The sequence below is a fragment of the Clostridium sp. TJA020 genome, from assembly GCF_058310295.1.
In genome coordinates this window covers 1-57,671 of sequence record NZ_JBZEFC010000007.1, presented here as the reverse complement: position 1 = coordinate 57,671, position 57,671 = coordinate 1, and the positions used below count along the sequence as shown (strand labels likewise).

At 25.9% G+C, this 57,671-nt stretch carries 57 protein-coding genes and 1 tRNA gene (1 of these 58 running past the window's edge); 12 read left to right on the top strand and 46 right to left on the bottom strand.

The genetic code is table 11. The annotated features are described in order from the left end of the window. The 7 genes from AC4FQ1_RS10760 to AC4FQ1_RS10730 all read right to left on the bottom strand — a co-directional run. Window positions 1-653: the 5' portion of a dihydroorotate dehydrogenase gene (locus AC4FQ1_RS10760; protein ID WP_491169649.1), read on the bottom strand. It extends 244 nt beyond the left edge of the window; the window shows 653 of its 897 coding nt (coding positions 1-653); the start codon lies at window positions 651-653; its stop codon lies off the left edge, out of view. A 14-nt stretch (window positions 654-667) separates the two neighbouring features. After that, the gene (locus AC4FQ1_RS10755) at window positions 668-1,408 is read right to left on the bottom strand and encodes a dihydroorotate dehydrogenase electron transfer subunit (RefSeq protein WP_491169648.1); all 741 of its coding nucleotides are present in this window, start codon (window positions 1,406-1,408) and stop codon (window positions 668-670) included. An 11-nt stretch (window positions 1,409-1,419) separates the two neighbouring features. Next, window positions 1,420-2,292: an orotidine-5'-phosphate decarboxylase gene (gene pyrF, locus AC4FQ1_RS10750; protein WP_303128888.1), complete on the bottom strand. Its 873-nt coding sequence runs from the start codon at window positions 2,290-2,292 to the stop codon at window positions 1,420-1,422. Between the two features lie 13 nt (window positions 2,293-2,305). Further along, entirely contained in the window at window positions 2,306-3,502 is a 1,197-nt protein-coding gene (locus AC4FQ1_RS10745) for a dihydroorotase (protein WP_491169647.1), read from the bottom strand. A gap of 15 nt (window positions 3,503-3,517) precedes the next feature. Then, complete coding sequence (locus AC4FQ1_RS10740; RefSeq protein ID WP_303128893.1) at window positions 3,518-3,943, bottom strand: aspartate carbamoyltransferase regulatory subunit; 426 nt, start codon at window positions 3,941-3,943, stop codon at window positions 3,518-3,520. A 1-nt stretch (window position 3,944) separates the two neighbouring features. Further along, a complete protein-coding gene (gene pyrB, locus AC4FQ1_RS10735; RefSeq protein WP_491147629.1) occupies window positions 3,945-4,868 on the bottom strand; it encodes an aspartate carbamoyltransferase in 924 nt (307 codons plus the stop codon). A 249-nt stretch (window positions 4,869-5,117) separates the two neighbouring features. Then, a complete protein-coding gene (locus tag AC4FQ1_RS10730; RefSeq protein ID WP_303128896.1) occupies window positions 5,118-6,155 on the bottom strand; it encodes a TDT family transporter in 1,038 nt (345 codons plus the stop codon). 370 nt (window positions 6,156-6,525) lie between these two features. Between AC4FQ1_RS10730 and AC4FQ1_RS10725 the strand changes: the two genes are divergently transcribed. Continuing rightward, window positions 6,526-7,452 (top strand): polysaccharide deacetylase family protein, encoded by a 927-nt coding sequence (locus AC4FQ1_RS10725; protein WP_491147630.1) that lies wholly within the window; start codon window positions 6,526-6,528, stop codon window positions 7,450-7,452. Window positions 7,453-7,509: 57 nt separating this feature from the next. Here the strand turns inward: AC4FQ1_RS10725 and AC4FQ1_RS10720 are convergent, their stop codons facing one another. From AC4FQ1_RS10720 to manA, 7 genes are all read right to left on the bottom strand, one after another. After that, a complete protein-coding gene (locus AC4FQ1_RS10720) occupies window positions 7,510-8,079 on the bottom strand; it encodes a manganese catalase family protein (RefSeq protein ID WP_303128898.1) in 570 nt (189 codons plus the stop codon). 12 nt (window positions 8,080-8,091) lie between these two features. Beyond that, window positions 8,092-8,343, bottom strand: a complete 252-nt coding sequence (locus tag AC4FQ1_RS10715; RefSeq protein ID WP_303128900.1) for a spore coat protein CotJB — start codon at window positions 8,341-8,343, stop codon at window positions 8,092-8,094. Between the two features lie 22 nt (window positions 8,344-8,365). Continuing rightward, complete coding sequence (locus tag AC4FQ1_RS10710) at window positions 8,366-8,509, bottom strand: spore coat associated protein CotJA (protein ID WP_303128901.1); 144 nt, start codon at window positions 8,507-8,509, stop codon at window positions 8,366-8,368. A 132-nt stretch (window positions 8,510-8,641) separates the two neighbouring features. Next, the gene (locus AC4FQ1_RS10705) at window positions 8,642-9,421 is read right to left on the bottom strand and encodes a serine hydrolase (protein WP_303128902.1); all 780 of its coding nucleotides are present in this window, start codon (window positions 9,419-9,421) and stop codon (window positions 8,642-8,644) included. A 138-nt stretch (window positions 9,422-9,559) separates the two neighbouring features. Then, a complete protein-coding gene (locus tag AC4FQ1_RS10700; RefSeq protein WP_303128904.1) occupies window positions 9,560-10,660 on the bottom strand; it encodes a 6-phosphofructokinase in 1,101 nt (366 codons plus the stop codon). A gap of 308 nt (window positions 10,661-10,968) precedes the next feature. Continuing rightward, window positions 10,969-11,829 carry an undecaprenyl-diphosphate phosphatase gene (locus AC4FQ1_RS10695; protein WP_491169646.1) on the bottom strand — a complete coding sequence of 287 codons (861 nt, stop codon included), beginning with the start codon at window positions 11,827-11,829 and terminating at the stop codon, window positions 10,969-10,971. Window positions 11,830-11,996: 167 nt separating this feature from the next. Further along, window positions 11,997-12,974: a mannose-6-phosphate isomerase, class I gene (gene manA / locus AC4FQ1_RS10690; RefSeq protein WP_303130345.1), complete on the bottom strand. Its 978-nt coding sequence runs from the start codon at window positions 12,972-12,974 to the stop codon at window positions 11,997-11,999. A gap of 253 nt (window positions 12,975-13,227) precedes the next feature. Here manA and AC4FQ1_RS10685 point away from each other — a divergent pair, with 253 nt between their 5' ends. Next, window positions 13,228-14,583 (top strand): MurT ligase domain-containing protein, encoded by a 1,356-nt coding sequence (locus tag AC4FQ1_RS10685; protein WP_491148161.1) that lies wholly within the window; start codon window positions 13,228-13,230, stop codon window positions 14,581-14,583. A 16-nt stretch (window positions 14,584-14,599) separates the two neighbouring features. Further along, entirely contained in the window at window positions 14,600-15,328 is a 729-nt protein-coding gene (locus AC4FQ1_RS10680) for a type 1 glutamine amidotransferase (RefSeq protein WP_491169645.1), read from the top strand. A 25-nt stretch (window positions 15,329-15,353) separates the two neighbouring features. Here the strand turns inward: AC4FQ1_RS10680 and AC4FQ1_RS10675 are convergent, their stop codons facing one another. Beyond that, complete coding sequence (locus AC4FQ1_RS10675) at window positions 15,354-16,106, bottom strand: polysaccharide deacetylase family protein (protein ID WP_491169644.1); 753 nt, start codon at window positions 16,104-16,106, stop codon at window positions 15,354-15,356. Window positions 16,107-16,280: 174 nt separating this feature from the next. Between AC4FQ1_RS10675 and AC4FQ1_RS10670 the strand changes: the two genes are divergently transcribed. Further along, window positions 16,281-17,603: a D-alanyl-D-alanine carboxypeptidase family protein gene (locus tag AC4FQ1_RS10670; protein ID WP_491169643.1), complete on the top strand. Its 1,323-nt coding sequence runs from the start codon at window positions 16,281-16,283 to the stop codon at window positions 17,601-17,603. A 26-nt stretch (window positions 17,604-17,629) separates the two neighbouring features. Here AC4FQ1_RS10670 and AC4FQ1_RS10665 read toward each other — a convergent pair whose 3' ends face one another. The 3 genes from AC4FQ1_RS10665 to ppaX are packed head-to-tail and all read right to left on the bottom strand — an operon-like array spanning window position 17,630 to window position 19,284. Continuing rightward, window positions 17,630-18,295: a flavin reductase family protein gene (locus AC4FQ1_RS10665; protein ID WP_491147638.1), complete on the bottom strand. Its 666-nt coding sequence runs from the start codon at window positions 18,293-18,295 to the stop codon at window positions 17,630-17,632. Between the two features lie 2 nt (window positions 18,296-18,297). Continuing rightward, the gene (locus tag AC4FQ1_RS10660) at window positions 18,298-18,636 is read right to left on the bottom strand and encodes an arsenate reductase family protein (protein ID WP_491147640.1); all 339 of its coding nucleotides are present in this window, start codon (window positions 18,634-18,636) and stop codon (window positions 18,298-18,300) included. A 12-nt stretch (window positions 18,637-18,648) separates the two neighbouring features. Then, window positions 18,649-19,284: a pyrophosphatase PpaX gene (ppaX, locus tag AC4FQ1_RS10655; RefSeq protein WP_491147641.1), complete on the bottom strand. Its 636-nt coding sequence runs from the start codon at window positions 19,282-19,284 to the stop codon at window positions 18,649-18,651. Window positions 19,285-19,428: 144 nt separating this feature from the next. Here ppaX and AC4FQ1_RS10650 point away from each other — a divergent pair, with 144 nt between their 5' ends. The 6 genes from AC4FQ1_RS10650 (at window position 19,429) to AC4FQ1_RS10625 (ending at window position 24,414) form a co-directional block, all read left to right on the top strand. Further along, window positions 19,429-20,400: an acyltransferase family protein gene (locus AC4FQ1_RS10650; protein WP_491169642.1), complete on the top strand. Its 972-nt coding sequence runs from the start codon at window positions 19,429-19,431 to the stop codon at window positions 20,398-20,400. Between the two features lie 81 nt (window positions 20,401-20,481). Further along, window positions 20,482-21,498: an ABC transporter substrate-binding protein gene (locus AC4FQ1_RS10645; RefSeq protein ID WP_303130363.1), complete on the top strand. Its 1,017-nt coding sequence runs from the start codon at window positions 20,482-20,484 to the stop codon at window positions 21,496-21,498. 78 nt (window positions 21,499-21,576) lie between these two features. Beyond that, window positions 21,577-22,344 carry an ABC transporter ATP-binding protein gene (locus tag AC4FQ1_RS10640; protein ID WP_303130364.1) on the top strand — a complete coding sequence of 256 codons (768 nt, stop codon included), beginning with the start codon at window positions 21,577-21,579 and terminating at the stop codon, window positions 22,342-22,344. Continuing rightward, complete coding sequence (locus tag AC4FQ1_RS10635) at window positions 22,340-23,128, top strand: ABC transporter permease (protein WP_491169685.1); 789 nt, start codon at window positions 22,340-22,342, stop codon at window positions 23,126-23,128. The genes AC4FQ1_RS10640 and AC4FQ1_RS10635 overlap by 5 nt, the downstream gene beginning before the upstream one ends. A 199-nt stretch (window positions 23,129-23,327) precedes the next feature. Continuing rightward, the gene (locus AC4FQ1_RS10630; RefSeq protein ID WP_303130366.1) at window positions 23,328-23,714 is read left to right on the top strand and encodes a CidA/LrgA family protein; all 387 of its coding nucleotides are present in this window, start codon (window positions 23,328-23,330) and stop codon (window positions 23,712-23,714) included. After that, the gene (locus AC4FQ1_RS10625; protein WP_303130367.1) at window positions 23,698-24,414 is read left to right on the top strand and encodes an LrgB family protein; all 717 of its coding nucleotides are present in this window, start codon (window positions 23,698-23,700) and stop codon (window positions 24,412-24,414) included. The genes AC4FQ1_RS10630 and AC4FQ1_RS10625 overlap by 17 nt, the downstream gene beginning before the upstream one ends. A gap of 35 nt (window positions 24,415-24,449) precedes the next feature. On the opposite strand, the gene AC4FQ1_RS10620 is transcribed toward AC4FQ1_RS10625, so the two are convergent. From AC4FQ1_RS10620 to glsA, 11 genes are all read right to left on the bottom strand, one after another. Beyond that, window positions 24,450-26,420, bottom strand: coding sequence for a DNA topoisomerase (locus tag AC4FQ1_RS10620; protein WP_491147646.1), 1,971 nt, complete (start codon window positions 26,418-26,420; stop codon window positions 24,450-24,452). An 89-nt stretch (window positions 26,421-26,509) separates the two neighbouring features. Further along, a complete protein-coding gene (locus AC4FQ1_RS10615; RefSeq protein ID WP_491169641.1) occupies window positions 26,510-27,010 on the bottom strand; it encodes a TspO/MBR family protein in 501 nt (166 codons plus the stop codon). Between the two features lie 57 nt (window positions 27,011-27,067). Then, complete coding sequence (locus AC4FQ1_RS10610; protein WP_491169640.1) at window positions 27,068-29,065, bottom strand: sensor histidine kinase; 1,998 nt, start codon at window positions 29,063-29,065, stop codon at window positions 27,068-27,070. After that, the gene (locus tag AC4FQ1_RS10605; RefSeq protein WP_491169639.1) at window positions 29,058-30,995 is read right to left on the bottom strand and encodes a sensor histidine kinase; all 1,938 of its coding nucleotides are present in this window, start codon (window positions 30,993-30,995) and stop codon (window positions 29,058-29,060) included. The genes AC4FQ1_RS10610 and AC4FQ1_RS10605 overlap by 8 nt, the downstream gene beginning before the upstream one ends. 107 nt (window positions 30,996-31,102) lie before the next feature. Continuing rightward, entirely contained in the window at window positions 31,103-33,139 is a 2,037-nt protein-coding gene (ptsG, locus tag AC4FQ1_RS10600) for a glucose-specific PTS transporter subunit IIBC (RefSeq protein ID WP_491169638.1), read from the bottom strand. A 125-nt stretch (window positions 33,140-33,264) separates the two neighbouring features. Continuing rightward, on the bottom strand, window positions 33,265-35,421 hold the full coding sequence (locus AC4FQ1_RS10595) for a YhgE/Pip domain-containing protein (protein WP_491169637.1): 2,157 nt from the start codon (window positions 35,419-35,421) through the stop codon (window positions 33,265-33,267). Between the two features lie 157 nt (window positions 35,422-35,578). After that, window positions 35,579-36,706, bottom strand: a complete 1,128-nt coding sequence (locus AC4FQ1_RS10590) for a glycosyl hydrolase family 8 (RefSeq protein ID WP_491169636.1) — start codon at window positions 36,704-36,706, stop codon at window positions 35,579-35,581. 49 nt (window positions 36,707-36,755) lie between these two features. Beyond that, window positions 36,756-37,298, bottom strand: a complete 543-nt coding sequence (locus AC4FQ1_RS10585; RefSeq protein WP_303130918.1) for a lytic transglycosylase domain-containing protein — start codon at window positions 37,296-37,298, stop codon at window positions 36,756-36,758. Window positions 37,299-37,311: 13 nt separating this feature from the next. Further along, window positions 37,312-37,911, bottom strand: coding sequence for a dephospho-CoA kinase (gene coaE / locus AC4FQ1_RS10580; protein WP_303130917.1), 600 nt, complete (start codon window positions 37,909-37,911; stop codon window positions 37,312-37,314). 19 nt (window positions 37,912-37,930) lie between these two features. Continuing rightward, window positions 37,931-40,525 carry a DNA polymerase I gene (polA, locus tag AC4FQ1_RS10575; RefSeq protein WP_491169635.1) on the bottom strand — a complete coding sequence of 865 codons (2,595 nt, stop codon included), beginning with the start codon at window positions 40,523-40,525 and terminating at the stop codon, window positions 37,931-37,933. A gap of 103 nt (window positions 40,526-40,628) precedes the next feature. Further along, window positions 40,629-41,546: a glutaminase A gene (gene glsA / locus AC4FQ1_RS10570; protein ID WP_303130972.1), complete on the bottom strand. Its 918-nt coding sequence runs from the start codon at window positions 41,544-41,546 to the stop codon at window positions 40,629-40,631. 172 nt (window positions 41,547-41,718) lie between these two features. Here glsA and AC4FQ1_RS10565 point away from each other — a divergent pair, with 172 nt between their 5' ends. Further along, a complete protein-coding gene (locus AC4FQ1_RS10565; RefSeq protein ID WP_491169634.1) occupies window positions 41,719-42,954 on the top strand; it encodes an aminopeptidase in 1,236 nt (411 codons plus the stop codon). A 35-nt stretch (window positions 42,955-42,989) separates the two neighbouring features. On the opposite strand, the gene AC4FQ1_RS10560 is transcribed toward AC4FQ1_RS10565, so the two are convergent. The 11 genes from AC4FQ1_RS10560 to AC4FQ1_RS10510 all read right to left on the bottom strand — a co-directional run bounded on the left by AC4FQ1_RS10560 (window position 42,990) and on the right by AC4FQ1_RS10510 (window position 53,105). Beyond that, window positions 42,990-43,460, bottom strand: coding sequence for a DUF3284 domain-containing protein (locus AC4FQ1_RS10560; RefSeq protein ID WP_303130968.1), 471 nt, complete (start codon window positions 43,458-43,460; stop codon window positions 42,990-42,992). 29 nt (window positions 43,461-43,489) lie between these two features. Then, complete coding sequence (locus tag AC4FQ1_RS10555; protein WP_303130967.1) at window positions 43,490-43,798, bottom strand: hypothetical protein; 309 nt, start codon at window positions 43,796-43,798, stop codon at window positions 43,490-43,492. Between the two features lie 70 nt (window positions 43,799-43,868). Beyond that, a complete protein-coding gene (locus tag AC4FQ1_RS10550; protein WP_303130965.1) occupies window positions 43,869-44,753 on the bottom strand; it encodes a LysR family transcriptional regulator in 885 nt (294 codons plus the stop codon). Window positions 44,754-44,780: 27 nt separating this feature from the next. Continuing rightward, on the bottom strand, window positions 44,781-45,077 hold the full coding sequence (locus AC4FQ1_RS10545; protein ID WP_491147668.1) for a hypothetical protein: 297 nt from the start codon (window positions 45,075-45,077) through the stop codon (window positions 44,781-44,783). 331 nt (window positions 45,078-45,408) lie between these two features. Beyond that, on the bottom strand, window positions 45,409-46,731 hold the full coding sequence (locus AC4FQ1_RS10540; protein WP_303131048.1) for an NCS2 family permease: 1,323 nt from the start codon (window positions 46,729-46,731) through the stop codon (window positions 45,409-45,411). Window positions 46,732-46,950: 219 nt separating this feature from the next. After that, window positions 46,951-48,270, bottom strand: a complete 1,320-nt coding sequence (locus AC4FQ1_RS10535; protein WP_303131052.1) for a hemolysin family protein — start codon at window positions 48,268-48,270, stop codon at window positions 46,951-46,953. A 195-nt stretch (window positions 48,271-48,465) separates the two neighbouring features. After that, window positions 48,466-49,689, bottom strand: coding sequence for an ABC transporter permease (locus AC4FQ1_RS10530; protein ID WP_303131050.1), 1,224 nt, complete (start codon window positions 49,687-49,689; stop codon window positions 48,466-48,468). 1 nt (window position 49,690) lies between these two features. Next, window positions 49,691-50,581 carry an ABC transporter ATP-binding protein gene (locus AC4FQ1_RS10525; protein ID WP_491169633.1) on the bottom strand — a complete coding sequence of 297 codons (891 nt, stop codon included), beginning with the start codon at window positions 50,579-50,581 and terminating at the stop codon, window positions 49,691-49,693. Between the two features lie 164 nt (window positions 50,582-50,745). Then, on the bottom strand, window positions 50,746-51,108 hold the full coding sequence (locus AC4FQ1_RS10520; RefSeq protein WP_491169632.1) for a hypothetical protein: 363 nt from the start codon (window positions 51,106-51,108) through the stop codon (window positions 50,746-50,748). A 261-nt stretch (window positions 51,109-51,369) separates the two neighbouring features. Then, window positions 51,370-52,371, bottom strand: a complete 1,002-nt coding sequence (locus AC4FQ1_RS10515; RefSeq protein WP_491147676.1) for a GGGtGRT protein — start codon at window positions 52,369-52,371, stop codon at window positions 51,370-51,372. A 41-nt stretch (window positions 52,372-52,412) separates the two neighbouring features. Continuing rightward, window positions 52,413-53,105, bottom strand: a complete 693-nt coding sequence (locus tag AC4FQ1_RS10510; RefSeq protein ID WP_491169631.1) for an iron-sulfur cluster assembly scaffold protein — start codon at window positions 53,103-53,105, stop codon at window positions 52,413-52,415. A 251-nt stretch (window positions 53,106-53,356) separates the two neighbouring features. On the opposite strand from AC4FQ1_RS10510, the gene AC4FQ1_RS10505 reads away from it, so the two are divergent. Beyond that, window positions 53,357-53,440, top strand: a tRNA-Leu gene (locus AC4FQ1_RS10505). A gap of 577 nt (window positions 53,441-54,017) precedes the next feature. Here AC4FQ1_RS10505 and AC4FQ1_RS10500 read toward each other — a convergent pair. The 6 genes from AC4FQ1_RS10500 to AC4FQ1_RS10475 all read right to left on the bottom strand — a co-directional run. Continuing rightward, window positions 54,018-54,626 (bottom strand): RloB family protein, encoded by a 609-nt coding sequence (locus AC4FQ1_RS10500; protein ID WP_491169630.1) that lies wholly within the window; start codon window positions 54,624-54,626, stop codon window positions 54,018-54,020. Window positions 54,627-54,630: 4 nt separating this feature from the next. Continuing rightward, window positions 54,631-55,902 carry an AAA family ATPase gene (locus AC4FQ1_RS10495; protein ID WP_491169629.1) on the bottom strand — a complete coding sequence of 424 codons (1,272 nt, stop codon included), beginning with the start codon at window positions 55,900-55,902 and terminating at the stop codon, window positions 54,631-54,633. 231 nt (window positions 55,903-56,133) lie between these two features. Further along, on the bottom strand, window positions 56,134-56,421 hold the full coding sequence (locus AC4FQ1_RS10490; RefSeq protein WP_491169628.1) for a hypothetical protein: 288 nt from the start codon (window positions 56,419-56,421) through the stop codon (window positions 56,134-56,136). A 228-nt stretch (window positions 56,422-56,649) separates the two neighbouring features. After that, window positions 56,650-56,808 carry a hypothetical protein gene (locus AC4FQ1_RS10485; protein WP_491169627.1) on the bottom strand — a complete coding sequence of 53 codons (159 nt, stop codon included), beginning with the start codon at window positions 56,806-56,808 and terminating at the stop codon, window positions 56,650-56,652. A 75-nt stretch (window positions 56,809-56,883) separates the two neighbouring features. Next, a complete protein-coding gene (locus AC4FQ1_RS10480) occupies window positions 56,884-57,282 on the bottom strand; it encodes a DUF722 domain-containing protein (RefSeq protein ID WP_491169626.1) in 399 nt (132 codons plus the stop codon). Beyond that, the coding region (locus AC4FQ1_RS10475; RefSeq protein ID WP_491169625.1) for a sigma factor-like helix-turn-helix DNA-binding protein at window positions 57,279-57,671 on the bottom strand (393 nt) is incomplete at its 5' end. The genes AC4FQ1_RS10475 and AC4FQ1_RS10480, both read right to left, overlap by 4 nt.

The following is a 57,671-nucleotide window of genomic DNA, read 5'->3' as shown; positions in this document are numbered from 1 at the left end:
TTTACTGCTGGTCCTGAAAGTCCTGCATATATATTATCAAATACAGGCTTTCTCTTATTTATATCAATAGCCATACCTTTTATAGTATTTATTAATGAAATAGAATCTGCACCTGCTTCTTCACATTTTAAAGCCATATCCACTATATTTTCAGCATTTGGAGATAGTTTAACCATTAAAGGCTTATTTGTTATTTTTTTTATTTTATCCACAACTTCAAATGCTACATCACTTTTTATTCCAAAAGCCATTCCACCAGATTTTACATTAGGACATGATATATTAAGCTCTATCATGTCTATATCGGTTTCATTTAACTTACTTACTGCTATTTCATAATCTTCTATACAACCGCCACCAACATTAGCAATTATATTTGTATTTAATTTTTTCATATCTTTTAATTCATAATCTATAAAATGATCTATCCCTGGATTTTGAAGACCAACAGAATTCATCATTCCACCTTTTGTTTCATATACTCTTGTCCCAGTATTTCCGTCCTTTTTATTTAAAGTTAAACCCTTAGTAGATATTCCCCCCAAAATACTAACATCATAAAAGTCATTGTACTCTTGTCCAAATCCAAATGTACCTGAGGCTGCTATAACAGGATTTTTAAAATCTACTCCATTTATATTTACATTCAACATAATGATTTTCCTCCTTAAAGCTCCACATAATATCCATCAAAGACAGGACCATCTTTACAAGTTCTTTTATGACCATCTTTCGTTTTACAAGTGCAAACAAGACATGCCCCAACTCCACAGGCCATATGTTTTTCCATTGATACATATACTTTAATACCTGCATCTTTACATAATTCTATAACCTTTTTCATCATTATTTCAGGACCACAGCATAATACTACATCATATTTTTTAGCATCTAAAATATCCGTTACAAACCCTTTTATCCCATGCTTTCCTGTATTAGTTACTAAATTTATATTATCAACATACTTTTCAAAATCATTTATTAAGTATACTTCATCTCTAAATCCTGCATATAAATCTATAACTTCACTATTTCCATTTTGTTTTAATTCCTTAGCAACTTGAAGCATAGGTGCTATTCCTATTCCTCCCGTAACTAATGCAACTTTTCCAAGCTTTTCATTTACATTGAATCCATTTCCAAGGGGACCTGTAATATTTATTTCTTCATTCTTTTTTAATTTACTTATTTCTTTTGTTCCCTTTCCAACTACTGAATAAAGAAAAGTTAAATTATTTTCACTCTTTTCACATATACTTATAGGTCTTGGAAGTAATGCACAGTCAACCTTAAGCATATAGAATTGACCACATTTTATATCTTGGTTTTCTTCTATTACTAATTTAAATATCCCTTTTGATATTTCATCATTGCTTATTACTTTAGCCTTTTTGTAGTTTATGCCCATTAAATTTCCTCCTATCTGTTGCAAGCTAATCTTATCTCATCTCTCATTTTCATCGCTTCTTCTCTTGCACATTTAGCAAAATTTCTTTCATCTTCACCTTTATTTTTGTATGCTAAAAGAATTCCTCTTGATGAATTTACAACTCCTCCATTACCATTATTTAAATACATGGCAACATCTTTAGCTTTTCCACCTTGTGCTCCATATCCCGGTATTAAAAAGAACATATCTTTTAGATTTTCTCTAATTTTTGCACCTTCTTCTATATGAGTACAACCTATAACTCCTCCTATAGGTGTATATCCACATTCTCCTTTAAAAGGCTCTCCTAATTGTAAGACTTTTTCTCCAACTATATCATAAACATTTCTTCCTGATTTAGCTTTTATATACTCTATATCAAATGCTCCCTCATTAGAAGTTCTTACTAAACTAAATATACCTTTGTTTCCACTTTCTATATATGGAATATATGGTGCTATACTATCCATTCCCATATAAGGATTTAATGTTATAAAGTCTGCTTCAAAATCTCCTTCAAAATGAGCTTTTGCATACATTTTTGCTGTTGCTGCTATATCCCCTCTTTTTATATCTGCAATTATTATCTCATCTAAACTTCTAAGATATTCTAATGTTTCTTTGTATGCTTTTAAACCTTCTATACCTAAAGCTTCATAATATGCTATTTGAACTTTAAAGCATGCAACAACATCTCTTGTTGAATCTATGATAGCTTTATTAAATTCAACAATCGCCTCTTTATCACTTTTCCCTTCTCTTATAAATGATGGTATATAATCAAGTGCTGTATCAAGCCCAACACAAACTACTCCTCTTTCTAAAACTCTATCATATAATTTATCTATAATCTTACTTTTCATAATTTGACCCTCACTACTTTTTATATAAAACTTTTCCACCTTTTATAGTCATTACAACTTCTCCATAAAAATTCATTCCTTCAAATGGAGTATTTTTCCCCTTTGATTGAAAGTCATCTGAATTTACTACTATCTCTTTATTTAAATCTAATAAAACAACATCTCCATCTAATCCTATACTAATATTTCCTTTATTCATCCCTAAAATATTAGCTGGATTTCTTGACATCATTTCTGATAACTTGTTTATCGAAATAATTCCATCCTTAACTAATTTTGTATAACATATAGGAAATGCAGTTTCAAGCCCTACCATTCCTGGAGATCCATTTTCCTTATCTTTCTTTGTATGCGGTGCATGATCTGTACCTATACAATCAACATCTCCATGCTTTATAGCCTTTAATAAAAATTCTACATCTTCATGTTCTCTTATAGGTGGATTAACTCTATAATTATTTACATCATTAGTAAGCGCTATATGATGTGGTGTTACCTCGCAAGTTACATTCACACCTTCACATTTTCCATCAATTATATACTTCATAGCTTCTTTTGTACTTACATGAGCCATATGAAGTTTTGCACCTGTAACTTTTGCTAATGTTATATCTCTCCAAGTCATCATATTCTCAGCAAGTCTCATATCTATATCTGAAAATTCACCTGATTCTGCGTGAGACATAACTACCCAATTATTTTCTTTTGCAATTTTCATAGCTTCCATCATAACTCTCGAATCTGACACTCCAACACCATCATCTGAGATAGCCTTCACTCTATCATCATTTTTAAAACACTCTAGATGTGATATTGTTTTGCCATCAAAATTTTTTGTTATAGTTACACATTGATGTAAGTCTATAAGATTTAAAGTTTTTTCTTTATCTTTTACATAATCTAATACTTCCCTAGTAGAACATACAGGATTTGTATTTCCCATAAGGCAAACCCCTGTATATCCTCCTCTCAATGCAGCCTTTGATCCAGTTTCTAAATCTTCTTTATAAGTAAGTCCTGGATCTCTAAAATGTGCATGTGTATCTATAAACGCTGGCATTAATGTTAATTCTTTAGCATCAATAACTTCTACTCCATCTATATTTATTTCTGTTCCTATTTCCTTTATTTTCCCTTTTTCTATATAAATATCTCCATAAAAGTTTTGACATGAATCTATTATATTTGCATTTTTTATTAATATATTCAAATTAAACACCTCATCTTATTTAAGTGTCATTATATGATCACAATATTCACATTTATAAGTAGCTTCGCTTCTATCTACTAAATTGAATATTTGAGGAACATACTTTTCATCACTTGTTATACATCTTACATTATCACAAGTTATTATTCCTTCAACTGTTTGAGGTAATTCTGGTATTATCTTATTAACTATTTTTTCATTTCTAATTTCATTTACTGTAACATTAGGAGAAAGCATAGCTAAAACTTCGTAATTTATTTTTTCTATATCTTCAATCTTTATAATATCTTTTTTTCCTGATCTATTACTTGGGACATTCATTATTAAGGCTACACTTAAATCTGATTTTTCTAGGTTTAAATGATTAAATATTTTAATTCCAACTCCAGCTTTTATGTGATCTATAACTAATCCATTTTTTATACTTGTAATTTCTAACATATTAACATACCCCCAAAAGTTTACATATTAATGCCATTCTTGCATACATTCCATACTCAGCTTGCTTAAAATAAGCTGCTCTTTTATCACCGTCAACTTCTACAGCAATTTCATTCACTCTTGGAAGTGGATGCATAACTATCATATCCTCTTTTGCAAGGTCCATTTTTTCCATATCTAAAATATAACTATCTTTAAGTCTTAAATATTCTTCTTCATTGAAAAATCTTTCTTTTTGAATTCTTGTCATATAAAGAATATCAACTTCTTCTATTACATCTTCTAATCTTTCAACTTCTTTAAATTCTATATTATTTTTCTTTAATACTTCATCTCTTATATAATCTGGAATTCTAAGTTCTTTTGGAGATATCAGTACGAATTTATTGTTTTCATATCTTGACATTGCTTTTATTAAAGAATGTACTGTTCTTCCATATTTTAAGTCTCCACATATACCTATAGTTTTATTTTCAAGATTACCTTTTAATGTTTTTATTGTTAATAAATCTGTTAGTGTTTGAGTTGGATGTTGGTGTCCACCATCACCAGCATTTATAACTGATACATCTGAATACATACTTGCTACTCTAGCAGAGCCTTCTTTTGGATGTCTCATTGTTATAATGTCTGAATAAATTGATACCATTTTTATTGTATCTGCAAGTGTTTCACCTTTTGATGCTGAACTTGAATTTGGCTCTGAAAAGCCTAAGATATTTCCGCCTAATCTCATCATAGCTGCTTCAAAGCTAAATCTTGTTCTTGTACTAGGCTCATAAAATAGAGTTGCTAAAATTTTTCCATCACATATCTTTGAATATTTTTTTGGATTTTCTATAATTTGATGTGCTAAATTGAAAATTTCTTCTAATTCACCTACAGTAAAATCCATAGGATCTATTAAATGTCTGTCTTTTAACATAATATCACTCCTTCTTAACCTCTCAGTGTTAAATTTAAAGGGAAATACGTTCTTGTAATTATATACTTGTCTAAAAAAACTTTTAAAAAAAGCCTTCCTTAAATACTAAGGAAGGCGTAATTATCCCATATATAACTACATTACTATTACTTCCTTAATGACCTCTCTGGATCAAATTAAAGGTTATCTTGTTTGTAAGAATACCACTAAAAAGATAATCTGTCAATAATTTAAAGAAGTAATTATTTATTATTTTGTTAAATCTTCAACTTCAGAATCTGGTAAAATTTCTTCTTTAACAGTTGTTTCAAGTAAACTTTCTTCTTTTTCTAAATCTTTTTCTAATCTTGGATTTATTGCTTTAATAAATAATAATAAGAAATTAAATACAACATATAAAATAACACCTGTACCTATAAATATTTCAATATCACCTATTGTTTTAAATACAGATTGCCATATGCCACTTCCTAAATATTTACTTACTTTATATGCTGCCATTACACTTATAGCTAATGGGAAAGTTAACGCTGCATATGTTGGCGCAAATCCTTTCTTTATAAATCCTATTATATAACTATAAACTATAATTAAATTTATAAATGATATAATTACTAAAACCCAAAGTATTACTGGATTTATAACTGTAAATGCTGAAGTATATCCTACTATACAAAGACTTGCAGGTGCTGCCATTACTCCTATTGTTGGTAGTTTATGTTCTTCAATAGCTTTATGATTATATACTCTATATAACATTATTGGCCATGTAATTATATATAATACAAATCCAAAATAAAATAATAATCTAGCTAAGCTATCATGCCCCATTCCAGGACTTGTAACGCATGCTACAACTACACCAATCCATATTACAAACCAACTTGGAACCATATCTTCTAATTTAAAATTTTTAAATCTAAATATTGAAAATACTATAAATAGTATAAAATGTACTGCTACACATAAAAGCCATACAGTTTCTGCTATTTTAGGAGCTACATCTAAAAAATATGCTGCTATTAACATAAGAGCCATATCTATAGTTGGATAAAAACTACCTAAAACAGGATGTTTTAATTCCTCTAAAATTTTCTTTGGAAATTTCACTATTCTTAAAAACATTAATGCTAAAGCTATAATTGAAAATATAATTGCTACTGGCTTAAAAAATTTTATATTATTTAATTGCCAAGCAGATCCAATAGTTATTAATCCTAGTGAAGTACCGCATATTCCTATTGGATAATTCTCTAATTTATTTAATAAATTATTTTCAACCTTCATATATACACCTCCATTGATCTTTACAAGATTGATTATATATACAAATTTCAAATAAGAGAAATATTTATATTTTATATTTAACATAGGTATTTACTTATTTTAAAATTTTATATAAAATTCATCTATATTTTCCCATTTAAATATGTAAAGTATTAAATTTATTATTTATTAAATTTTAATATTAATTAATCTCAATTTTAATAAAAACATACAAGGTATTTTAACATAGAAATTATCTTATATCTATAATTTATTAATTTACATTTTTTAAATTTTTATTATATATTTGTTATTATTTTATATCCGAATAAAAATTTAATTAAGAACAATACTAAAAGTAATTAATTAAATTAACTAAGGAGGATTAAATATGAGTGAAAATAATAAAAATAAAAAAATAGTATTCTTTATTTTAGTAATATTACTTATTTTTATAATACCTGTATTATATTTTTCAAATTTTAAATCTACTAAACCTAAAGTTGCCAAAGCAGAAAATACAGGCACAAAACAAGAAATTAAAAATGAAGTAAAAAACGAAGTGAAAAAAGGATCAGTTAATAATAACTACTTACAATTAAAAGATGATCCTAACGCAGATGATGCCTTAGTTATTTCTAAAAATACAAATGAATTAATAAAAGGTTCTATTCATTATCCCGTTAGAACAGATAGAAAAAAAGTTGTTTATTTAACTTTTGATGATGGACCATCAACAACAAATACTCCAAAAGTACTTAATATTTTAAAAAAACATGATATTAAAGCAACTTTTTTTGTAACTGGAAAATCTATCATAGCAAGTGATGAATCAAAAGCTTTATTGAAACAAATTGCTAATGAAGGACATGCCATAGGTAACCATACTTACAGTCATAATTATAATTATCTTTATCCTTCTAGAACAATAAATGTTGATAATGTAATATCCGATTTAAAAAAGAATGATAAATTAATGAAAGATATTTTAGGAAAAGACTTTTATACTAGAATCATAAGATTACCAGGAGGATATCGTTCTTGGAATGGTAAAGAAAATTTTAAAAATAAAATGAAGGAACTAGGTATTAGAAATATTGATTGGAATGCTTTAAATGGTGATGCAGAAGGTAAAAAGAAAAACTCTAAAGAACTAGTTTCTTATTTAAAAAATAGTGTTAATGAACTAGGAAAAGATGCAGATAGTATTGTAGTACTAATGCATGATACATATGGTAAAGCTGAAACTACAAAAGCTCTACCAGAAATAATTAAATACTTTAAAGATAAAGGTTTTGAGTTTAGAACAATAAAATAAAATTTTACAATATAAAAAAGAGCCTTTAACAAAGGCTCTTAATTTTTCTATTCTAAATTAATTATATTTACATTTATAGTTATCTTGAACATCCATTAATGCTTCACCAAATCTTTGGTAATGAACAACTTCTCTTTGTCTTAAAAAACGTAATATTTCTTTTATATCTTGATCATCTGTCAAATCTATAAGCCATTCATAGGTTGCTCTAGCTTTTTGTTCAGCTGCCATATCTTCATTTAAATCTGCAATAACATCACCTTTTGCTTGAATATAAGTTGCTGTCCATGGATTTCCTTGAGCATCGCTATAATATAATGCTTTTCCGTGATCTGTATAATGAGCAGCAAGTCCAGCATTTTTCAAATCCTCAATAGAGGCATTTTCCATTAATTGATAAATCATAGTAGCAATCATTTCTACATGAGCTAATTCCTCTGTTCCTATATCAGTTAATAAGCCTTTAGCTTTATTTGTTGGCATTGTATATCTTTGATTTAAATACCTAAGAGCAGCACTTAATTCACCGTCTGGACCTCCATATTGTGACATTAAAAATTTTGCCATCCTAAGATCATTACATTTTAAATTTATAGGATATTCTAAAGTCTTAACATAGTACCACATAACTAAATCCTCCTAATATTTAATTTCCCAAGGCCATGGTTGATTGACCCACTCTAATGGATTTTCCACATAAGCATCTCCAAAGTTTCTTATAGGTCCATATTTTAATTCATATTCACTAATTAAAGCGTCTAACTTTCTAGAAACTTCTTTATAGTCACTTATAGCTTCTTTATCATTAGGGAAATTATCAAGATAAAGATTTAGTTCTACTGCATAAAACTGTATCTTTTGTATACTATTCAATAATTCAATTTCTTTCATAATTTTACCTCTCTATTATCTTCTATTTATAAGGTTTATATAAATCTTTAAATATAGTTCCTCTACAAAGACCTTCATAAACTGAATATAAATTTTCGTATTTTTGAGGTAATATATATGCACGTGCATACTCTAAATCAAAACATTTATTAGCACAATAAGACATACATATCATCCTTTCTTCTATAAATATATTAATATGTTATGTATGTTAAAAAGAAAATGTTACATATTTCATGTTTAATTCATCAAAAAAGAGAATTCTAAATATTTAGAATTCTCCTTTGAAATCTACATATTAATTCCAATTATTAATTATATTATCCCACATCATCTTTCCACATTTAGCTAATGTAACAGTTCCATAAACACTATTTGGAACTTCTGTAGATAACACAGTAAAGGTAAATGTTCCTTTAGAAAGTTGTATTAATGCTGTATCATTTTCAACACCTGTTTTATCTCCAGTTTTACTTGATATTTCATACTTTAAATCATCAGGTATATATAATGCTAATTTATTTTTTATCTGCTGTCTTCTGAGAATATCTATAAGCATGGTACTATTTTCTTCGGTTAAATAAGTTGCTTTGTATAGATGCTTCCATATCTTTGATAAGTCTTTTGCTGATGTTAAATTTTCTATGTCAATTTTACCTGTTCTTTCATCCGCAGTCTTTCTATTTAATTTAGTGTTCTCTAATCCCATTTCTCTTATATCTTCATTTATTCTATCCATTCCAATAATATCAATAATTTTATTTGCAGCTGTGTTATCACTTTGAATAAGCATAGCCACTAAAAGTTCAAAAACCGTATAATCTCTTGAATTAAATTCATGAATTATTCCTGTTCCATACACTTTATCGACACCATCGATTCTAATCTTATCCATAAAAGTTATTTTTCCTCTTTCAACATCTTTTATTAAAGATACTGCTATTGGAAGCTTCATACATCCCGCCGCCGTCATTTTAACGTTTTCATTATATCCATAAACAAATCCACTTTCTAAATCTTCAAAGAAAAAACTATAAGTACCAATTCTTGATTCTAAATATCTTTTAACCTCTTTCATAATACCCTCCAGCTTTTTATTTTAAGTATGAACTTAATTTTAATAATATTTTGTTAATAAAATTATAACATATTTACATATATTTTGAAAATATAATTAAAGGATTTAGCATTATGCTAAACCCTTGATATATATTAATTAATCACCAAATGATATTCCTATCTTTTTAGCTATTGTAACCAATTCACAACTAGGATCAACTTGTTTAGTATGTTGCCCAATAACATTTTCTAGACTATCATATGTTATTTTATCACCTTTTAAACAAACCATATTCCCAAATAATCCTTCATTAATCATTTCTACTGCAGCTACTCCATATCTTGTTGATAATATTCTATCAAAGGTTGATGTGTTTCCACCTCTTTGAATATGTCCAAGAACAGTACATCTAACTTCATGGTCTTTTATTATTTTTTCTAAATCATCAGCTAATTTATTTCCAATTCCACCTAACCTTATTGGATCTGGACTATCTTCTACTATTTTTGATATTACTACATCTCCATCTTTTGACTTTGCACCTTCTGCTACTACTATTATAGTAAACATTTTCCCTTCATCTTTTCTTTCATTAATTTTTTCTACGATTTTATTTATATCATAAGGTATCTCAGGTAATAATATAACATCTGCAGATCCTGCAATTCCTGATTCTAATGCTATCCATCCTGCTCCTCTTCCCATTACCTCACAAAGCATTATTCTATGATGTGATTCAGCAGTTGTATGAAGTCTATCTAAAGCTTCTGTTGCAACATCTATTGCAGTATTAAATCCAAAAGTTACATCAGTTGAAGCTAAATCATTATCTATAGTTTTTGGAACTCCTATAACTTTTATTCCTTTTCTTGAAAAATCTCTAGCTGAAGTTAAAGTTCCATCTCCACCTATTACTATAAGAGCATCTACACCTTCCTTTTTAAGATTTTCCACTGCTACATCTGAAACATCTTTCTTAATAAATTTACCATCCTCTTCTATAGCATAATCAAAAAGATTATCCTTATTAGAACTATAAAGAATAGTTCCCCCTCTATGAAGTATTCCAGATACAGATTCTAATGTTAATGGTATAAAATCATTTTTATAAAGGCCTCTATATCCAAACTTATATCCTATAACCTCATACCCATAATTTAAAATAGCGGCTCTAGTTACAGATCTAATTACAGCATTTAATCCTGGGCAATCACCACCACCAGTTAATAAAGCTATCTTTTTAACCTTTTTCATCATCTAATAAATCCCCCTCTATTCTTTTAATGTTCCCCGCTCCTATTTTTTAACATTAAACTTATAAAATCTTATTTAACTTTAGTAAACCCTTTTGATTATTTTTCCTTTTAAGTAAAATATTTACCATTTTTATGATATCATATTTTTTTCTTTATATAAAGATAAATTTATTATTATTTTAAAAATCAAGTTAGTTTTATATTAAAATTATATTTTTAAAATTTTATCTTAATAAATATAAATATTTACATAATAAAAAAATCAGCCAAATAAAATTCTTGACTGATTTTTTTATTATTTATTTAATTTTATAATGGTGGTAAAGTCATTAATCCAGCAAATACTAATACTGCAAGTATAACTCCTACAACTATTCTATAAACTGCAAATACTCTCATAGGTTTCTTCTTTAAGTAGTTTACAAACTTATTCATAACAATAAGAGCAACTATAAATGCCACTACAAATCCTACTGCTAAAGCTATCCAATCAGTTGTTGTCATAATTGAATAATCAAACTTTAACATATCAAGTCCAGTTGATCCTACCATAGCAGGTATTGCTAAGAAAAATGAAAATTCAGCAGCTACAGGTGTTGAAAGTCCAGCAATCCATCCACCCATTATTGTAGATGCACTTCTTGACATTCCAGGCCACATTGCAAAACACTGAGCAACACCAACTATTAAAGCTTCTTTAGGTGTAATTGCATCAATATCCCTTGCTTTTGCTCTTCTTTTTCTATAAATATTTTCTATAACTATTAATAGTATACCTCCAACTATAAATCCATATATTACAGCTCTTGGAGTAAATAATGATTTTATTTTATCATGAAGAAGTAATCCCATTATAAGTGCAGGTATTGAACCAACTATTACATTAATACCAAATCTAAAACCTGTTTCTCCTTCTCTTCCTTTAGTAAATATAAATTTAAAAAATTCCACAACGCTAGTGCTTATTTTAGTCCAATATAATACAACAACGGCAAGTATTGCTCCAAGTTGTATTACAACCGTAAACATATCTGCAAACGCTCCAGTAAAGTTTATTAAATTACCAACAAGAATCATATGTCCTGTTGATGAAACTGGAACGAACTCCGTTAGACCTTCTACTATAGCAACAATAATTGCCTTAAGTATTAATAGCAAATCTATTCCCACTCATTCTCACTCACTTTCTAAAAAATTTCTGACTTTTTAATTATAAGTTTATTATAATGACTTGTCTATATATTACAATTTAATTAATCTAATTTTAAGAAAATAAAAGAGGCCTTATTAAAAGCCTCTCTTTGTTTATTAATCTGAATTTATTAACTTTTGAAATATTATTTTAAAACTGGAGCTAATATTTTTTCTTTTTCTTCTTCTACATCCGGAACAAAACTCTTTAATAACGTAAAGTTTCCTTTAAGTTCATATTCTCCAAGATGAGCTGGTATAAGTATACTGTCCCCCATCTTAATTTCTAAAGAACCATCATTCCATAAAATTTCTCCGTTGCCTTCTACACATGTAAATAAATAGAATCTATTTTTATCACTTGATTCTTTTGCACTTTCTTTAACTTCGTATTTTTCTATAGCAAAATATTCACCTATGCAAAGTACAGTTTTATCATATCCATCTTCATGAATTGTAATACCTTTTATATTTTCACCTTTTAATGAAAAATCTATAACATCTAAAGCTTTTTCTACATGGATTTCTCTGCCTCTATTATAATCATAAACTCTATATGTAGTATCACTATTTTGTTGAATTTCAGCTATTACTACCCCTTCACAAATTGCATGAACTAATCCACTTTTTACGTAGAACATATCACCTTTTTTAACTGGAATTTGATTTAAATAAGGAGTTAAATCTCCTTTCTTTATTGCTTCTTCAAATATTTTTTTATCACAATCTTTTGTTCCAACTATTAATGAAGCTCCTTCTTTTGCATCAACAACATACCAAGCTTCAGTTTTTCCAAGATCGTTATCCTTTTCTCTTGCATACTCATCCCCTGGATGAACTTGAACTGATAATTTATCATTAGCATTAATAAGCTTTATTAATAATGGGAACTTATCTGCTTCTATTTTATCTCCTACTAATTTATGGCCTAACTTATTTAAAAGTTCATCAAATTTCATACCTTTAAATTCACCATTTTCTACGATACCAGTTCCATTTCTATGACAAGCGATATCCCATGTTTCACCTATTAATCCTTCAGGCATGTTAGTTCTAAATTTTTCAAAATCTCTTCCACCCCAGATTTTGTCATAGTATAAATTTTCAAATTTTATTGGGTACATATTAAGATCTCCTCTCATCTTTATGTCAAACCTTTCTTGTTTCTTATTCTATCAGACAAAAAAATAAAAATCCATATGAAAAAAATATATATTTCTGTAAAATTCAAAGAATTATTTTAGATTTTCTTTTATTTTTATTATATATCTAATAATAATTCTATTAATTATATTGATATTTAAAATATTTCGCTATAATATAGTTTGTGTTATACTATTAATTATTTATATAAAGAAGATACTTAAACACTAGGTGGTGATTATTATTAATATAAAATCAATTATTAGTATTATTTCAAGTAAAATAGTACTATTTATTTCAAAAAACTTTTTAAAAGGAGGAAGTACTTTTCCTGGAAGAATAGCATTAAAAATTGATAGAAATATTTTAAAAACAGTTTCTAAAGGATATAAAGTTATCTTAATAACTGGTACTAACGGTAAAACAACAACCACTAGTATGATTACTAATATACTTAAAGAAAATGGCTTTAAAGTAATAACTAATAATACAGGTGCTAATCTTTTTCCTGGAATCGTTTCTTGTTTTATAGACAATTTTAAATTTAGTGATAATTCATCTAAATATGCAGTTATTGAAGTAGATGAAGCAAATGTTAAATTTATTACTGAATACATAAAACCTGAAATAATAACTATAACTAATCTATTTAGAGATCAACTAGATAGGTATGGTGAAGTTTATACAACACTTACAAAAATACTAGAAGGTGTTGTTAAAGTTCCTGAAACTAAACTTATATTAAATGGTGATGAATCTTTACTTGGTAAACTAGATGTTAAAAATCCTACTGAATTCTATGGATTTAATGTTCCAGTACAGAAAGATACTAAACTAGATGTAAATGCAGATTCAAAGTTTTGTAAATTCTGTAAGTCACCTTATGAATATAATTTTATAACATATAATCATTTAGGAGATTTTTATTGTCCTAGCTGTGGATATAAAAGACCAAAACTAAAATATGCAGTTGATGAAATACTTGAAGTTACCCCTGAATTTTCAAGAGTAATTATAAATGGAACACCAATTACTATAAGTCAATCCGGTGCTTATAATATTTATAACGGACTTTGTGCTTATTCAATAACAAAAGATTTAGGTGTTTCTGATAAAATAATTTCAAAATCTTTAGGAAAACAAGATTCAAGCTTTGGTAGACAAGAAGTTATAAACTTAGAAGGTAAAAATGTTAAAATAATTCTTGTAAAAAATCCAGCTGGATATAATCAAGCAATAGATACATTATGCTTAAATAAAGAACCCTTCTCTGCCTTATTTATGTTAAATGATAACTACGCAGATGGAAGAGATGTTTCTTGGATATGGGATGTTGATTTTGAAAGACTTCCATCACTTCCAATTAACAATATATTTATATCAGGAATGAGAATGTATGATATGGCTGTAAGACTTAAAACTTGCGGACTTAATTCTGATAAATTTATAATAGAAGCTGATTATGAAGCTTTAACTAATAAAATCAAAGAATGTAATGATGATACTATTTATGTTCTTGCGACTTATACAGCAATGATCAACTATAGAAAGTTCCTACATTCAAAAGGTTATATAAATAAACTTTGGTAGAAAGAAGGTAATATTTATGGAATTAAATATTTGTCATCTTTATCCTGACTTATTAAATGTTTATGGTGACGTAGGTAATATATTAATACTTAAAGCTAGAGCTGAAAGCCGTGGAATAAAAGTCAATGTTTTTGATGTTTCTATAAATGATGAATTTAATGGGGATAATTATGATATAGTTTTCTTTGGTGGTGGCCAAGACTATGAACAATCAATAGTTTCTGAAGATTTAAAAAAGAATAAGAAAGCTGCTTTAACAAAATATGTTGAAGACTCAAAAGTTCTACTTGCTATTTGTGGAGGATATCAATTACTTGGTAATTATTATAGAGCACCTAATGGTGAAAAACTTGAAGGTCTTGGTATTTTAGATATATATACAGAAGGTGGAGATACTCGTTTTATAGGAAATACTATAATAAAAAATGATGAATTTAATCAAACTTATGTTGGATTTGAAAATCATTCTGGTAGAACTTATACAAATGGACTTAAACCACTTGGAAAATGTATTGAAGGTTATGGAAACAATGGTGAAGATGGAAATGAAGGTTGTATATACAAAAATACATTCTGTACTTACTTCCACGGATCTTTACTTTCAAAAAATCCTGAACTTGCAGATAAATTATTAGAACTTGCATTATCACATAAATATGGTAATGTTAATCTAGAACCATTAAATAATGATCTTGAACTTAAAGCTAAAGAAACAATTATTAAAAGATTTAATGAAAAAAAATAACCATATAATATGGTTATTTTTTATTTTAATTATTTATTACTCTTATCTTTTTTAAATAATTTATCTCTTCTTTTGATATGTTATTTAATGTTTTAAATTTATAATTTTTATTTTTGTAATTATTTATTATACTTTGCAAAGTATCTACTGTTGATTCTTTATCTCCACTATCATGCATTAAAACTACTTCAACATTATATATACCTGAATAATTTTTCATATTATTTTTTATTATATTGCTTGATACATTTCTAGCAACAGCATCTCCTGAATCTACATTCCAATCTATATACATTATATTTTGAGATTTTATTTCATTTTTTATATTGTTTAAAACTTCCTTTTTACAAACTGTATTTGTAGCACCACCTGGTAATCTTACAAATCTAAAATCACTACAATTTTTACCAAGAATATTTATCATATTTTTTTTACAACAATTTAAATCTTTTAAATATGAATTTTTACTGCAATATATTTTATCATAATCATGATTATTACAATGTGGGTAAATTGCCATATTTAAATTTTTTGCTCTTTTTATAATTGATTTATTTGCAGAAATTCTATTACCAACTACAAAAAAAGTTGCTTTTATATTATTTTTTTCTAAAATATCTAATATTTTATTTGTATTTCCATTAGAAGGTCCATCATCAAAAGTTAAATAAACTGTTTTATTTTGTGAATTTAAGGCCATAGTGTTTATACTTGTAAAGTTAAAAATCATAATAAATATAATTACTAAATTTAAAATTGTATTTCTAAACATTTTCATATTATCACCCCCTTAACTTTATTATGCCTATAATATATTTTTTTATTTAATTTTATTGTAATAATTTTAATACCTATTTTAACCTGTTGTTTATTGTTATTAATTTAATAAAATGTTATACTTTTTTGTATGTACGTCCATTGTTTTGACAAAATTTTAGAACGAGGTGGAAAAATGTTAAAGAAGAAAGGATTTTTACTTAAAACAATGGTAATTGTTTTTGCTATGTGTTTATTATCTCCTTTAGGATTAATAAAATCATTTGCAGATACTCAATTACCAAGTGATCCTAATATAACTGCTAAATATGCAATTACTATGGATTTAAAAACAGGCGAGGTTATTTACTCAAAAAACGCAAATGCAAAAGCATATCCTGCAAGTATAACTAAATTGCTAACTGCATTAGTTTTTGCAGATCATGCACAAAAATATGATAAAATTAAATTTACTCAAGATGCTAAATCCCAACCTCCATATTCGCTACATTCAAATTGGCATGGAGTTACTATGAAAGTTGGAGATACTATGACAGCAGATGATGTCATGAAGGGTTTATTAATGTTTTCTGGTAATGATGCTGCATATATGATAGCTGATTCTGTTGCTGGAAACGCTCAAAATTTTGCTCAGCTTATGAATAAAAAAGCACAAGAAATCGGAATGAAAAATAGCCACTTTGTAACACCAAATGGATTACATAATGTTGATCATTATTCAACAGCTTACGACTTAGCATTACTTACTAAAGCAGCCTTTGCAAATCCATGGGTTAAAGAAGTAATGGGATGCAAAGACGCTACTATATCTATAGGTGGTAAAACTGTAAAATTAACAAACAGAAATAAAACATTAGGTAAAAACGGAAATATAGCTGGTAAAACAGGAACAACTGATCAAGCTGGTGAATGCTTAGCTGCTGTTTATAATAGAGATGGTAGAGATATTATAGGTATTGTTCTTAATTCAGCAGTAAGTGCTGATGATTCAACAAGATATGCTGATATGGATAAAATAATGGACTACAGCTTTGCTGCAACTCCTTCTGTATATAAAGCTGCTGGAAGCGAAGTAAAGAATGTAAACTTAAAATATAAAATGTTTAGATTTTTCGGCCCTGAAAAAACTATAGAAGCACCTGTAACTCTATCAGAAAATGCTATGCTTTATAAAAATAGCTTTAATGAAAAAAATGCAGAAATATCATTAAACTCTAATAATGACAATGCATGGTCTGTTGCATCAGATGATAATTTAACACTTACTCTTTCTGTTAAAGAATATACTCAATCATTAAAAGGAAGTGTTGGAATATCTACATTTACTTTAATTAAAGCTAATATATTTGCATATTTAGGAATACTTTTAGGAATTGTTATAATAGTTCTTTTAATAATATTTATTATTAGACTAATTAACCAAAGACGTTATAATAAAAGACGTTATAGAAGCAGTTATAGCTATGGAAAAAGCTACAAAAAAAGATTTAGAAGATAATAAAAAAGAGAGTTAATCTCTCTTTTTTATTTTTTATTTAACTTTTTCTTTTTAATTAAACTATTTTTATTCTTTTTACTTTTTTTATTTAAAATTAATTTTTCATCTTTTTTATCTTGTTTATTCTTCTTTTTCATTACTGAATATCCAAAAGAACCTAGCGATTTTCTAGGTAATTTATAATACTCTCCATGACAGTAAGCTAGAAGATCTCCTTTTTCAAAATGAATTTTTCCTTTTTCATCAATCAATTCTTCATTTATATGTGAACTTAAAACTTCTGATATAAACATATCATGACTTCCAAGTGATACTATTTGTTTAACTTTACACTCAATATTTATAGGACATTCTTCAATATACGCTGCATTTATATTACTACATTCTTTCATGGTAAATTTCATTTCTTTTATTTTATCAATCTTTTTACCACTTCTAACACCACAAAAATCTACTTCCTTTGTCATACCTGCATGAGGTATATTTACTACAAACTCCATACTTTCTTTTATGTAATCATATGATAACCTTTCTGGTCTTATTGATATAGAAAGCATTGGTGGCCTAGTACATACTGTTCCAACCCATCCAACTGTAAAAACATTATCTTTTCCTTCATTATTTCTTGAAGAAATTAATACTACAGGAACTGGGTTTAATACTACACTTCCTTTAAAATCTCTCTTTTTCATTTTTACTCCCATTCCTTCCATATTTCAGGTTTATATCCTACAGTAGCATCTTTTCCATTTCTAACTATAGGTGTTTTAATTAAGCTTTGATTTTTAAGTAATATTTCTATTTTCATATCACTACTTCTTATTTTATCTATGTTTGAAGACTTATAATCTTTACTTTTTTCATTTATTAACTCATTTAATGAAATAGAATTTTTTACACTATTTAATTCCCCTTTACTAATTCCTTTTTCATTCATATCAATAAATGCATATTTTATTTTTCTTTCTTTAAAATATCTCTCTGCCTTTTTAGTATCAAAACATTTTTTCTTTCCGAATATTTGAATATTCATTTTTTTCTCCTTTTAAACTAAATCTAAAATTTCTTTAGGTGAATTTATAAAATAATCTGGATTTGTACCTTCTAATCTTTTTATATCCATTTCTGTATATCTTACTCCACAAGTTTTACATCCAGCATCTCTTCCGCAAATTAAATCAAAATTGCTATCTCCTACCATAATTGCCTCTCTTGGATCTATATTTAAATTTTTTATAGCATATAACGCTGGTTCACTATGTGGTTTATGGTTTTTAGTACATTCAGGAGTAACTATTACATCCATATATTTTAATATTCCTGCTATCTCCATACCCCTTTTTGCCAAAGATTCTCTTTTTGAAGTTACTATACCTATTTTAATTCCTTTATTTTTAAGTTGTAGTAGCATTTCTTCTACTTCATCAAATGCATAACACATATTATCATGAATTTTTTCATTATATTCTCTATACATCTTTATTAATCTATCTATTTCGTTGTTATCATTTATATAATTTTTAAAAGTATCTTCTAAAGGTTGTCCGTAAAATGAAGTTATTTCACCTTTAGAAAGATTTCTATTTAATCCTTCTTTAAATGTGTAAACAAAAGATTTATATATCAATTCATTAGTATCAAGTAAGGTTCCATCTAAATCAAATAATACTGCTTTTATCATCTTTTTCATCCTCTCTATTTAATTCAAAGCTATTATATCAAAGATTATATATTATTACTAACACTATATAAAATTCACATTAGCTTTATTGTATTTTATATGTGGTTATGCTATTATTTCCTAAGAGATTTCGGGAGGGATTTTATGAATACATCAGTTAAATCTAGAGATTTTTATTTTGATACATTAAAAGGTTTTCTTATATTATTTGTAATAATAGGAAATTCATTAGAGCTTGCTAACCCTAAAAACATAAATACTCATTATTTTATACTTTTTCTTTATATGTTTCATATGCCTCTATTCACTTTTGTATCTGGCTACTTCTCTAAGCTTAGTAGTCGAACAACAGTTGAAAAAGTTAAATATACATTTAAATTATATATTATAGCGCAACTTTCCTATATAATTTTTTATAAATATATTTTAGGCAATGAAGGTTATGAATTTGAATTTATGCATTCACAATGGACTCTTTGGTATTTATTATCTTTAACATGTTGGTATATTTTATCTGATTATGTAACAAATAAAAAAAAGTGGATTATATGTTCTATTTTAGTTTCATTAATTATTGGGTTTGATAATAGCGTAAATAGTGTTGGAAGCCTTTCTAGAACATTATTTTTCTTTCCATTTTTCATTTTAGGAATGTCTTTTAATAAAAATTATATAGATATTCTTAAAAAGCATAAATTTAAACTTTTAATAGTATCTTGTATTATTTTATTTGTATTATATATTTTATCAAATAAAATAGAAATAGAACTTTTATTTGAATTTGAGCCTTATAGTAATTTTTCAGATAATCTATTTTTTCCATTATTTATTAGGTGTTTTCATTATTTAGGCTCTTTAATAATTGGATCATTCATTTTATGTTTAATTCCTGAAAGAAAAACTATTATATCTTCACTTGGAAGAAACTCATTAATATTATATCTTCTCCACGGCGCTATTAGTTATATTTTAATTGGATATGGTTACACAAAATACGATAATATAATAACTCTTATTATATCTGAACTATTAATAGTTTTACTTACAATAACTATATCTGAATTTTATCTTAATTTTAAAATTTTTATTAATACAAGAAAGACCAAAATTCTTTAATTTGGTCTTTTTTTAATTTAACATTATATCACAATTTGTCATACTATAAATCATACACAAATATTTTAGAAGGGATGCTTTATGAAATTTAAATCTAAACTAATACTTTTATGTACTTTAATATTATCTTTATGTATTTCATTAATTGGATGTAAAAAAGAAGATAATCAATCTAATTTAAAAACTATTAAACTTAATGAAGTTGTACGTTCTGTTTTTTATGCTCCTATGTACGTTGCAATAAATGAAGGTTTCTTTGAAGAAGAAGGATTAAATATAGATTTATCTACTGGTCAAGGTGCTGATAAAGTAATGCAAAATGTTTTATCTAAAAATGCAGACATAGGATTCTGTGGTCCTGAGCAAGTTGTATATATCTATAATCAAGGTCGCGAAGATTTTCCTGTTGTTTTTGCAGGACTTACTAAACGTGATGGCTCTTTTTTAGTGTCCAAGTCAGATGAAAAAGATTTTGATTGGAAATCATTAAAAGGTAAAAAAATAATAGGTGGAAGACCTGGTGGTGTTCCTGAAATGGCTTTAGAGTATGTTTTAAATAAAAATAATATCGTACCTAATAAAGATGTCACTATGGTAACTAATATAGATTTTACTGCAACATCTGGAGCATTTAAATCTGGAGCTGCAGATTATGTTGCATTGTTCGAACCTACAGCATCAATGCTTGAAAAAGAAGGTAGCGGAAAAATAGTTGCATCTATTGGACAATCCTCTGGTGAAATGCCTTATACTTCTTTCTTTGCAACTAAATCATATATAGAAAATAATCCAGATGTTATAGAAAAATTTACCAGAGCTATATATAAAGGTCAAACTTGGTTTAAAGAACATTCTTCAGAAGAAATATCTGATTCTATAATTTCCTTCTTCCCTGGAACTGACAAAGATATAATTATTTCTGTTATAAATAACTATAAAGAAATTGATGCTTTATATGATAATCCTATCATAAGTGAAGAAGGTTTAAATCATCTTATGGATGTTATTAGTGATTATGATAAATCATTAATAGAAACTCGTCCACCATTTACTGATATAGTAAATAACTCTTTCGCAGAAAAAGTTGTAAATAAATAAAATTTATAAAGAGGATAGATTATTAATTTAATTTTAGCTATCCTCTTAATACATATATTTAATAAGGTGGTGAAATTTATGGCATTATTAGAAGTTAAAAATATAAGAATGTGCTATCATTCTTTAAAGACAGAAACAGAAGCAATAAAAGATGTTAGCTTTGATGTAAATGATAAAGATTTTCTAAGTATATTAGGTCCTTCTGGATGTGGTAAATCTACTCTTTTAAATATAATGAGTGGATTACTTAATCAATCTAGTGGAACTGTAACTTTCGATGGAGATAATATAAAAAATAATTTAGATAAAATTGGATATATGTTTCAAAAAGATCATTTGTTTGATTGGACATCAGTCTGGAATAATGTAACCTTAGGATTAAAAATAAAAGGTCTTCTTAATGATGAAACAATAGCTAGAGTTGAAACCTTACTATCAAATTATGAATTAACTAAATTTAAAGATCATAAACCAACCGAATTATCAGGTGGTATGAGACAAAGAGTTGCTCTTATTAGGACTCTTGCATTGAATCCTAAAGTTTTATTTCTTGATGAGCCATTTTCTGCTTTAGATTATCAAACACGTCTTAATATATGTGATGAAATGTTTAGTATAATAAAGCAAGAAGGAAAAACAGCAATAATGGTAACTCATGATATAGCTGAAGCAGTATCTATATCAAATAGAATAATTGTATTAACTAAAAGACCAGCTTTAGTAAAAAAAGAAATTAATATATCTTTTAAAAATAATAATTTAACTCCTTTTAATAGAAGAAAAGAAAATGAATTTAAAGAATACTTTGATTTATTATGGAAGGAGCTTGATGATTATAATGATTAGTAATGAACATGAAAATTATATAAAAAGTTTAAAAAGAGAAAAATTAAAAGTTACTCTTTTAAGAATTGGTATTTTATTATTTTTCATTATACTATGGGAAATTGCTGCTGATTTTAAATGGATAGATCCATTTTTAACATCATCTCCTAGTAGAATGATTAGCTCTCTTATAGGTTTTATATCAGATGGAACTTTGTGGAGACATATATATGTTACTTGTGCTGAAACTATTGTTGGTTTCTTACTTGGTACACTACTTGGAACCTTTATTGCAATAATATTATGGTGGTGTCCTTTAACCTCTAAAGTTTTAGACCCTTATTTAGTTGTATTAAATGCATTACCTAAAGTTGCATTAGCTCCAATAATTATATTCTGGGTTGGAAATGGACCAAGTGCTATAATTGTTATTACTCTATTAATATCCTTAGTTACAACTATAATAAGTGTATTAACAGGATTTAATGAAATAGATAAAGAAAAATTACTTCTTATGGATACCTTCCAAGCTTCAAAAATTCAAAAACTTAAATATTTAATTTTCCCATATAATATTCCAGTATTAATATCTTCTCTTAAAATAAATGTTGGTCTTTCATGGGTTGGTGTTATAATGGGAGAATTTTTAGTTGCAAGAGAAGGTCTTGGGTTCTTAATTATATTTGGTGGACAAATATCTCAACTTGATATGGTTATGATGAGTATAGTAATTTTATCTTTAATTGCTTTTATAATGTATAAATTGGTAGCTTTGCTAGAAAATAAGTATATTAAACACTCATAAAAATTATTAACAATATATTCACTTTTATTTTTTCTTATACTTTATTTACAATAGATAACCATTTCATACTGAAATATAGAGGATTTACAGTGTTTACAAATTATAAATTCTCTATATTTATTTATATTGTATTAAGGTTTACTTAATTGAATGAAAGTGATACATTAATAAGGTACAAAAAATACAAGGAGAGATTAACTTGAAATTATTTAGAGAAGCACTTATTATTTTCGGAATTTATTTAATTGGTGAAGTAATAGTTGCACTTACTCATATTCCTATACCTGGAAATATAATAGGTCTTTTATTACTATTAATATGCCTTTGTACTAAAATAATAAAAGTTAGCCAAGTTGAAACTTTAACAAACTTCTTTTTAGATCACTTAGCTTTCTTTTTCTTACCAGCTGGGGTTAGCTTAATGAATTCTCTTGGAATTATTAAAGCTAATCTTGTTCAAATATTAGTTGTTTGTGTTATTACAACAGCAGTAATAATCGCTTCAACTGGACTTATAGTACAATTTATAGTAAACCTATTAAATAAAACAAAGAAAGGATCTAAGGAAGATGAGTTTGATAACTAGCAACGTATTTTTTAGTATAGTTTTATCTCTTATAGCTTTTGAGATTGGGCTAGCGATTTATAAAAAAACAAACATACCATTATTTAATCCTTTACTTATAGCAATAGTAATTGTAATTGCAGTTTTAACTGTATTTCATGTAAACTTTGATACCTATAATTCAGGAGCTCAATTTATTAATATGTTTTTAGGACCTGCAACTGTAGTACTTGCAGTTCCACTTTATAAACAAATTGAACTTCTTAAGCAAAATGCAATAGCTATTTTTATAGGAATATTTTTAGGAACTTTAATTGGGATATTTTCAATAATACTATTATCTCATTCTTTAGGACTTAACATATCTATGATAGTATCATTAATGCCTAAGTCTGTAACAACACCAATAGGTATTGCCATAAGTAAAGAATTTAACGGTTTAGTTCCTGTTACTGTACTTGCAATTATATTATCTGGAATAATTGGTGCTATTATAGGACCTACAATATGTAGAATATGTAGAATTACAAACAAAATAGCAATAGGAATCTCACTTGGAACTGCATCTCATGCAGTTGGGACTACTAAAGCATTAGAACTTGGAGAAACTGAAGGTGCCATGAGTTCACTTTCAATTGGTATCGCTGGAATGATGACAGTTTTTGTTGCTCCACTTGCTCTTAACATTGCAATGTTTGTATATAATTTAATTATTCATTAAATAAAAGAAACTTACCAAACTATGGTAAGTTTCTTTTATTTTTTATTTTCAGTATATATATTTTTAACTTTCAGTAATTTTCTATTTAAATTTCCTATTTTATTATCTTTAAAAACAGTATAAACTGAACGCTTAGTATAATCTTCTAATTTAATCATAAATTCTTCTGGTTCTATACTCTTTTCGTAAACTAACTTCAATCCTTTTTCCCAAGATGCAGTAAGCTTTGGATTTAATAGAGAAGGTATTGATATATTTATTACTTCATATATCATTTCTCCAAACTCTGTTGGTGTAAGAGTTTGTGTCTTATTGTTTGATTTTATGTATTCTATATTTATTAGTTTTTTAAGAATTTCAGCTCTAGTAGCTGATGTTCCTATTCCTGCACCTTTTATATGTTCTCTTAACTCTTCATCTTCTATAAGCTTACCTGCATTCTCCATTGCAATTATTATAGAACCTGTTGTAAATCTTTTTGGCGGACTAGTTTCCCCTTCTTTAATTTCTAAAGAATCTACTAAAACTTTTTGACCCTTTTTTAAATCTTTTGGAAATTCATCCATATTGCTTTCCTTATTAGGTTCTAAAATATCTAAATAACCTCTTTCTACACAAACCTTTTTAGTTGTATAAAAAGATTCACTTCCAAGTGTTATGGTAATTGCTTGCTTGCTATATTGAGCTTTTGGATAAAATATTGCGATAAATCTTCTAAGAATTAAAAAATACATCTTTTTCTCTATTTCTTTTAAAGAATTTATTACATTATTACCTTCCCCAGTTGGTATTATAGCATAGTGATCTGTAATTTTTTTATCATCAACATACTTGCTTTTTAATATAGTTTTCTCCCAACTTTTATCAAGTATATTTTTTGTAGCTAAAGTTAGTTCTTCACCTATATTCATTTTACTAATTTTAAATATAGTTTTTTTAATTCCTTTTGCTACTGCAGTTGATAACACTCTTGCATCAGTTCTTGGATATGTTACCATCTTCTTTTCATAAAGAGTTTGAAGATAATTTAAAGTTTCATCTGGGCTTATTTTAAATTTCCTTGAACATTCGTTTTGTAATTCAGCTAAGTTAAATAAAAGAGGCGCATTTTTATTTTCTTTTGTTCTTTTTATATTAGAAATTATTCCTTCTTCTATCTCTTCAAGATCTTTTATTAAACTTATACAATCTTCCTTTTTTTTAAATCCACCTTCATTGTATAGCTTTGGTGAATCCTTAAACCTTGAATTATCTAACGCCTTCCACTCAGCCTGAATTTCTTCTTCTTTTTCTTCTCTATTAAAGCTACCTAATATTTTATAGAATGATGTTTTCTTAAAATCTCTAATTTCTCTTTCTCTATCAACCACCATTCCAAGTACACAACTCATTACTCTTCCAACTGCTACTACTGAAGATTTATCCTTCTTTAACATATTAGACAGCTGCTTTCCATATATTAATGTTAGAAGTCTTGAAAAATTAATTCCTATTATATAATCTTCTTTAGCTCTTAGATATGCTGAATGAGCTAAAGAATTATATTCTGATAAAGGTTTTGCTTCTTTTATTCCTCTTTTTATTTCTTCTTCTGTCTGTGAATCAATCCATACACGAAGCTTTTCTTTTTTAGGATTTCCAGATAAATCATCTACTAATCTATATATATACTCTCCTTCTCTTCCAGAGTCAGTACAAACATATATTTTATCAATATCATTTCTATTAAGTAATGTACTTACAACATTAAATTGACCTTTAGCTGAGTTTATCACCTCATATTTATACTTATCTGGTAAAAAAGGTAAATCCCTAAGATTCCAATACTTAAGTTTTTCATTATAAGCTTCAGGATAACACATTGTTACCATATGTCCTACACACCAAGTAAAAACTGCATTGTCACTTTCTATATATCCATTTTTTCGTTTACCATTAACTTTTAATAAATTTACAAAATCCATAGCCACTGATGGCTTTTCTGCTACAAATAAAGATTTTCCCATAATTATTTCCTTTCCAAAGAAAATAAACCCTCAAAAGAGGGCTTATTAAAATTATACTATGAATTTATGATTTTTCCAAATGAATTGTTTTACATTTCATTAAGTATCCAAATCGATATATTTAAATACAATGCATATATACACCATATTAAATATGGAACTAATAAAATTCCAGCTAGTTTATCTATCTTAAAAAACTTTACAATAACAATACTTAAAATTATTATTAGTATTAAAAGTATTATCCAAGATACACCATATAACTTAAACATAAAAAAGATTATAGGCCATAAAAAATTAATTCCCAATTGTATTATATATAATAAAATTGCTGAAGAACTTTTATTTTCTGTTTTAAGTTTCATATAAACTCTATATGAAGAAATTGACATTAATATATATAATATAGGCCAGACAATTCCAAATACATATCCAGGTGGTGAAAATTTTGGTTTTGTTATTTGCTCATATATAATACTAGAATTTTTAGTTAAAATGCCAATTATAATTCCTCCACCTAAAGTAATTAAAAAACTTATTATTAATGAAATTATATTAACTTTACCATTTACCTTAAATATATTCTTCATAAATCACCTCAAAAATTTTATTTATTATATAAATATACTTTTTTGAGATTTTTATTCTTATATATATATATCTGCAAATTCTATATCTACCTTTTTTTCTAAAGTAACAATTTCAAAGTCATCCCCTATAGGGTATTTTTTCAAGTTACTTTCTATAGGTAATTCTATTATAAATCTATTTCCATTTTTTTTGTTGGATTTAAAACTTATTTTACCACCATGTAATTCAACCATTTCTTTACTTAAAAATAAACCTAACCCACTACCCTCTTTTTTTCTATTTAAAGACTTATTTACAGATGTAAATTTATCAAATATATATTTTTCATTCTCTTTATCAATAGCCGTAGTATAATTTTTTATAATTATATATACACATTTTTTATTAGTATATATATTAACCTTTAATTCTTTGTTTTTCTTACCATACTTAACACTATTAGAAATTATATTTAAAATAATTCTTTCCAACATATCTACATCAATAGGTATATATATTTCCTCACAAACTGAATCAAAGACTAAAGAATTATTTATTTTCTCAACATACCTTTTTGTTGCTGATGTAATATTTTCAACTATTTCTACTAAATTATATATCTTTTTATTTGCTTTTAAATATCCTTCAGATGCCTTATTTGCATCAATAAAATTATTTATAGTTCTAATAAGCCTTAAACAATTTTGTTTAATAACATTATTATTCTTTTTTAAACTCTCTAAATTATTTTCATTTAAATACATTTCATTTACTGTTAATGCAGAATGAATTATATTTATAGGTGTTCTAAGTTCATGAGATATATTAGAATAAAATTCACTTTTAATTTCATCTTCCTTTAAATATGAATCATATATTTTTGCAACTTTATTGTATTTATTTATTTCTGTTATTTCTCTTATATATACTATTTGATTATTTATACCATAATCCACTAAATAAAACTCTAATTCCTTTAATTTATCTGAAAATTTATTAAATCTATATACAAATTTTATATTTTTATTTGGATTTACATAATCTGAAGATAATACTCTATTTTTAATATAATCTTGTGATTCTATTGATTCTATTAAAGTTTCTATTTTCATTCCAATTAATAATTCTTTATCTGAAATATTAATCTTACTTAATAAATCATCATTAGCATATATTAGTCTTCCTCTATTAAATATAGCTAAACCATCTTTAAATGATTCTATAAGATTACAATACCTTTCTTCACTATTTTTATTTATTGCATTTAATTCTTGAAGAATTATACTTTTCTCACGCAACTTTGTATTAAGTTCTCTTTGCTTATTTTGTATTGTTAATAATTTCTCTTTCATATTATCATATTGAAATTTTAATATATATTTTTTTATTCCATTATAAACTTCAAAATAAGCTAAACATCTTAATATATCTCCTATCAAAGATATATATTTTTCATCAATATATATTTTAACGCTTAAAATTTGATATATTAAAATAAAAATCATATAAATATACATGTTTTTTACTTGTGTATTTTTTTTTATTTTTCCTAAAAAAATTATAGTAATTATAGTTATTATAAAACAAAATATATAATAATTATTACAGACAATACCATTTTTTATATGATATAAAAAGTATTTAGTTCCACACATTAATAGAGCTATTAAAGCAGTATATCCACAGATAGCTTGTACATTTGAAATTTGTTTTAAATACATAATTATAGCAATAAAAATAACTATAACTTCTAATATTTTATTTACCCATATAATTAGAAATAATAAACTATTTGATATATCACAAATTCTTATTAATATAGAGAAATATTCCAAAAAACCTATAAACAAAAATCCAATACCTAAAAACTTATAATAAGAATTAGATTTTCTAACTAAACTTATTAAACCTAATGAAATACCAAATGTAGAACAAAAAATATTTATAGAATAATGAAGCTTAATAATTTCATTATTAAAAATAATAAATAAAACACTAAAAATAATTATTCCTATTATTATATTGAAGTATTTTTTTGTATAAGCTTCTAATTTTAAAGTTATATTACTATTCACCTAACTCTTCCTTTCCAAAAGTTATTATAACTTCTGTTCCTTTGCCTATTTTACTTTTTATCATAATAGTTCCACCTTGTAATTCTATAAGATTTTTTACTACAAATAATCCTATTCCACTACCTTTTTCTTCTGCCTCTTTATTATTTTCACCCATTGAATATTTGTTAAAAACTTTATTTAAAAAATTATTATCCATTCCCACACCATTGTCTTTAACAATTATTTTTATATTTTTGTTGCTATCTAAAACCATTACATCTATTCTACCTTCACTTTTTGTAAATTTAATTGAATTAGATATTAAATTAAGTAAAACTCTTTGCATTAAGCTTTCATCTAAATTTAGATAAACCTCTTCTTTATTAGTATCAAATATTATTTTTATATTTTTTTCTTTAGCATAACATACTAAGCTTGATACAGTATCTTCAGTAAATTCAACTACATTTATTCTTTTTTTATTTGCTCTTAAATTATCACTTTGTATTTTACAATTATCAATTAAATTATTTGTTATCTTCATTAAAGTAAAACAATTACTTTTAGATATTCTATTATATTTTTTTAACGATTCTTCATCTTTTTCTTTTATAAAAATATCTTCTAACTGAAGTGCAGAATATATTACATTTATAGGCGTTTTCAAATCATGACTAATATTTGATAAAAAATCTTTTTTCAAATTTTCTTGTAAAACTTTATTTTTTATTTCACATTTTATAAGATTCATTCTTATATTTGATGTTATATCTGAAAATGTTAGTATTATTTCACCATTATCCACATTCTTATCTATAACTTCTATATTTATATATTTTTTAACATCATTTTTTTCAATTAATCCTCTATAAATATTTCTAGAAAAAATATTTTCTATATCCTTTTCTAACCCTTGTATCTTTATTAAATTTTCTAATTTTTTGTTAACTATCATTTTTATACTATCTTCATCAATAAAACTTAAAAAAGACTTATTACAATATATTATTCTAAAAGTAACATCACTTAATATAACAACTGGAACTGGTATATTTTTAAAAAAGTCTTTAAACATCATTTCTTTTTTTCTTATTAAACTTTGTGAAAATTCTAATTCCGTATTTTGAAGAAATAATTCCTTATTCATATAATTTAAATCTTCATTGCTCTTATATAATTTGCCAAACATAATTTTATACGGTGTATCAAGTATATTTTCTAAAATAAAAAAAACACTTAATGAAAAATTTAAGAAAAATACTAATCTAATTAATTCTAATAAAAAATTAGTTGCAAAAAAATAACTCATTGACATAAATAAATTAATAAAAAATACTAAAACTATATTTATATTTATATAATTTATAGTATTTTTACTACTTCTCTTATCCTTTATAACTTTTATTAATTCAAATAGGTTTAATAAAAATACTATTAAACTTAATATTAAATATATAAATTTAAATTGATATTTACTCACAAAAAATAAAATAGTTATTACAGTAACATAACTTAAAATATAAACTTTATAGTTTATATTTATATGTTTTATATATCTTGAAATAATCAATATTACAAATATAGCAATATACGTCTGTATATATTCAAAAGTTAAGTCTATATTAAAAACCTTTGTATGTCGATTATCTAAAATTTCTGAAATAAAATACGTATTAAGCAATATAATATTAATAAAATTAAGACTTAATATTATTAATACTTTGCTTTTAAATATTTTTATAGTTGAATATATAAGTACTATGCAACAAAATGATAATAAAAGATAAAATATTCTTATAAATATATTTAATACTAGAATACTTTCACTAAAAAATATTGTACCTATAATATTAATTATTAAATAGATAGATAAAAATATTATTGACATATTTTTGTACTTTCCATAATCTACATATAATATCTCTTCTAATTCGTTATTTATATACATATAACCCCCCCACCATATAACTATATTTTACTTTATTTTTACTTTTATGTGAAGTTTTTGTTAATAAAACCTAGCTATTTTTTAAATTTTAGCTAGGTTTCATAATATTATTTCTTAATTACAGTTGCTACTATATCTTTTCCTTCTTTTAACTCACCATAATTTATTTCTAATTTGCTTTCTTCTGTTAAATTAGTAAATACTACTGGAGTTATTATTGATGGAACTTTTTCTTTTATAAAATCAAAATCTACACTTAAAAGTTTATCCCCTATTTTAACTTTATCACCTTGTTTAACGTATGAAGTAAAACCTTCACCTTTTAAAGAAACAGTATCCATTCCTACATGTATTAATATTTCTAATCCATTTTCGCTTGTTATTCCAATTGCATGTTTTGTAGTAAATAATGATGTAATTTCTCCACTTACAGGAGCTACTACAATATTTCCCATTGGTTCTATAGCAAACCCATCACCCATCATTTTTTCTGCAAATATTTTATCTGGAACATCTTCTATTCTTATTACATTTCCACTTAAAGGAACCATTATATCTTCTGGTATATCCTCAAGATTTCTATTTTTTATTTCAGTTATATCATCATGTTCTTCTAAAGATTCACTTACAGGTATATTTCCAGCAATTACATCTTTTATTTGTCCTTTTAATGTATCTGACTTTGGCCCAAATATTGCTTGAATATTATTTCCAACCTCCATTACACCAGCTGCACCTAATTTTTTAAGTTCTTCTTTATCAACTTTTTCTACATCATTAACTATTACTCTAAGTCTAGTAATACATGCATCTAGATTATTTATATTTTCTCTGCCACCAAGAGCATTTAATACAGATACTGCAAGATTTGCATGTTCTTTATTTGCTCTGCTTATAGATTCATTATCTTCTTCTCTACCAGGAGTTTTTAAATTTAACTTTCTTATTAAAAATCTAAATAAACTATAATAAATTATTGCATAAATTATACCAACTACTATTACTAAATACCAAGGAGTTCTATTAGGTATAATACCAAATAAAACAAAATCAATTACTCCCCCCGAGAAAGTCATTCCTATTTTTATATTTAACAATTGCATTGTCATAAATGATAATCCTGCTAATACACAATGTACTATAAAAAGTATAGGTGCTACAAAAAGAAATGAAAATTCTAAAGGTTCAGTAATACCAGTTAAAAATGAAGTAAGAGCAGCAGATACCATAATTCCTGCTACCATTTTTTTATTTTGAGGTTTAGACTCTTGATATATTGCTAATGCAGCCGCTGGTAATCCAAACATCATAAAAGGAAATTTTCCAGCCATAAATGTTCCTGCTGTAAATGGAACTCCATCTTTTAATTGAGCAAAAAATATATTTTGATCACCCATAACTAATTGACCAGCACTATTTATATATTCTCCAAATTGATACCAGAAAGGATTATACCAAATATGATGTAATCCAAATGGTATTAATGCTCTTTCAATAGTTCCAAATAATAAAGCTGCTATTGTTGGATTAGCATCTATCATACTTCTTGAAAAATAAAATAATCCTGTTTGTATAGGTGGCCATATAAATGTCATTAAAATACCTATTATAACTCCTAACGCTGCTGTTACTATTGGTACAAACCTTTTTCCCGCAAAAAATCCTAAGTATGGAGGTAATTCAATTTTATAAAATTTATTATACATAGCAGAAGCTATAAGTCCCATTATAATACCTCCAAATACTCCTGTTTGCAGTGTAGGAACTCCAACTATAGTAGTATACATAGGGTCAGTTAACATATCTTGTGTAACTCCAGTAAATGTTCCCATAGAAACATTCATTATTAAAAACCCAACTATTGCTGCAAGACCTGCAACTCCATCACCATCTGATAAGCCAATTGCAACTCCTACTGAAAATATTAGAGGCAAATTAGAAAATACAATATTTCCTGATTGCTCCATAACATTTGCAACTAATTGTATCCAATCTGCCCTTAAATAAGGAGCATTAACTAACAAAGCTTCATTCATAAGTAAATTACCGAATGCTAATAATAATCCAGCAGCAGGTAAAAGAGCAACTGGTAGCATTAGAGCTTTACCAATTCTCTGTAATACTCCAAAAATCTTTTTTCCCATTTTTTATTCTCCTTTCTATATTTATAATAAAAATATTTTTCCCTATACTTCTTTCGTTTAAACTATATAAAATAAAAAAGATAGGATTAAATCCTATCTTTTTTAAAATTATTTTTTTCTATTTTTTAATGTTCTACTATATCACTTTCTTTAAGCTTATTAACAAACTTTTCACTACTTTTATTCATTGGTTTTTTTAATAATATAGCTATAACTACAAATATTAAAGCAGAAATTATTAATATAATAAGATCCTTTTGTATAAGTTCTGGTACTATTCCACCAACAAAACCTCTCATTGCTTCTATTGCATATCTAAATGGTAAGTAAGGATTTATTCCTTGGAAAAATCCTGACATTACTTCAACCGGGAATGTTCCTCCTGATGCAGCTACTTGAAGTACTAAAAATATTATACAAATAGCTTTACCAACATTTCCAAATACAGAAACTGTTGAATATATTATTGTTATAAATATTAAACTTGTAAACATTCCAAATAATACAAATAATACTGGATGTATTACATATGTTCCTAATATAAATATATCTCCTAATGTAACTATAGCACCTTGAAGTATCCCTATTATTGCAAATAATATATATTTCCCAAAATAAACTTCTATCGGCCTTGCTTTAGTTCCATCTTCAAATGATTTAGCACTTACAGTTAATATTGATACGAGTATTAATCCACCTACCCATAAAGATAATGTTGTGTAAAATGGTGACATTGCTGAACCATAGTTTGGAACTGGGAATAATTTATTTGTTTCAATTTCAACCGGACTAACCAAGAACTTAGTTTTCTCTTTCCAATCACCAGTTATTATATCCAATATTCTATTTATATCTTCTTTTTTATCTACTTTCTTTATATCATTAGTTATTTTATTAAATGACTTTTTAAACTCAGGAAATTTTTCTTTAACTTTAGATAACTCTTCATTAGTTAATTTAGTTCCTTTTGAAAGCAATCCTAATACATTTTTAACGTCTGGAATTACATCCTGAGTACATTTTATTAATTCCATACTTTCTTTCGCTATTTTATTTAACTTATTTAATGATTCATTAATAGAAGGAACTATTGTAGTATCATAGTTTCCTATAATTTTATTTAAATCTCCTTGTAATAAATCTAATTTATTTTTTATCTTGTTTATAGTATCAGGTTGTAAAACTACATTATTATTAACTAATTCAATATTCTTTGTTATATCATTTATAATAGATAAAGTTCTTTGTTCTATGTTATTTAATTTACTTATTATATTAGTTAACTTATCACTACTTAAACCTTTATTTACTGATTCTAATAAATCAACTACTGATTTTAAGGTGTTATCTACTACTTTTAATTTATCATTTAAACTATTTAAAACTTTTAAAAGTGCTTCTTTATCATATTTTTCTGATACATTACCTAAAATTTCTGAAGAACCATTAATTAGATCCTTACTAAATATTAAATCTTCTTTAATTATAGGAGCTAAACTATTTAAGCTATCTTTAGATTTATTTATAAATTCTTTTCCTTTATCTAAACTACTATTTACATCTTTTAATGTAGTTTCTAAATTAGGAATTATTTTATTCATTTTATTTATCATAGTATCTATAGTTATAGTTCCATCATAAGCCTTGTTTATAAGGTCATTTATTTTAGGTAAATTATCATTTACTTTATATATAAGATTTACAGTTTCTCTAATTTTATCTCTTGATGATTCATATTCTATTCCAACTTGATTTAAAACTTTAAATATGGCTCCATCTACAGTTTCAGAAACATTTCTATCAACTTGTGCTTTTAATGCTTCTACACCTTTTGATGTAATCTTAGGTGCTATTGCATTAGCTATTTCATTTACTGTATATATTAATTTTGGTTTTACAATATTTTTTGATGTAGGTGATACTAAATCTTTTGAAAAATCTTCTGGTATAACTATGCTAGCAAAATAATTACCAACTCTTACACCTTTTTCAGCCTTTTCTTTACTTACAAACTTCCATCCTATATTATTATTTTTTGAAAGTTCATCTACTACCTTCTCTCCAATATTTATTTTTTTTCCTTCTATTTCTGTACCTTTATCCTCATTGACTACTGCTACCCTAATACCACTCGTACTTCCATACGGATCCCAAGATGACTTAATATTAAACCACGCATAAAGAGAAGGAAGTATTATAAGCCCACATAATACAACTATTGCAACCCAATTTGTGAATATATTTTTTATATCCCTCTTAAAAATTTTTAAAATATTTTTCATCAGTTATCCTTCCTTTTTATTTTCTAATGTAGAGATTATAACATAAATACTGACCAAAAGTCATTATTTATTTTTATTAATTTTTATTTATAGTATTCTCTATTTAATATAAATAAAATTACTCCTAATGAAAATTATATTCTCATTAGGAGTAATTTTATTTTACATCTCTATAAGCTAATAAAGCATTTAAATTATCAAATGAATATACATTTAATGTATTTGTATCTCCATATGCTCCATACAACTCACTTTTTTTATCTAATACTTGAAAACTCTCTAATTTTCTTAAAGCCATATTATATAAATTTTTATTTTTAGATTGATATCCTATTCTAACAAGTAATGCATATATTGATGTAGATTCTATGTCTGATGCTTTTTCTCCATTACTTACATTATATTTTGAATATATAGCTTCATCCTTCTTAAATTTATTTTCTATCCAGTCAATACTACTTTTTGCTGATTGATTTAATTCAACTTTATTTAAAATACAAATTAATGATAACAATGTATCTGTTGTATTTTCATTATCATATTTTTTTGTTTTTCTATTATAGTTTGTTCTATATAGAGGAACCTTATTACTTATGTACCCATCATTTAATAGTTTTAATGATCCTGAATATACCTTTTTCCACTTATAATCTATATTACTTAAATAATCTAATGTAGGAAGATCTATATAACATAACGTCGTTATATCACTTTTACCATATCCATCATAAAAATCACTTAAAACATCTACATCAAGTAACTTTTCATTAATTGCTCTTGATATTTTTATAGCTAATTTTCTATAATGAAATTTTCCCCATCTTTCATTAGCAAGCAAAAGAGCTTTAACAATTCTTAAATCATCAATAGTTGCTGATGTTTGATTTTTATTGTTACCTTCAACTCTCCACGAAATTAAATTATTATCAAGAATCATATTTTTTTCTATATAATTTAATACTTTATCAAAATTTTCTTTCTCATTTCTTTCTAAGTAATATATTAACATCATTCCTTCTGACTCTGATAAAACTGCATTACCTTTTGTTATATCTCCTTCAGATTTTTTATCTACATAATTTGTTTTTATTCCACCTGAACTATTAGTTAATTTATTATCTATAAACTTTAATAATATTTCTTCTCTATGAGAAACAGGGTTATCATTATATTTCACATTACTATCTAATGGTAAAACATATGGCATAGATACTTTTATAAATATTAGTACTATTAATATAATAAAAAAAACTATCCCATAAATATTTTTCTTTTGTTTATTCAAGTAAAATTCACCTCTATCTTAAAAGTATTATAGCTGATTATAAAAATAATCAGCTATATAAATACTTATATATTTTATAATATATATTAACCTTATCAACATAATTTTTAGTTTCAGGGAAAGGGATATAATGAATATTTTCTCCATCTTTAGAGTATTCATTATCTTTAAGCCACTTATTTACATTTCCTCTTCCTGCATTATATGCTGCTATTACTAAATCCTTATCTCCAAATTCTTTATAAAGATTATTCAAATACCAACATCCCATTTTTATATTTGTTTCCTCATCATAAAGCATATTTTCTGAAAAGTTCTTTATTTTCATTTGACTAGCAATCCACTCACCTGTACTATCAGTGATTTGCATAAGTCCATAAGCATCTTTATGTGATTTTGCATTTGAATCAAATTTACTTTCAGCTTTTATTATAGATAATACAAATAATGGATCTAAATTATATTCTTTACTATATTTATTAATAACATCTTCGTGCTTATATGGGAAAGCATATCTTTGTACATAATACTTAATACCTACTAATGCTACAACTATCACAAATAACCAAAGTATTATCTTTTTTAACTTCATTTTTAACTCCTTATTATATTAGTGTATTCATAAAATCTATAAAATCATCAACTTGCTCTTTAGCATATAATAAATCTTTATTATTATCTATTATTATATTAGCATAATTTTTTTTCTCTTCTAGTGGCATTTGTGCATTAATTCTATTCAATGCATCATAATTACTTAATTTATCTCTTTCTTTCACTCTTTGTACTTGAGTTTTACTATCTGCAACTACTAATACAACAATATCCATATCCTCATTCATCTTGCTCTCTATAAGAGTTGGAGCATCTAATATTACTATTTTTTCACCTTTGTTCTCCAATTCTTTTATAGCATTCATTATATCAGCCTTTATATACGGAAGTATTATATTTTCGTATTTAACTCTTTGCTTTGGAAATCTAAATATATGATTGCCAAATTCCTTTCTTCTAAAATCTCCTCTCCAATCAAAAAAACCTTCTCCAAATTGAGCTCTAACTTTCTCTAATATTTCTGGATATTTAACTAATACGTCTCTTGCTATTAAATCAGCATCAATTACTTTAAAACCTGCATCTTTAATCATGCTAGATACTGTACTTTTACCAGTTCCTATTCCCCCTGTAAGTCCAACCTTTATCATGTTAAAGTAAAATCCTCCTTTACTTAGTGTTATACCATGTATCTCCAAAATTAATATCAACATCTAATGGAACACTAAGTTTAAATACATTTTCCATTTCTTCTTTTACTATATTTTCTACAATATTTATTTCTTCTTCCACTACATTAACTATAAGTTCATCATGAACTTGTAATATTAATGTACTTTTTAAGTTTTCCTTATTTAGTCTATTAAATACATTTATCATAGCTATTTTTATTATATCAGCAGCACTACCTTGTATCGGTGCATTCATAGCAAGTCTTTCTCCTAAAGCTTTTACTATCTTGTTTGAAGCTTTAATTTCAGGTATAAATCTTTTTCTATTTAAAATAGTAGTTACATACCCTGTCTTTTTAGCATCTTCAACAACTGATTCTAAATATTCTTTTATTTTTGGATATCTATCAAAGTAAATACTCATATATTCTGCTGCTTCTTTTCTTGTTATTCCAAGGTCTTGAGCTAATGAGAAATCACTTATTCCATAAACTATACCAAAATTAACTGCCTTTGCTCTTGAACGCATTAAAGGAGTAACATTATCTATATCAACATTAAAAACTTCTGCTGCTGTTTTTGTATGAATATCACTATGATGTTTAAATGCATTTATCATATTTTCATCACCACTTATATGAGCTAAAACTCTAAGTTCTATTTGTGAGTAATCTGCTGATAAAAGCTTATCTGTTTTATTTTTAGTTATAAAAACTTTTCTTATTTCTCTTCCCATTTCATATCTTATAGGAATATTTTGTAGGTTAGGTTCTGTACTTGATAATCTTCCTGTTGTTGTAACAGTTTGATTAAATGTACTATGAATAGCGCCATCTACATCTATTAATGGCTTCATTCCCTCAACATATGTTGAATTTATTTTACTTATTTGCCTATAGTAAGTTATTTTATCTATTATAGGATGTTTATCTCTAAGCTTTTCTAAAACATCTGAATTAGTTGAATATCCTGTCTTTGTTTTTTTAATAACAGGTAAATCTAATTTTTCAAACAATATTTTTCCAAGTTGCTTTGGAGAATTTATATTAAATTCTATATCAGCCATTTCATAAATTTCTTTTTGTACTATATCAATTTCTTTCTTAAACTTAACTGCTAATTCATCTAAAATTGTTTCATCAACTTCAAAACCTTCGTCCTCCATTGATGCAAGCACATATATAAGCGGATGTTCAACATTATAATAAAGTTCTTCCATTTTTTCTTCTTTAATCTTATCTACTAAAATTTTATATAATGTTTCTATATAAGCTGCTCCATATTTTAATTGATCTTCGCCCTTTTGAATTTCATCACCTACATACGTCATAATAACATCACTTAAAGGATATTGACCTTTTGAAGAATCTATAATGTAAGAAGCAATTGCTGTATCAAATTCAAATCCATTTATTTTTATATTAATTTTATTTAAAGCTTTTATTAGAGATTTACCATCATGTATAACTTTTATCTTATCTTTATTTTCAAAAAACTCTTTTAATATAGAAACTATTTTTTCTTCATCATCCTTTATAAGTTCATCAAAATTAACTATAGTTGTTGAATTATTATTTCCAAAATATAATGCTTTAAGTTTTCTATTTGAATTTAATGAAGATTCAAATATACTATACGCTATGTAATAAGTTTTATTATCCTTTAAAAACTTACTTAATTGCTCTTGTGAATTAATTACTTCATAATTTATTTCTTTAGTTTCCTCATCTTCTCCAATAAATTTTGCTAAAGAAGATTTCATTTGAAGTTTTATTAATAATTCTTTTAATCCACTTTTATTCATCTCTTCTACATTTTTTATATCCTCAATTATATTATCTAGTGGAACCTCAACCATTATTGTTGCAAGCTTTTTACTGAATATTGCCTGTTCGCTATAAGTTTCAAGATTTTCTTTTAATTTTTTACCACTAATACTATCTATATTATTTAATACACCTTCAACAGAACCATATTCTTTTATTAATTTATAAGCTGTCTTTTCTCCAACACCTGGCACTCCTGGTATATTATCAGATTTATCACCCATAAGACCTTTTACATCTATAAATTGAGTTGGAGTAACTCCAAATTCTTCAATAAACTGTTCTTTATTGTATTGTGCTGTTTCTGATACACCTTTTTTTGTTATAATTACATTTATGTTATTATCAGCAAGTTGAAGAGCATCTTTATCTCCTGTAACTATAAATACTTCCATTCCTTCTTTTGCCGCAAGCTTTGCTGTAGTTCCTATAATATCATCAGCTTCAAAACCTTCAATTTCATATATTTTTATTCCAAGAAGCTTAAGCATTTCCTTAATAATCGGAAATTGTTCTGCAAGCTCTTCTGGCATCTTTTTTCTTCCAGCCTTATAATCATCATACTCTTTATGTCTAAAAGTTGGAGCTTTTTTATCAAAAGCCGCAACTATATAATCTGGATTTATATCCCCCTTCATTTTTAATAACATATTTGTAAATCCATATATAGCGTTAGTGTGAACCCCTTCACTATTTGTAAGAGGTGGTAACGCATAAAAGGCTCTATTCATCAATGAATTTGAATCTAATATAAGTAATTTCTTCATACTTTCCTCCAAACTTAAGAAAATTTCTCTATCTTTCATTATTAATTAATTATGTCCTAGCTTCATTTTGCTATAACCTTAATTTTTAAAATACACTTTATAATTAAAAAATACTAAGATCTAATTCTTTTGCTAAATCCTCTAAAATTTTAAGACCTGCAATACTATTTCCTTTTTCATCCAATGCAGGACCATATACTCCTATTCCCATTCTTTTAGGAACAGCTCCAACTATTCCTCCACCAACTCCACTTTTAGCTGGTATTCCTATTCTAACCGCAAATTCCCCTGATGCATCATACATACCGCAAGTAACCATTATAGATTTAACTATTCTGCATATTTTCTTATCTACTAATTTTTCCCCACTCCATGGAATTATTCCATCATTTGCTAGAACAGCTCCCAGTCTAGCTAAATCTTTTGCATTGGCTTCAATTGAACATTGCCTAAAATAAAGATCTAAAATTTCTTCAACATTTCCCTCTAATATGCCACTGCTTTTCATAAAGTAAGCTAATGCTCTATTTCTATTTCCTGTTAACTTTTCTGATATATATACTTCTTCATTTATTTTTATATTAGGATTATTTGTAGCTTTCTTCATAAAATCTATAAGTTTTTTTAGTTTTTCTTCTTCTGTTTCACCTTTAATAAGTGATGTAGTAACTATAGCTCCAGCATTAATCATTGGATTATAAGGTCTTCCCGTTTCTGTAGTTTCAAGCTTAACTATAGAATTAAAGCCTTCTCCAGTTGGTTCAACATTTACTTTTTTAAAAACATCTGTCATTTTATTATCACTAAGTGCTATCATTAAACTAACAATTTTAGATATACTTTGTATTGTAAAGTTTTTATCGCAATTTCCTGCAAAACTTTCTTTACCATCTAAGTCTACTACAGCTATACCTAAATCATTTACATCAGCCTTAAGTAAAGCGGGAATATATGAAGCAAGCTTTCCTTCCTGTCCGTAGATTTTATTTTTTTCTACTAATGTTTGTAGAATATCTGTCAAATTAAAGCCCTCCATTCTCATATAATAATAAATTCAAGTAAATATATTATATTACTTATCATAAACAGTTACAAGAAATATGCTTTTTCTTTGTTTACAGATTGTTTTTTGTATAGTATTTACTTTTTATAGTAAAATAATAGAAAATAAAACTTTAGGAGGTATTTAAAATATGAAAAATTTTGATGACCTATTAAGAAAATACGCCAATCTAGTTATAAAAAAGGGTGTTAACATTCAAGAAGATGGACTTCTATTTATTAATTCACCAATTGAATGTTCAAACTTTGCAAGATTACTAGCAGAAGAAGCCTTTAAAGCATCAGCAAAAGATGTATATATAAATTATTCTGATGAACTATTTACAAAGATACGTTTTAAAAATGCTTCTGAAGAAACTTTATCAAAAATTCCTCAATATGAAATAGATAAATATAATTATTTTACTGATAATGGTGCTTCATTTATTTCAATATCAGCAAGTGACCCTTCATTATTTAAAGGCATTGATTCAAAAAAAATAAGTTCTGCAAGTAAAGCAAGAAGTATAGCGCTTAGAAATTATTCAGATAAACTTATGAATAACGAAAATGCTTGGTGCGTAATATCAATGCCAACTAAAGCATGGGCTTCTAAAATATTCAATGATGTTTCAGAAGATGAAGCAGTAGAAAAACTTTTTGAAGCTATCTTTAATGTAATGAGACTTAATTCAGAAGATCCTATTACTGAATGGACAAATCATTCTAATAACTTAAAATCTAATATGAAAAAACTTCAAAATTATAATTTTGATAAATTAATTTTCACAAATTCATTAGGAACTAATTTAGAATTATCTCTAGCTCCAAATCACATATGGTGTGGAGGATCTGATATTACTAAAGACGGTGTTGAATTTATAGCAAATATGCCTACTGAAGAAATATTTACAACACCAAAAAGAAATGGAGTAAACGGAACTGTTTATTCAACTAAGCCATTAAACTATGGTGGAAATTTAATAAATAATTTTTCATTTACATTTAAAGATGGAAAAATAATAGATTTTACTGCTGAAGAAGGATATGATTCATTAAAAGAATTATTAGATACAGATGAGGGTTCAAGATATCTAGGAGAAGTTGCATTAGTTCCTTATAATTCTCCAATTTCTAATTCAAATATATTATTTTTTAATACTTTATTTGATGAAAATGCATCATGTCACTTAGCTATCGGAAAAGCTTATCCTTCATGTATAAAAAATGGTGAACAAATGAATGACAAAGAACTTTTAAATGCTGAATCTAACATATCATTAACTCATGTAGATTTTATGATTGGATCAAAAGATTTAGACATAATTGGAATAACTAAAGAAGGTAATAAAGTTCAAGTTTTTAAAAATGGTAATTTTGCAATATAAACAAAAAGTTGACCTAATTTATAGGTCAACTTTTTTTATTTATTAACATCTTCTTTTTTTACACTTTTTTGAACTCTTTCATCATAACTTTGTATTTCAAATTCAAGTCCACTAACTAAATGGTTAAACTTATTTGTAATTCTTTTTCTAAATAATATATTTTGTAAAAATGCATTAATACCCGAAAATACTCCTGTTGTATTATCATTTTCCTCTAAAGAAAATAATGTTTTATTATCTTTTGATTTTTCAAAACGGTATGTTGAAATACACATAAGCTTATCTCTCACAGAAGTTATTTGATAAAGCTTATCTTTTTCATATGCCGTTACTTCAACCCTAATATTTACTGTTCTTTGTGAACCTGATTTAATCTTTTTATTAGCTTTTGCTCCTAAAGGATTCTTTTCATTAAATTTTGGAAAATCCTTTTTTGCAGTTTTTATAAAAACTTTAAAAACCTTTTCTAAAGGATAATCCAATTCTACTGTTTTTTTAAATCCCATATAAAATTCCTCCTAAAAATAAGAACTATTTATAGGTATTTATTTATTAGAGGCATAACTTTCTCAATTCTTTTTAGTCCAAAATCTACTGGCCTTAATTCTATATATGGAAGTTTATTCTTTTCTAATTCAAGTTTTATTTGTTCTTCTACTAACATCATCTCTGGAGATATTAAAACAACATTTATATCTTCGGTTTTTATATATCTATTCATGTTTTCTTCATTAGAAAATATATAATTTAATACCATACCATTTTCATTTGTGTATTTTTCAAGAGCTTTCTTAAACTCTTTAGCTTGTCCAGTTCCCCTCGATAAAATTAATACCTTCCCCATTTACACCCTCATTTCCATTTATTGTTAATGTAATTATACATTATGAGGTCTATTAAATTCAATAAGTCTTTTACATATTTTTTTCTTTAGCTTTATCTATAAAAAGTTTCATATTATTACTTATAAATTTATCTTTATGTATTATAAGATTTAAATTTCTCTTTATCTTATTTTTATTAAATGTTAATTTACTTATTTTTTTACTTTGCATTTCATCTTTTATACATTGACTTGATATACAACCAATTCCAAGTCCTGCTTCAACACTCTTTTTAATAGCTTCAGTACTTCCAAGTTCCATAAAAATATTATAATCTATATTATTATCTTTTAAATATTTTTCAACAATTTCCCTTGTTCCACTACCTAATTCCCTCATAATAAATTTCTCTTTAGTTAAAGCAAGCTTACTTATATATTCTATTTCTTCCCATTTTGTATTATATTTCTTTATAAATACAAGTTCATCTTCCCAAAAATTTTCATAAATAATTTCTTCTGAATGTACTTTTCCTTCAACAAATGCAAAATCTATTTTATTTTCTAAAATTAGCTGCTCTATTTTTTCAGTATTTTCTATTATAAGTGATATCTCTATTCTTTCATTATTTTCAACAAAATCTTTTATGATATCAGGAAGGATATATATTCCTATCGTTGTGCTTGCTCCTATAACAATTTTTCCTTCATTATTATTATTTATATTTCTAACTTTATTTAATCCTTCATCATAAAGATTCAAAACTCTCCTTACATAATTTAAATATACTTCGCCTTCATAAGTTAAACTTAATCTCTTTCCTATTCTGTCAAACATTTTAACACCAATTTCATCTTCTAATTCTTGTATAGCTTGACTAACTGATGGCTGACTTATATACAATGCTTTTGCTACTTTAGTCATATTCAATGTCTGAGCTGTTTCATAAAATATTTTTAACTTTCTAAAATTCACGCCATCACCTCTTAAATTAACTACATCTTATTTTTTATCATCTACTTCTTCATAATCAACATCTATTGCTTTTGATGGATCCTCAAAATCATCATCAAATATAACATCATCATTTATATTTGAATAATTATCATCTGATTGATTACTATAAGTATCACTTGTTTTTTTATTTCTATTTATATAACCATTAACCTTACTGATAATCCAAAGTGCCAAAATCAATAAAATCATATAAGGTAATATCTTTATAAACAATTTAAATATTGCTGAAATTATAAGTATAACTATAATAAAATAAAGTATTGTCTTAAAATTTTTATTCATCTTCTCATTCCTTTTTATTTTCATTTTGTACTATTATACAGTTTAATTGTTAAGTAATAAAGATGTTTATTTTTCAAATATATTAACATTACAAACTACAATATAATTATAATTTTAATATATTTATATTTTATAAATATAAAATATATCTTAACTTTATTTACTAATTAATACTATATTAATATAATAACACTATTATTCTCTATAAGTAAATTAACTAAAATAGCAAATATAAAAAAGCACCTAAAAGTTAAACTTTTAGATGCTTTCATGAAATAACTTATATTATTTTAAATAACACTAAGCTTATTTAATAATATAGCAAAATATTCTAAATTAAAAATTTAAGTAAAAATACAACACCAATTATTACAGTTGTTATACTTATATCTTTTACTTTTCCTGTAAATAATTTTATTAATATGTATGATATTACACCAAATATAATTCCATCTGAAATACTATATGAAAATGGCATCATTATCATAGTTAAAAATGCAGGTATTGACTCTGAATATTCTTCTAAATTTATTTCTCTTATAGGTTCTATCATAAATAAACCTACTAATATTAATGCTGATGCAGTAACAGCTGGTGTTATTGCAGCAAATATTGGTGAAAATAATAAAGCTAAAGCAAACATTATAGCAGTTGAAACTGCTGTAAGTCCAGTTCTACCACCTTCTGCAACTCCTGCTGCACTTTCTACAAAAGTACTTACTGTACTAGTTCCCATGCAAGCCCCTAAAGTTGTACCAATAGCATCTGAAAGCAATGCTTTCTTAATATTTGGAACTTTTCCGTTCTCATCAAGCATTTTAGCTTTAGTTGCAACACCAACTAAAGTACCTATAGTATCAAATAAATCCATAAATAATAAAGTAAATAATACTATTACCATATCAAATGAAAAAATATTATGCCACTCAAAGTCAAAAAGTATTCCACTAATTGATGGTGGTGCACTAATTACAGCACTTGGAATTGGAGTTAATCCAAAAGGAATACCAATTATAGCAGTAATAATCATTCCAATAAAAAGTGCTCCTTTAACTCTTTTTGCTAAAAGTATTGATGTTATTATTAATCCAACTATAGCAAGTAATCCAGCACCATGAGTTATACTTCCTAATGATAATATTGTTCCTCCATCCTTTGGATGAACAACAATTCCTGCACCTTCTAATCCAATAAGTGCAATTAAAAGTCCTATACCAACTGAAATACCTTTTTTTATACAATCAGGTATTGAATCTACAATAGCTTCTCTAACATTAAATAATGTAAGTAATATAAATATTATACCTTCTAAGAATACAGCTGTTAGAGCAAACTGATAAGAATATCCCATTTGTAATACTACTGTATAAGCAAAAAATGCATTTAATCCCATACCTGGAGCTTGAGCAAATGGAAGTTTAGCATAAATTCCTGTTAAAAGTGTTGCTACAAAAGCAGAAAGTGCTGTTGCTGTAAACACTGCTCCTTTATCCATTCCAGCAGCTGAAAGTATTGTTGGATTTACAATAAGTATATATGCCATAGTCATAAATGTTGTAAGTCCTGCAACTACTTCTCTCTTAGAATTAGATCCATTTTTTGTTATCTCGAAGTAATTATCAAGTAATCCATCTTTTTTAAAGAAGTTTTTCATGTTATCACTCTTTCATTTATTTTTTCGTCCGCTTTTAATAATATATCATTTTTCGATAAATTTCTACCCTCAACACGAATATTTTTTTATTCTTTTTAAGTTTTATATATTTTTATTTAAGTTATATACATTATAAAATTGCTTTCCTCATATAATATTCGCCTTTATATAAATAAAAATGGATAGATTATTTTAAAAAATAATCTATCCAATATAAACTTACTCTTTAAATATAGTTACTTCAACTTCTTCAATTCTTCTTCCAGTAACTTCTTTTACTTTTAAATGTATATTATCTACATCAAATTCTATATTGACTCCTTCTTTTGGTATTTTACCTATTCTAGTTATCATATATCCATTTAATGTATCAAAATCTTCATCTTCTTCAATACTTGTCCCAAACTCATCATTGAAATCATGAATATTTATAGTTCCTTTTACTAAATACTTATACTCATCTATTTTCTTTATATCTGGTTCATCTATATCATATTCATCATCAATATCTCCAACTATTTCTTCAACTAAATCTTCCATAGTTACAATTCCTGAAAAACCACCATATTCATCTATTAATAGTGCCATATGATTTTTGTTTAATTGAAGCTCTTTAAATAATTCATTTATCCTCTTAGTTTCCGGAACAAAATACGGTTTATGAAGTATATGCTTTATATTAAGATTTTCAAAACCTACTTTTCTTGCCATTATAAATAAATCTTTTGTATATAGTATTCCTACTATATTATCTATATCCCCTTCATAAACTGGTATTCTTGAATATTGTAGATTTATTATATCATCCAATTCTTCATTTATATCATCAGAAATATTTATCATATATGTATCTTTTCTAGATGTCATTATTTCTTTAGATAATCTATCATTAAATTCAAATACACTGTCTAACATTTCTTTTTCTGATTCATCAATTGCACCTTCAACTTCACCTTCTGAAATTAAAGCCTGTATCTCTTCTTTAGATACTTTTTCTTCTATTCCTTCTTTATTAAAACCTAATAATTTAAGTATTAATGAAGTTGAAAATGAAAGTATTTTTACAAATGGTTTTGTAATTATAAGTACAATATATATTGTTTTTACAGATCTTAAAGCTACCTTTTCTTTATTTTTAAGCGCTATTCTTTTTGGTACTAATTCTCCAAACACTAATGTAAAGTATGTAAGAATTATTGTAACTATTATTACTCCTAATTGATTAGCATATGGTATATTCAATGCTTCTAATTTATTTGAAAGTACTACTGAAATACCTGTTGCAGCTGATGCACTAGATAAAAAAGCTGCTAATGTTATTCCTATTTGTATTGCTGCTAGGAAATTACCCTGATTTTTCATAATTTTTTCTAAAAGTTGCGCTTTTTTATTACCTTCTTCACTTAAAAGCTTAACTCTATTTTTATTTACTGATGCTATTGCCATCTCTGCTGATGAAAAAAAAGCATTAATTAATGTTAATATTATTATTATTATTATTTGCATAATAATACTTTCCGGCTCTGGTTCTATCATTATTTTCCTCCCAAATTTTATCATATAGAAGTAATATATCATATGTTTTCATAATTTCCAACCATTATATATTTAATAAATTAGAAATTTTTAGTATATTTTTCATAAAGTAAGCTATCTTAAATTAAGATAGCTTATTTAAATGTTTTATTTTAATCCATTATATTTAATTTAACTATTTTCAATAAAAAATAGAATTTAAACTTTACCTCTTAAAGCTTTCATTAATGAAATTTTATTTCCATAATGTAAAGTTCCTCTTCTATATAATTTACTACTAATAACTCCAACTATAATTATAAAACCTATATTTATAATTGTAGTTATTATAATCTCTATAAATCCAACATTTGATAAAACAATTCTCTCAAATATTATAAGCGGTGATGCGAAAGGAATATAACTCATAACCTTAGCAAAAGTAGTATCTATATTAAACATACAATTCATAGCTATTAAAAATACAACTACAAATACCATAGTTATTGCTCCCATAGATGAATTTACATCTTGTGGACTTGTTGCAAGAGAAGCTACTGCTGCATAAAGCATTGAAAAAGTTAAATATCCAAGTAAGAAATAGAATATAAATGATAATATTATTGATACATTTAAATTTAAAGATTCAATAACTTCCATACTAAAACCTGAAGTTTTAAGCATTATAAATCCTGCACCTAAAAGTATTAATATTTGTGTTAATCCAACTGCACAAACTCCAAGTACCTTACCAAAGAATAATTCCATTGGTTTTGCCATAGTAATTAATGTTTCCATTATCCTGTTTGTCTTTTCTTCTATAACAGAATTTGCAACCATTGAGCCAAATGTTAATGTAATCATATATATACCAAAAACAAGTGCATATACAAGAGTCATTCTCTCGTTAGATGAGTTCCCCTTTTGTATAACTTCTAAATTAGCTGGTGACATTATTTTAGAATAATCCTCATTACTTAAATTATATTTTTTCATATTATTCATTATTTTTATTTCACTTAATATAGAGTTAACTTTATTGGTTAATTCTTGACCTGGTGATTTATTTACGTATAACTTTCCACTTACATCTTTTACTTCTGAAATTTCTAATATAGCCTTAAATTTTGAATCTCCAGATTCAAGTTCTGATTTAACTTTATTAACTTCATCAATATTTTTTGCTATTACAAAATTATAACTATCATCATTTATTTTACTTAATAATTCTTTATTAACTAATTTATTATTAATCGCTCCATTATTATTCACTTCACATATCATAATATTATCTGTTGAATTACTTTTAAATAAAGACATTATTTTATCCATATTAAAAAATCCAAGCATTATTATTAAAGTAATTATAGTAGAAATTATAAGTCCCTTATTTCTAATTGTTTCTCTATAAGTAAAACCAAATATCGTTAAAAATTTACTCACTTTAATCACCTAACCTTTCTATGAAAATATCATTTAATGATGGTTTTTCAAAATAAAAACCATTAACATCTAAATCTTGGTTAGTGATTTTCCTTAAAATTTCTTTTCCTTTTTTAATATCTCTTATATCAACTATAAATTTTCCATTTTCATATTTATATGAATTCACTTCTTCTATTTTTAATATATCTTCTATACCTTTTTCTCCTTCTATAATAAGAGCCTTTACCCCATAATCTTCCTTAATTTTTTCTAAATTTCCTTGAAGAATTGTTTCTCCTTTTTTTAGCATTATTATATCATCACAAAACTCTTCAACATCAGCCATTCTATGACTACTAAAAATTAAAGTTTTTCCCTTATTAAGCAGTTCTCTTATAACAATTTTAAAAGTTTCAACATTTACAGGATCTAATCCACTAAATGGTTCATCTAATATTATTACATCTGGATTATGCATTATAGCAACTATAAGTTGAATCTTTTGCTTGTTACCTTTTGATAATGTTTCAACCTTTTTATTTAAATATTCACTTATTTCAAACCTATCTAACCAATATTTTATTGATTCTAAAGCATTATTTTTTCTCATTCCATAAAGAGATGCAAAATATAATAACTGATTCTTTACAGTAAACTTTAAATATAATCCTCTCTCTTCAGGTAAATATCCAAAGGATTTTTGATTAAAGTTTAACTCCTTATTATTAATTAAAACCTTTCCATTATCACTTGGAAGTATTCCTAAAAGAATTCTTATAGCTGTAGTTTTACCTGCTCCATTTCTTCCTAGTAACCCTAATGCCTTTCCACTATCAATAGTAAAATTTAAATTTTTAAGAGCTTGCACATCACCAAAGGATTTGCTTATACCTTGTGCTTCTATTTTCATAATGTCCCCCTTTTGTTTAAGTAGTTATAAATTTAACAATTTAAATTTATTATTACAATTGTACCACATTATGTTATCATTTTAAATTAATGATTTTATTTACTTTTTAATACAAAAAGGTATCGTGTTTTACGATACCTTTAAATAATTATTTCATCTTATTATTATGCATAAACGTTTTTATAAATCCTTCTAATTTTTTTATCATAAATTTCTTTTTCTAACATAACTTCTTTTTGTATCTCATTTTTATATTCTTTAGAAAATCTATCTAATCCAACCTGCAAAGCTTCTCTTTCTATTTTTAGTTTTTCTATCTCTGATTGTATGTTTTTAATAGATTCTCCTATTATGTTATCAGTATTAACCTTATTTGTTATGTTACAGAAGTCATAAATACATTGCCTTTTATCATATTTTTTAGCCTTTTCTAATTCATTTTCTAACTCCTTGATTTTCTCATCACATTCTTTTATCATTTCCTTAAATTCTCTTAGTGTATCTTTACTATAACTTAATGTATACATAAAATTTCCACCTCCTAAGACTAACTATAATTTTATTTTATGAAAACAATTACATAAATACAATGCATTTCATAATAAGTTTACATATTTTTACTTATATTATTTTTTTAAACATATTTTATTGTTATATATTAATTTAAAATAAAAAAAAATGAGCACTCATCATATAAAATAACGAGTACTCATTAATTTAATTTATATTATTTATAAATTCATTTTATCTATAATATTAAAAATCTTCGTAATGCTTTGATTATAATATTATTTGTTCATTGCTTCTTCTACAGCAACAGCTACAGCAACAGTAGCTCCTACCATTGGGTTGTTACCCATTCCGATAAGCCCCATCATTTCAACGTGAGCTGGAACTGATGATGATCCTGCGAATTGTGCATCTGAGTGCATTCTTCCCATTGTATCAGTCATACCGTATGAAGCTGGACCTGCAGCCATATTATCTGGGTGAAGAGTTCTTCCAGTACCACCACCTGATGCAACTGAGAAGTACTTCTTACCTTCTGCTACACATTCTTTTTTGTATGTTCCAGCAACTGGATGTTGGAATCTTGTTGGGTTAGTTGAGTTACCAGTAATTGATACGTCAACTCCTTCGTGATGCATTATAGCAACACCTTCTCTAACGTCATTTGAACCGTAGCATTTAACCTTAGCTCTTGGTCCATTTGAGTAAGCTTTTTCTCTAACAACTTTTAATTCTGAAGTGTAGAAATCGAATGCTGTTTCAACATATGTGAATCCATTAATTCTTGAGATTATCATAGCAGCATCTTTTCCAAGACCGTTTAAGATAACTCTTAATGGTTGTTTTCTTACTTTGTTAGCTTTTTCAGCTATTTTAATTGCACCTTCAGCAGCTGCAAATGACTCGTGACCTGCTAAGAAAGCGAAACATTCTGTTTCTTCTCTTAAAAGCATTGCTCCAAGATTTCCGTGTCCAAGACCAACTTTTCTATCGTCAGCAACTGATCCTGGGATACAGAAAGCTTGTAATCCTTCTCCGATTGCTTCAGCAGCATCAGCAGCTTTTTTGCAACCTTTCTTTATAGCTATAGCAGCACCTAAAGTATAAGCCCATCCTGCATTTTCGAATGCGATTGGTTGAGTTTCTTTTACTATGTTGTATGGATTGATTCCAGCTTCGTCACATACTGCTTTAGCATCTTCTAAACTTTCCATTCCATACTTATTAAGTACTGGAATGATTTGATCTATTCTTCTTTCATAACTTTCAAATAATGCCATGATAAAATTCCTCCTTACAAATGGTAAATTAATTTTTTAAATTATTCATGTCTTGGATCTACTAATTTAACAGCATCGTCAACTCTTCCGTATTGTCCTGATGCTTTTTCCATTGCTTCGTTAGCATCCATTCCTTTTCCGATGAATTCCATCATCTTTCCAAGGTGAACGAACTTGTATCCGATAATTTCATTATCAGCATCTAAAGCAACTTTTGTTACATATCCTTCTGCCATTTCAAGGTATCTTGGTCCCTTAGCAACTGTTCCGTACATAGTACCAACTTGTGATCTTAATCCTTTTCCTAAATCTTCAAGTCCAGCTCCTATTGGTAATCCGCCTTCTGAGAATGCAGTTTGAGATCTTCCGTATACGATTTGTAAGAATAATTCTCTCATTGCAGTGTTTATAGCATCACAAACTAAGTCTGTGTTTAATGCTTCTAATATAGTCTTTCCTGGTAATATTTCTGAAGCCATAGCAGCTGAGTGAGTCATTCCTGAACATCCAATTGTTTCTACTAATGCTTCTTCTATTATTCCATCTTTAACGTTTAAAGTAAGCTTACAAGCTCCTTGTTGAGGTGCACACCAACCTACTCCATGAGTAAGACCTGAGATATCTTTTACTTCTTTAGCTAAAACCCATTTTCCTTCTACAGGAATTGGTGCTGGTCCATGGTTAGGTCCTTTTGCGATTACACACATTTCTTGAACTTCTGTTGAATACATCATATTCTTATTTCTCCTCCCTAATTATTAGATTATAAACAGTCTCTATGTATAAAAACTTGTTTACATTATCTAGCTAGGTCAAAAACTGCCCCACTGGGTAAGTTTTATCCTACATACATTTTAGCAAATGTCTACTCATCAAACAACTAAAATATTATTTTTTTTCACATTTTTGATAAATTTATTTATATAATTGATATTTTAAAGTATTTTTGATATAATATTATCGTTATTGAAAACGGCATTAGTTTGCCACCATGGCGGAACTGGCAGACGCACATGACTCAAAATCATGCGGTTTTACCGTGTGGGTTCGATTCCCACTGGTGGCACCATACTTTTATAAGAATAGCACTATCACTTACTTTCATAGTATTTTGATAGTGCTTTCTTTTTATATTTACCACTATTTTTACCACTTCTACAATAAAATTTATAAAAAAAAGAAATCCTTTGAAGACTTTCTTAAATATTTAATTATTTTTTATATTTAAAAATTATCATTTTTTTACTCTCGAACTTTGGAAAACGAAATATATCTTTTTAATATTTTTTATATCATACTTAAAACTTGTTATGTAGCCATTCTTATTTTAATTATTTCTATCATTTTTTAAATAATTTTATTTTATAGGGGGTAAAAAAAGGGGTAAAGTATTTTTAATAAAAAAAGACTAAGAAAATTTAAATCTTAGTCTTTTTATAGCATAAAATCTTGAATTATATAATTAATTGCATTTTTTTTTTTCTTATTTTACCTAGAAAATTGTTGCCTATATATAACTTTTGCTCCTAACCTTTTTAATTAGATTACTAAAATCGCTTAATTATATATTCCACAATCTATCATCTTAATAGCCATAATCTATTTAATTTAACTTATTACAAAAAATAATTCTTATATTTATACGATTATTTCTTTGTCCAATTTAATAATTCTTCAACTAACATATATACATTAGTACAAGGAATCATATTATTAGGATTAAACACACCTTCTTTTTTCCAATTCTGATGTACTATCTTAGCATTATTTATACCTGTGTGAATCTTACTTTTAAATTTGCTATATAAATTTGGATTTGTTTTTTCATATTTCTCTCCCAAATACTGACTTATTTTATCTTTACATGAATCATCACTTATGTATGTTTCTTGTTTTTTTAAGTGCATTAAAAACCAGAGTTCAAAATCTTTATTAGAAAAAGCACATAATATATTATTTTTTTTAGCTAAATTTATAGCCTCTTCAAAGTCATCAAAATTGTCTTTATCAAAAACACACCAAATTCTTCTATACTTCTCACCTCTAGAAATCTTAATCGCATATTCTACAACTCTTTTAGGACTTTCTGAACATTGTTTAGGTAATATTTTAGCATTTTCTTCATTTGACTTTTTTAATGAAACATCTGCTAAATCTACTCTAAATTTATCAAAATAATTGTACTCTGTAACTCCTTGACATACTATTAATATTTTATTATCTAATTCTCTTACTTTACGTTTTTTTCTACCCATAACTTTATTCACCATCAATAATTATATTTTTAAACGGAATTGCCCCAAATACGCCTAATAAATATTTTTTAATTAAATTCTCATCTTTTCTTATACCTTTAAAATCACTTAAACAATATAATTCACTAACCCCTTTATCATCTTTATCTATAAACCATATTTGATCCCTTCTTATATTTTCTTCTAAAAGTAAAACATCATGAGTATTACAAATTATTTGAGCATTTTTTTCATTTAAATCTATTGAATTAAACATTTCTAATACAAACCTAACAATAGCACAGTGTAATCTAGAGTCTATTTCATCAATAAATATAGTTCCCCCATTGCTTAAAGTACTAAATATAGGACCTAATAAAGCAAATAATTTTTTTGTTCCATCTGATTGATATTCATCAAAAGGTATTTCTATCATTTTATTAAGCTCATTTCCTTTAGTGTCATACACCTTATGCATAGTGTTAAAATTAGATATTTTTTGTGTTATAACTCCTATTTTTATATTCTTAATTAAATCGCTATTAAAAGAATCTTTTAAATCTTCTTCTGATTTACTAGATTCTAATTCATAATCAAAATCTTCTATACCTATATCTGCTTTTTTTAAATAATCTAAAATTGATTTTTTTATAAACGGTTTTTCTTCTAAAATTTCAAAGGTTTTTGATATATCATTTTGGTCTTGTATTGTTAATATATCTAATTTATCAAACCAATTCCATATATCATTAGCAATTGTATTATTAAACATCTTACAAATTGATAAAAATAATGCTCCCTTTGAAACTCTACTTTTTATATTTTCTTCTTTTTTAAAATCTGAATATAATCTTATATCTTCAAAATCACTTGATTCTCTAAAAAATAAACAAGATTCTTTTGCTACAGTTCTATATAGCCATTCTTCACAAACTTCACTATTATATATCTTAAAACCATATCTATATTTAATTTTATTTATTATTATTGTTATTTCATACATTGATGGTTCATCGTAACCTTCAATAAATTTAAATGGCTTTATAGAATTAATGGCACCTAATGGAACCATTGAATACAATATTAAATTCTTCATATTTTTTATACTTTTAATAAAATTACTTTTTCCACTCCCATTAGCACCATAAATAATTGAACTTTTTAATAACTTACTTTTTTTAAAACCACTATCAAATGTATTTATATATTCAAATTCGTTTCCAACATCCTTTTCCATAGAAAAAATATTTTCACCTTTAAAAGAATAACTATTTTTCACAATAAATTCTACTAACATAATCGAACACATTCCTTTATTTTAAATTTTACTTATATTTTATGCTTCTTCTTATTCTTATTATACATTTTTGTATTTTTTTTTCAAATTTATTCACTTTTATTTAAAATATAACTATTAAATTATTATTTTTGGGTAAATATATAGACTTTGTATTTTTTTAATTCTTTTACATACATTATAGTCTTTATTACGTATTTCATTGAAATATTTCTCTTCATCATTAATTTTCTATGCTCCATTATAATATGTAATTTTTTTAGGTGTTATTTTTTCATCTGCTTCAAACAGATCATATCCACCCTCTCCATAATCCTCTTCTATTTTTATTTTATTTCCTCTTATAACCGGATTTATATAATCATAGTACTCTACATAAACTTTCATAAAACTATTTACACGTGCCACCATTTTTTTACCGTCTTTTTCTACAAAATGCTCTTGTCCAGCAAATGCATACGAAAAAAGTCCTACAATCGAATAAACAATCATGCATACACCAATTATTAGACTAATCAAAGTTGTTGCAATAAAACTTCTCTCTGTAAAATAATATAAAAATATAATTATTTGAATTAAAAGTGAAAATAATACAAAAGTAAAAATAATGCCAAATATAGCATTGACATTATTTAAAAAAGTTAAATTGTTTAGTCTAAGTATATATTCCGAAAATTTATATACCAATATTATAAAAAACAGAATAATACAATTAATAATAAATAATTTCTTTCTCATAAATTCTCCTTATGAATAATATTTGTCTAATTCTTCTATTGATATGGTATAATCATTAATCTTATCATCTCTAACATCCTTAATATAATCCTCTCCTCTTTTGTATATATCTTCTAAGTCTAAACCAATATCATTAACTCTCTTTATCATTAATTCCCTGTAATTCATTATATAGCCTCCTCAATTTATAGGGCGTTAAACACTTTACACCCATATGTAAATAAAATGATAAGAACTTTAATCTTACCCTTTTAGTAATTTATTTATATCAACACTATTTTCATTTATAGTACTCATTATCTTATTTATAGCTCTTAGCCTTATTCCTTTTCTACAATGATCTTCTGAAAATCTAACTATATTTGCTATCTGCTTCCAAGTTATTTTTTCTTTGGTTAAATATCTTAACTCTATTACTTTTCTTTCTACTTCAGTTAATTTATTTATACATATATCTATTAAATTCTTAAATCTAATATACTTATTTAATTGATTATTTAGGGCTATTAAGGGTTCTTTAGAGTAACCTTTATAATTTTGAATTAACTCTATTTCCTTATTTATAAAATCAATCTTATATACTAATCCCTTGTATTCTTTAATAGTTCTCTCGAATACCCTAATTGTTTCAGCATTACTCATATACTCACTCCAATACCTAAATATATATTTCTTAACACCCTCTCAAATGTAATATCTTCTCTGTATCTTCTATTGTATTCAGCTCTAAACCACATACTGCTCCTTATCTTTCTGATAGCTTTTGATTTAGTATTTTTAATATTACTAGAAGAGGTTTCAAATATATCTGCTATATTCTCTATTGATGTTTCTTCACTATCCCACCCATAATATAGCTTTAATACCTCTCTTTCGTGTAATGTATTATAACTATTCATTACACCATCTAGCTCTTTTCTTAATTCCTTTGTATATAAATCATCTTCTATCTTTTCTATACAATTATCTTTACTTTCTATAAGGTCCATTAGTTCGCTTTGTTCTTCACCGACTGTTTTATTAAGGCTTGT

What these genes read in the sequence shown, in the direction of transcription:
- AC4FQ1_RS10595 (WP_491169637.1), bottom strand. Translation starts at nt 35,421, where the DNA reads ATGAAAAATATTTTAAAAATTTTTAAGAGGGATATAAAAAATATATTC.
- AC4FQ1_RS10495 (WP_491169629.1), bottom strand. Translation starts at nt 55,902, where the DNA reads ATGTTAGTAGAATTTATTGTGAAAAATAGTTATTCTTTTAAAGGTGAA.
- manA (WP_303130345.1), bottom strand. Translation starts at nt 12,974, where the DNA reads ATGTACCCAATAAAATTTGAAAATTTATACTATGACAAAATCTGGGGT.
- AC4FQ1_RS10650 (WP_491169642.1), top strand. Translation starts at nt 19,429, where the DNA reads ATGAATACATCAGTTAAATCTAGAGATTTTTATTTTGATACATTAAAA.
- ppaX (WP_491147641.1), bottom strand. Translation starts at nt 19,284, where the DNA reads ATGATAAAAGCAGTATTATTTGATTTAGATGGAACCTTACTTGATACT.
- AC4FQ1_RS10625 (WP_303130367.1), top strand. Translation starts at nt 23,698, where the DNA reads ATGAGTTTGATAACTAGCAACGTATTTTTTAGTATAGTTTTATCTCTT.
- AC4FQ1_RS10725 (WP_491147630.1), top strand. Translation starts at nt 6,526, where the DNA reads ATGAGTGAAAATAATAAAAATAAAAAAATAGTATTCTTTATTTTAGTA.
- ptsG (WP_491169638.1), bottom strand. Translation starts at nt 33,139, where the DNA reads ATGGGAAAAAAGATTTTTGGAGTATTACAGAGAATTGGTAAAGCTCTA.
- AC4FQ1_RS10585 (WP_303130918.1), bottom strand. Translation starts at nt 37,298, where the DNA reads ATGAAGTTAAAAAAGATAATACTTTGGTTATTTGTGATAGTTGTAGCA.
- AC4FQ1_RS10620 (WP_491147646.1), bottom strand. Translation starts at nt 26,420, where the DNA reads ATGGGAAAATCTTTATTTGTAGCAGAAAAGCCATCAGTGGCTATGGAT.
- pyrF (WP_303128888.1), bottom strand. Translation starts at nt 2,292, where the DNA reads ATGAAAAGTAAGATTATAGATAAATTATATGATAGAGTTTTAGAAAGA.
- AC4FQ1_RS10660 (WP_491147640.1), bottom strand. Translation starts at nt 18,636, where the DNA reads ATGAATATTCAAATATTCGGAAAGAAAAAATGTTTTGATACTAAAAAG.
- AC4FQ1_RS10520 (WP_491169632.1), bottom strand. Translation starts at nt 51,108, where the DNA reads ATGTATACATTAAGTTATAGTAAAGATACACTAAGAGAATTTAAGGAA.
- AC4FQ1_RS10540 (WP_303131048.1), bottom strand. Translation starts at nt 46,731, where the DNA reads ATGAAAAACTTCTTTAAAAAAGATGGATTACTTGATAATTACTTCGAG.
- AC4FQ1_RS10480 (WP_491169626.1), bottom strand. Translation starts at nt 57,282, where the DNA reads ATGAGTAATGCTGAAACAATTAGGGTATTCGAGAGAACTATTAAAGAA.
- polA (WP_491169635.1), bottom strand. Translation starts at nt 40,525, where the DNA reads ATGAAGAAATTACTTATATTAGATTCAAATTCATTGATGAATAGAGCC.
- AC4FQ1_RS10560 (WP_303130968.1), bottom strand. Translation starts at nt 43,460, where the DNA reads ATGGGATTTAAAAAAACAGTAGAATTGGATTATCCTTTAGAAAAGGTT.
- AC4FQ1_RS10665 (WP_491147638.1), bottom strand. Translation starts at nt 18,295, where the DNA reads ATGAAAAAGAGAGATTTTAAAGGAAGTGTAGTATTAAACCCAGTTCCT.
- AC4FQ1_RS10715 (WP_303128900.1), bottom strand. Translation starts at nt 8,343, where the DNA reads ATGAAAGAAATTGAATTATTGAATAGTATACAAAAGATACAGTTTTAT.
- AC4FQ1_RS10720 (WP_303128898.1), bottom strand. Translation starts at nt 8,079, where the DNA reads ATGTGGTACTATGTTAAGACTTTAGAATATCCTATAAATTTAAAATGT.
- pyrB (WP_491147629.1), bottom strand. Translation starts at nt 4,868, where the DNA reads ATGTTAAAAGACAGACATTTAATAGATCCTATGGATTTTACTGTAGGT.
- coaE (WP_303130917.1), bottom strand. Translation starts at nt 37,911, where the DNA reads ATGATAAAGGTTGGACTTACAGGGGGAATAGGAACTGGTAAAAGTACA.
- AC4FQ1_RS10615 (WP_491169641.1), bottom strand. Translation starts at nt 27,010, where the DNA reads ATGAAGAATATATTTAAGGTAAATGGTAAAGTTAATATAATTTCATTA.
- AC4FQ1_RS10565 (WP_491169634.1), top strand. Translation starts at nt 41,719, where the DNA reads ATGAAAAATTTTGATGACCTATTAAGAAAATACGCCAATCTAGTTATA.
- AC4FQ1_RS10515 (WP_491147676.1), bottom strand. Translation starts at nt 52,371, where the DNA reads ATGGCATTATTTGAAAGTTATGAAAGAAGAATAGATCAAATCATTCCA.
- AC4FQ1_RS10680 (WP_491169645.1), top strand. Translation starts at nt 14,600, where the DNA reads ATGGAATTAAATATTTGTCATCTTTATCCTGACTTATTAAATGTTTAT.
- AC4FQ1_RS10730 (WP_303128896.1), bottom strand. Translation starts at nt 6,155, where the DNA reads ATGAAGGTTGAAAATAATTTATTAAATAAATTAGAGAATTATCCAATA.
- AC4FQ1_RS10700 (WP_303128904.1), bottom strand. Translation starts at nt 10,660, where the DNA reads ATGATGAAAAAGGTTAAAAAGATAGCTTTATTAACTGGTGGTGGTGAT.
- AC4FQ1_RS10525 (WP_491169633.1), bottom strand. Translation starts at nt 50,581, where the DNA reads ATGAAAATAGAAGCACAAGGTATAAGCAAATCCTTTGGTGATGTGCAA.
- AC4FQ1_RS10755 (WP_491169648.1), bottom strand. Translation starts at nt 1,408, where the DNA reads ATGGGCATAAACTACAAAAAGGCTAAAGTAATAAGCAATGATGAAATA.
- AC4FQ1_RS10510 (WP_491169631.1), bottom strand. Translation starts at nt 53,105, where the DNA reads ATGATGTATTCAACAGAAGTTCAAGAAATGTGTGTAATCGCAAAAGGA.
- AC4FQ1_RS10485 (WP_491169627.1), bottom strand. Translation starts at nt 56,808, where the DNA reads ATGAATTACAGGGAATTAATGATAAAGAGAGTTAATGATATTGGTTTA.
- AC4FQ1_RS10740 (WP_303128893.1), bottom strand. Translation starts at nt 3,943, where the DNA reads ATGTTAGAAATTACAAGTATAAAAAATGGATTAGTTATAGATCACATA.
- AC4FQ1_RS10545 (WP_491147668.1), bottom strand. Translation starts at nt 45,077, where the DNA reads ATGAATAAAAATTTTAAGACAATACTTTATTTTATTATAGTTATACTT.
- AC4FQ1_RS10640 (WP_303130364.1), top strand. Translation starts at nt 21,577, where the DNA reads ATGGCATTATTAGAAGTTAAAAATATAAGAATGTGCTATCATTCTTTA.
- AC4FQ1_RS10670 (WP_491169643.1), top strand. Translation starts at nt 16,281, where the DNA reads ATGTTAAAGAAGAAAGGATTTTTACTTAAAACAATGGTAATTGTTTTT.
- AC4FQ1_RS10555 (WP_303130967.1), bottom strand. Translation starts at nt 43,798, where the DNA reads ATGGGGAAGGTATTAATTTTATCGAGGGGAACTGGACAAGCTAAAGAG.
- AC4FQ1_RS10705 (WP_303128902.1), bottom strand. Translation starts at nt 9,421, where the DNA reads ATGAAAGAGGTTAAAAGATATTTAGAATCAAGAATTGGTACTTATAGT.
- AC4FQ1_RS10605 (WP_491169639.1), bottom strand. Translation starts at nt 30,995, where the DNA reads ATGTATATAAATAACGAATTAGAAGAGATATTATATGTAGATTATGGA.
- AC4FQ1_RS10500 (WP_491169630.1), bottom strand. Translation starts at nt 54,626, where the DNA reads ATGGGTAGAAAAAAACGTAAAGTAAGAGAATTAGATAATAAAATATTA.
- AC4FQ1_RS10675 (WP_491169644.1), bottom strand. Translation starts at nt 16,106, where the DNA reads ATGAAAATGTTTAGAAATACAATTTTAAATTTAGTAATTATATTTATT.
- AC4FQ1_RS10645 (WP_303130363.1), top strand. Translation starts at nt 20,482, where the DNA reads ATGAAATTTAAATCTAAACTAATACTTTTATGTACTTTAATATTATCT.
- AC4FQ1_RS10710 (WP_303128901.1), bottom strand. Translation starts at nt 8,509, where the DNA reads ATGTCTTATTGTGCTAATAAATGTTTTGATTTAGAGTATGCACGTGCA.